Origin of the sequence: Pseudomonas sp. Sample_23 (assembly GCF_004307595.1) — a bacterium.
In the GTDB taxonomy this organism is placed as follows: Bacteria; Pseudomonadota; Gammaproteobacteria; order Pseudomonadales; family Pseudomonadaceae; genus Aquipseudomonas; species Aquipseudomonas atacamensis.
The window spans coordinates 55,103-110,601 of record NZ_RCNX01000021.1 but is presented as its reverse complement, the minus strand read 5'-3'; the positions used below and the strand labels follow the sequence as shown (position 1 = coordinate 110,601).

The window sequence follows — 55,499 nt, the reverse complement described above, 5'->3', positions numbered from 1 at the left end:
CGGCGTTTCCAGGCCAACAGCTACGCGCCACTGGCGCCGACCTGGGGTGTCGATAACCGCACGGTCAGCCTGCGCGTACCCGGCGGCCCGGCGCCGACACGACACATCGAACACCGCATCTGCGGCGCCGATGCCAACCCTTATCTGGCAGCGGCAGCGATCCTCGCCGGCATTCATCGCGGCATCCGTGAAGAGCTGGATCCGGGGGCACCGGTCGAGGGCAATGGTTATGCTCAGGCGAAAGAACTGCTGCCGACCGATTGGCTGACGTCGCTGCAGGCGCTGGAAAATTCACAGTGGGCACGGGAGGCGTTAGGGCAGGAATTCCTTGGGGTGTATCTGGCGGTGAAGCGTGCCGAGTATCGGCAGTTCATGGCTGAAGTGGGTGAGCAGGATTGGCGGTGGTACCTGACCGAGGCCTAACGATCCGACACCGAACCTGTGGGAGCGAGCCTGCTCGCGAAGGCGTCATCACATTCAACATTTTGGGTGACTGACACACCGCTTTCGCGAGCAGGCTCGCTCCCACAGGGAATGCACTTCGAACCTGAATTTTTTGTGGACCCCGACATGACCATTCGCTGCAATTCCTACTACACCGCCACCCTCAACCAGGACACCGACTACCCGACCCTGCAAGGTCGGCACAAGGTCGATGTGGTGATCATCGGCGGCGGTTTCACTGGCGTCGCCACTGCCGTCGAACTGGCGGAAAAAGGCCTGAAAGTCGCCATCGTCGAAAGCCACAAGATCGGCTGGGGCGCCACCGGGCGCAATGGCGGGCAAGTCACCGGCAGCCTTTCCGGCGACGGCGCGATGCGCAAACAGATGCGTGCAAAACTGGGCGATGACGTGGACGATTTCATCTGGCATCTGCGCTGGCGCGGGCATGAAATCATCCGCCAGCGCGTCGAGAAATATGCGATCCAGTGCGACCTCAAACACGGCCACTTGCACGCGGCGTACAAGCCGAGCCACATGGTCGATCTGCGCAAGGATTACGACGAAGCCGTGCGTCGCGGATTAGGCGATGAAGTGAGCCTGCTCGACCGCAGCCAGGTTCGCGACCTGCTGCAAAGCGAGCTCTACCACGGCGCAATCAGGAACACCCGCAACATGCACCTGCACCCGCTCAACCTGTGCATTGGCGAAGCACGCGCAGCCGAAAGCCTGGGCGCGCTGATCTTCGAAAACAGTGAAGTGCTGGAGATCATTCACGGCGACACACCTGGCGTGCGCACCGCTCACGGTCAGATCGACGCCAGTCAGGTGATGCTCGCCGGTGACGTCTATCACAAGCTCGAACCGGGTCAGCTCAAGGGCAAGATCTTCCCGGCCATGGGCGGCATCGTCACCACCGCGCCGCTGGGTGATCTGGCGCAACAGATCAACCCCGAAGACCTCGCCGTGTACGACTGCCGCTTCGTCCTCGATTACTACCGGCTCACCGCCGACGGCCGTTTGCTGTTCGGCGGCGGTGCCAACTACAGCGGCAAGGATTCGCGCGACATCGCTGCGGAACTGCGCCCGTGTATCGAACGCACGTTCCCGGCGCTAAAAGGTGTGGCGATCGATTACCAGTGGAGCTGCGCGATGGGCATCGTCATCAACCGCATCCCGCAACTGGGCAAGCTCTCGGACAACGTCTGGTATTGCCAGGGCTACTCGGGACATGGCATCGCCACCACGCACATCATGGGCGAAATCATGAGCCGGGCAATCACCGGGCAAATGGAGCAATTCGACACCTTCGCCGCGTGCCAGCACATTCGCGTGCCAATGGGCGACCTGCTGGGCAACCCGTTGCTGGCGGCGGGGATGTGGTATTACCAGATGCTTGAGCGGTTGCGCTGAATTCACTGGCCCTATCGCGAGCAGGCTCGCTCCCACATTGGATTTGTGCACGACACAACACCCTGTGGGAGCGAGCCTGCTCGCGAAGAGGCCCTCAAACCCCACACAAACTCAATCCGACAACTGCTCCACGACAATCCCCAACCGCCGATAATCCTCGACATTCCCCGACCCCGGATGCCGCTCGGTAATCAACCTATGCAGGCGCGTACACGGCGCCACCACAAACGGCTCCACCGCGCCCAGCTTGTCCGCCGTAGTCACTGCAATCACCCGCGCTGCACTGTCGAGCATCGCCTGTTTGATCGGCACTTCATCGAAATGCAGCGAGGTGATCCCGACCTCGGGATGAATCGCACACACCCCGGTAATTGCCAGATCAGCCTTGATTCCGGCCAGCAGTCGCAGCGCTTCCTGACCACTGGCCGACATCGAATGCGGATTCAATTCACCACCCGCCAGAATCACTTTCACGCCTTTATATTCGGACAAGGCAATCGCCGTCAGCGGTGAAGCGGTCACGGCGGTGATGCGGATGTCGGACGGTAATGCGCGCGCCACCTGCAACGTGGTCGAGCCGGAATCGAACAGCACAATCTGCCCGTCCTCGATGTGCTGCGCCGCCAATTGCGCCAGGCGCACCTTGACCTCGTCGGTCTCATCCAGACGGGTGAAGTAATCCTTGCCCGAATCCTTCGGTCGCGGCAACGCCCCGCCATGCACCCGCTGCACCAGCCCGGCGCTGTCCAGCTCGGCGAGGTCGCGGCGGATGGTGTCTTCGGAGACTGCGAAATGCTGGCTCAGCTCGGAGGCCATGACCTTGCCGTCACGTTCGAGAAGCAAAAGGATTTTCTGCCGGCGCAGGGACGGCAATTCGGCGATGGAGTGGTCGTGCATGGTTATGCCTGTTTGTGCTTGTAGTTGCAGGTTTTAGCGACACTAGCGAAAGTCTCAGGCAAATACAAACGCAACGGCTATCAATGCTTTCGATCATTGGAATCAACACGGCGAATTTTTTCTTTGCGCTGCGCCTGTTCACAATGGCACCACTCTCAAAAGCTCAGGATGCACAGCCCATGAATCTCAACTTCGCCTTCGCCTGCATGATCGTCGTGTCGTTCGCGATTGCCTTGGGCCACGCCTGACCTGCACCAACAACGCCGGGGCAAAATGCAGCAGCACCATCCGGCTCAGATGATGCGTCAGGATAAACACCACATTCAGCCCGCCGCCAAACGCGACAATCGCAATCGTCTCGATCGCGCCCGGCATGTACGCCAGCCACAGCGCCAGCGGATCAGTGCCCAGCCAGCGCGCAGCTACCTCGGCAAACGCCGCTGCGACGACGATCATCAAGCCGACCGAAACCAGAGCGGTGCGCCCATGCCGCGCCAGTTCTGCGATGCCGAGCCCCTGAAAACGTGAGCCGATACGCACGCCAAGAATCAGTGCGGCCAGGTTCAAACTCCACTCCGGCATGTGAAAGCTGTGCAGCCATCCCGACTTCACAAATACAGCGGTTATGAGAATTGCGGTAAGCATGAATGGCGCCGGGACGCCGATCAGCAACAGCAAGCGGCCGAGCAATACGCTCAGCGCGATGACAGAGAACGCGGTCAGCGCCATGCCTGTGGTCAACGGATCGCTGACGACTTCAGCCACCGCTGCTTGCCCGGGAATGAGCAAACTCACCAGCACGGTGATCAACAGCAGTCGCATCAGATGCACGATGATGACTTTGCTCGAAGCCTTTTCCGACTCGAGCAAATCGAACACTGCGGCCAATGCGCCGGGATAGACCGCCAGCAGTGCATCGGTACGGTTCCAACCGGCGCCGCGTGTCAGCCACCATCCGGCGAGTGCGATTTGTACGGTCAAGCAGATCAGCAACACGCCAAGGCTGGGCAACATCGTCGTCGCCGTTTCGCTGTCCCATGCTTCGAACATCAGCCCGGTGGCGATGCCCAGCGTGACCTGGATGTAGCCCAAGCCATAAGGAGTTGCCGGGGCGATGCCGGTTTTACTGGCAAACAACGCGGTAACGACAATCGAGCCCAGCAGCAAGCCGTGGGGTACGCCTTCAAACTGCAATAACGCGCCGAAACCGGCCGCAATCAACAAGCACACAATGGATTTCATAGTTCGCCTTCCTGGCTATTTATCTGACACACCACCATTCCCCTGTGGGAGCGAGCCTGCTCGCGAAAGCGTCCTGCCAGTCACAGATGAATAACTGATCTATCGCCTTCGCGAGCAGGCTCGCTCCCACAAGAATCCAATACGTCTTACATACGCAAGCGTGCAATCGCCCGCCGATATTTCTCGATCCGCTCCAGATCCTCCCAACTCGGCGAGGCGATCCGCGAGATATCGCTGTTCTCTTCCAGATCCGCCAGCTTCACCACCCGGCCAATCGGGTTTTGCGCGGCGCGGTCGACAAAATCCTCGTAGGACTCGCCCGGCACTTTGGTCACTGCCGCGATCGCCGCCAGCACCTCTTCGCTAAAGCCTTCCCCGCGCAAATCATCCAGACTCACCCCGCAATCCTCGACCACATCGTGCAGCACAGCGACGATGCGCTCCTCCAGCGTGTGCATGCGCAACATGACTTTCAGCGGATGCAGAATGTACGGCGCCCCGCCCTTGTCCACCTGCCCGGTGTGGGCCGTGGCGGCAATGGCGATAGCGCGTTCGAGGGTTTGGGCCATGGGAATCGAATCCTGCGCTGAATGTTTCTGATTGTTGCGCAGTGTACGCGAAGATCGCTCAGCGCAAACCGATTGAACCTTGCCCGCCCTCGCCGCCTCGAAACCAGACAAGCGCCAAATCACCGATCAGACGCGGCGCCATTGGAGAGGAATTGCCGATGAAAACCCGACTGCTGCTCCTGATCGCCACGTTCGCCATCATCCCCACCTGCGTCATGGCTGAAGGCTGCGACGTGCAGACCCGCTCCTCCAGCGCCTCGGTGCCAGCGGTGGAAACCCACAGCTGCTACGAATACGAAGGCATGCCGGTGGACTCCATCAACTGGTCCTGCAGCAACGAAACCAAGGACACCCTCAACGCCACCAAGAAAAAAGTCGATCGCTGCGACGACCACTACCAGGCCACCTGCACCGCCCGCCTCACCCAGGAATCCCTGGCCAACCCGCACTCGACCAGCAAAGACAAAAGCGCCAAACCGATGAACATGCCCGACAACGCCAAAGTCACCACGTATTACTACGACGGCGAGCACCTGGCGCAGGCAAAGATTGATTGTGAGAACAGCGGCGGGAACTGGAAGGCTAAGTAACCTCGGTCATCGAGGATTGCCTGATAGAGAGCCCGGCTTGATGCCGGGCTTGCTGCATCTGCAAACAGCTTCAACCCTCACCAGCACCGCTGCTGGTGCCGCTGTCGTTCGATTGCTTCGAACCACTGGGCTTGGAGCCCGCAGGGGTCGAGCCGTCGTTGTTGGTGGTGTTGCCTTGTGTACCTTTCGGCACGGTGGCACCGTTGGAATGAATGTCTTCCGGCGCACTCGGATTGGCTTGGCTGTTGCCGTCGTTAGCAGTGGGTGCCGGGGTGTCGCTGGCGGCGGTCGCGTAGAGCGAAGTGGCGGATAACAGCGTGGCCAGGGTCAGTGCTGCGAGGTTGGATTTGCGCATGTGGGCGGTTCCTTTGCGGGGGTAAGGTATGCATTGGAAGCGCGTGCGCGGGGAAAATGCGGGAGGGCTGACGAATGGCAGGAAAAACAACCCGCCACCTCGTAAAAGATGCCGGGTCAACAAAAAAATAATGCGTTATCCGATCAGAAATTCGCCGGCGTATTCGCGCTGATTATCTCTGCCTCATCCGCGCCGATATTCCGGAATTTATGCGGCAACGTCGTCGGAAAGTAATAACCATCCCCGGCACTCAGCACACTCACCTGCCCATCCACGGTCAATTCCACCGTGCCGCGCGTGACCAGCCCGCACTCTTCGCCTTCGGCATGCACGATCGGCTCTTCGCCGGAGCTGGCGCCGGGGGCGTATTGTTCGCGGAGCAGGCGCATCTGGCGGCTGGGCACGGAGGCGCCGATGAGCAGCAGGCGCAGGCCGTGGCGGCCGAGGTCGGGTTGTTCGTTGGCGCGGAACACGTATTGGTGTTCGCGCGGGGGCTGGTCGAAGGTGAAGAAGTCGGCCAGGGACATCGGTATGCCTTCGAGCAGCTTTTTCAGCGAGCTGACGGAGGGGCTGACGCGGTTCTGTTCGATCAGCGAGATGGTCGCGTTGGTCACGCCGCTACGCCGGGCGAGCTCGCGCTGGGAGAGTTTGTAGCTTTCGCGTACTAGTTTGAGTCGAGAACCCGTATCCATGACAGCCTTATGTAAGAGCGACTTAAGGGCGATGGGGGTGGGTGGCGGGTGACGCGCAGGTCGCGCGAATCACGTTGCTCCCGTGTCCCGGAACCGTGAAAGGCGGCTATTAAATCACGTTTGCCGGTGTTGCTCAGCAGGTTCGATGGATGGTGATCGAAATGAGCTGGCTGGCGATTATTGCGGACAAATAAAAAACTTGTGGGAGCTGGCTTGCCAGCGATTGGATGGCACATTCAACATCCCTTTTGCTGAAAGACCGCAATCGCTGGCAAGCCAGCTCCCACAGGTTTTGTGTGCTGTTTAGGGAAAAACCGGCGAGGTCTTTCGGACCGCCGCCGGCAAGGTCAATCAGACGCCGAAACGGTCGCGCAGGGAATAGTAAACCGCGCCCAGAGCGGTGAGCGGTGCGGAGAAGGTGCGGCCGCCGAGCATTGGCATGTGCGGCAGCGAGGCGAAGGCGTTGAAGCGTTCGGCGTCGCCGCGGATCATTTCCGAGATCAGTTTGCCGGCCAGGTGCGAGCAGGTGACGCCGTGGCCGCTGTAGCCCTGCATGTAGTAGGCGTTCTTTTCGATACGGCCGAATTGCGGCATGCGCGACATGGTCAGCAGGAAGTTGCCGGTCCAGCGGTAGTCGATCTTCACGTCTTTGAGCTGCGGAAAGGTCTTGAGGATCTTCGGCCGAATCAGCTGCTCGATATCGTCCGGCTCCCGCGCGCCGTAGACCACACCACCACCGTAAAGCAGGCGGTTGTCAGCGGTGAGGCGGTAGTAATCCAGCAGGTAGTTGCAATCTTCCACGCAATAGTTGTTGGTGATCAGACTGCGTGCCTGCTGCTCGGTCAGCGGTTCGGTGACAACGATCTGCGAGCCGCACGGCATGCTTTTCGCGGTGACGCGGTTGTCGAGACCTTGCGGCAGATAAGCGTTGCCGGCGATCAACAGGTATTTGGCGCGGACCAGGCCTTTGGCAGTGCGCACGGTGATCGGCTCGCCATAGGTAATTTCGACCGCCGCCGACTGTTCGTAGATCTTGCCGCCCAAACGCACGATGGCAGCGGCCTCTCCTAGCGCCAGATTCAACGGATGGACGTGGCCACCCTGCATGTCCAGCAAACCGCCAACGTAGGCGTCGGAACCCACTTCGCGACGAATATCCGCTGCATCGAGCATCTTCAGATTGCGGTTGCCGTAGCGTTCCCAGTTGCGCTTCTGCTCGGCCAGGCCGTTGAGCTGTTTCTTGTTCATCGCTGCGAAAATACCGCCCGGGCGGTAGTCGCACTTGATGTCGTAATCCTTGATGCGCGAACGAATGATATCGGCGCCTTCGAAGATCATGCTGCCGAGGATTTCTGCAGTCTTGTCGCCGTAGCGCTCTTCGATGACATCGACGTCGCGGCTGTAGGAGTTGACCAGTTGCCCGCCATTGCGCCCGCTGGCGCCGTAGCCGACTTTCGCCGCTTCCAGCACGGTGACTTTGTAGCCGGCTTCGCTGAGGAACAGTGCCGAGGACAGGCCTGTGTAGCCGGCGCCGATAATGCAGACGTCGCAGTCCAGCGCTTCTTCGAGAATCGGGAAGTCGATGACTTCGTTGCGGGTGGCGGCGTAGTAGCTGTTTACGTGTTGCTGTTTCATAGGTTTCTCCGAGGGCCGCCAACCAGGGGCGGCCGCCGCTGTAAAAGAGTCAGAGCTTGATCCAGGTCGCTTTCAGTTCGGTGTACTTGTCGAACGCATGCAGCGATTTGTCGCGGCCATTGCCCGATTGTTTGAAGCCACCGAATGGCGCGGTCATGTCGCCGCCGTCGTACTGGTTGACCCAGACGCTGCCGGCGCGCAGGCCGCGGGCGAAGGTGTGCGCCTTGCTCAGGTTGCTGGTCCACACCCCGGCGGCGAGGCCGAAGATGCTGTCGTTGGCGATTTGCAGGGCTTCCTCGGCAGTGTCGAAGGTGATCAGCGACAGCACCGGGCCGAAGATTTCTTCCTGAGCGATGGTCATCGCGTTGGTCACGCCGTCGAAAATCGCTGGCTGTACGTAGAGGCCGCCGGTTTCTTCGAGGGTGCGTTGGCCGCCGGCAATCAACTCGGCGCCCTGCTCGCGGCCGATGCTGATGTAGCGCAGCACGTTGTCCAGTTGACGCTGGTCGACCACGGCGCCGACGGTAGTGGCCGGATCAAGCGCATGTCCCGGTTTCCACGCTTGCAAGGCTTCCACCAGCAGCGGGATGAACTGCTCGCGAATCGAGCGCTCGACCAACAGACGCGAGCCGGCAGTGCAGACTTCGCCCTGGTTGAAGGCGATGGCACTGGCTGCTGCCTGGGCTGCCGCGCGCAGGTCCGGGGCGTCGGCGAACACCACGTTCGGGCTCTTGCCGCCGGCCTCGAGCCAGACGCGTTTCATGTTGCTCTGCCCGGCATAGATCATCAGCTGCTTGGCGATCGCCGTGGAGCCGGTGAAGGCCAGCACGTCGACGTCCATGTGCAACGCCAATGCCTTGCCGACGGTGTGGCCGTAGCCCGGCAGCACGTTGAACACGCCCTTCGGAATACCCGCCTCCAGCGCCAGTTGCGCGATGCGGATAGCGGTCAGCGGTGATTTTTCCGAAGGCTTGAGGATGAACGAGTTACCCGCCGCCAGCGCCGGGGCGAATTTCCAGCTGGCCATGATCAGCGGGAAATTCCACGGCACGATCGCCGCGACCACGCCGGATGGCTCGCGAGTCACGAGGCCGAGTTGATCGTGCGGCGTGGCGGCAACTTCGTCGTAGATCTTGTCGATGGCCTCGGCGCTCCAGCGGATCGCGTTGGCGGTCGCCGGGATGTCGATGTTCATCGAATCGCTGATCGGTTTGCCCATATCGAGGGTTTCCAGCAGCGCCAGTTCTTCCTGGTGCTGCAGGATCAGATCGGCGAAGCGGATCAGCACGCGCTTGCGCTCGGCCGGGGCTTTTTTCGCCCAGATGCCGGAGTTGAACGACTGGCGCGCGGCTTCGACGGCCAGGTTGGCGTCGGCTTCATCAGTGCTGGCGACGGCGGCAAGAAAGCGGCCATCGACCGGGCTCAGGCATTCGAAGGTGTCGCCGCTGATCGCCGGGCGATATTCACCGTCGATGAAGGCGCGGGATTCGATGGACAGGGACTGGAAGCGTTGTTCCCAGTCGTTGCGGGTTGTGGTCATTGTTTTTGAGCTCGACAAGGGGGAATTTGGGGGTTGGTCTGGTTGCTTTGCCTGGCCGGGAATCGCTGCCCTCACCCTAGCCCTCTCCCAGAGGGAGAGGGGACCGATCGGGGGATGTCTGGTAACTGCGCCGACCTGAAAAATCTTTGCCGAATCCATCATCGACTGGATCGTTCAGGTCGCCGGATATCTCCAGACGACGCGGTCAGTCCCCTCTCCCTCCGGGAGAGGGTTAGGGTGAGGGGCTTTTGATCTTCAGACCGTATGCAGATACCAGTTGTACTCAAGGTCTGAGATCGAGTTCTCGAACTCGGCCAGCTCGCTTTCCTTGCACGCGACGAATACGTCGATGTACATCGGGTCGATGTAGCGCGCCATGACTTCGCTGTCGTCGAGTTCGCGCAAGGCGTCGCGCAGGTTGTTCGGCAGGCTCTGCTCGTTCTGCTCGTAGCTGTTGCCCTCGACCGGGGCGCCCGGTTCGATCTGGTTGGTCAGGCCGTGGTGAATACCGGCCAGCACCGACGCCATCAGCAGGTACGGGTTGGCATCGGCACCGGCGACGCGGTGTTCGATGCGTACGGCATCCGCTGAACCGGTCGGCACGCGCACGGCCACGGTGCGGTTGTCGATGCCCCAGCTCGGCGAGTTCGGCACATAGAACTGTGCGCCGAAGCGGCGGTACGAATTGACGTTCGGGCAGAGGAACGCCATTTGCGCCGGCAGGGTCTCGAGCACACCGCCGATCGCGTGACGCAGTGCGGCGTTCTGCTCGGGATCCTCGCTGGCGAAGATGTTGTTGCCTTCTTTATCCAGAATCGAAATGTGCACGTGCAAACCATTGCCGGCCTGGCCCGGATAAGGCTTGGCCATGAAGGTCGTGTCCATCTCGTGGTCGTAGGCGATGTTCTTCACCAGACGCTTGAGCAGGACCGCGTAATCGCACGCCTTGATCGGGTCGGAGACGTGATGCAGGTTGACTTCGAACTGCGCCGGGGCGCTTTCCTTGACGATCGCATCAGCGGGAATGCCCTGCTCTTTCGCGCCTTCGAGGATGTCTTGCAGGCAGTCGACGTATTCGTCGAGGTCGTCGATCAGGTAAACCTGGGTCGACACCGGACGCTTGCCGGATACCGGTGAACGTGGCGATTGCGGACGGCCATTCACGTTGTCCTGGTCGATCAGGTAGAACTCGAGTTCGAACGCCGCGCAGATGGTCAGGCCGAGGTCGTCGAATTTGCGCACAACGTTGGCCAGCACTTCACGCGGGTCGGCGAAGAACGGCTGGCCTTCGATCTCGTGCATGGTCATCAGCAGTTGAGCGGTCGGGCGTTTTTGCCACGGCTCGATGCTCAGGGTGCCGGGGATCGGGTAGCAGATGCGATCAGCATCGCCAATATCCAGGCCCAGGCCGGTGCTTTCCACCGTCGAGCCGTTGATGTCCAGCGCGAACAACGACGCCGGCAGGTTGATGCCTTTTTCGTACACCTTATGAAGACTGGTGCGTTCGATGCGCTTGCCGCGCACCACACCGTTCATATCCGCAATCAGAAGGTCGACGTACAAAACCTCAGGATATTTCTTAAGGAATGCGTTGGCTTCGTTGAGTTGAACGGTACGCAGAGGGACCGACATGATGCACCTATTTAGCTGTTAATTATTATGTTCACCACCGTGTTGCGAAGCCAGTCAATCCGAAAGGCAAAGTGAAGTCAATAGCGAACACCCTACCCTGCAGCCTTTATTTTTCGCGCTTTTCTTAACACTCTCGTGCCATATCCGCCGGCAAACCCCGGTAAACCTGAGTGATTTGATGAACGGCGTTTAGAATTTTTTACATGGCAGTTGTTAATTAAAATCAACAAGGCTAAGCTCCGGAAAAGCTCGTTCAAGTGACAGACTTCGAGGTGAATAAAAATGGCATTCAAGCCATTGATCGGCGTTACTGCGTGCGTCAAACAGATTGGCCTGCACCCCTATCACATCAGCGGCGACAAGTACGTACGTGCTGTCAGCGTTGGCGCCCAAGGGTTGCCAGTGGTCATTCCTTCCCTCGGCAATCTGACTGAAATCGATGATCTGCTCGGTCAGCTCGACGGTCTGTTGCTCACCGGCTCACCCTCGAACGTGGAACCCTTCCACTATCAAGGCGCGGCCAGCGCCCCCGGCACGGATCACGATCCGGCTCGCGACGCGACCACCCTTCCTTTATTGCGTGCAGCCATCGCGGCGGGCGTTCCGGTGCTCGGCATCTGCCGTGGCTTCCAGGAAATGAACGTGGCCTTCGGCGGCAGCCTGCATCAAAAGGTGCACGAGCTGCCCGGCATGCTCGACCACCGTGAATCCGACAGCCCGGATGTGGCCGTGCAATACGCCCCGGCCCATGCGGTCAGTGTGATCGCTGGCGGTGTGTTCGAAGCGCTGGAGCTGCCCGACGAATTTCAGGTCAATTCGATTCACAGCCAAGGCATCGACCGCCTCGCTCCCGGCCTGCGTGCTGAAGCCGTGGCACCGGACGGTTTGATCGAAGCGATCTCGGTCGAGCACAGCCCGACCTTCGCCCTCGGCGTGCAATGGCACCCGGAATGGCAAGTGCTGGACAACCCGAACTACCTGAAGATTTTCCAGGCGTTCGGCGCAGCGTGCCGGCGACGGGCGGCGAAGCGCAGTCAGCGCTGACGCAATCCCAGACCAGATAACGATTTACTGCCCCCACGGCTGGCGGGTGTGCGTTTGCACATCCGCCCGTCGTGAACTGCAACACCCGTGATAACAACAAGTACGACCCAGGCAGCCAGGACGGCGGCGCCGAACAAGCCGGATCGGTACGGACAAAGGCCACTCAGGTCAACGCATATCCCCTGTGGGAGCGAGCCTGCTCGCGAAAGCGGTGTATCAGCAAACGATGATGTCGACTGACACTCCGTATTCGCGAGCAGGCTCGCTCCCACAGGTTCTGCGCCAGCTGACAGGCATTCCGGACCGTTCCGCAATCCACTTAAGCCCGGCCACATTGGCCAGGCACACGACACCTGTTGGGAGTTTCACATGGCAAACGCCTCCAGCACTTACCGCAAGGCACTCGAAGGTCATCAGCAACCGAAAAAGGTGCTGGTGAAAGTCGATCGTGTCACCAAGAAGTTCGACGAAACCGTGGCCGTGGACGATGTGTCCCTGGAGATCCATCAGGGCGAAATCTTCGCGCTGCTGGGCGGTTCCGGTTCGGGCAAATCGACTCTGCTGCGCATGCTCGCCGGTTTCGAGCGGCCGACCGAGGGGCGGATTCTGCTCGATGGCGTGGACATCACCGACATGCCGCCGTACGAGCGGCCGATCAACATGATGTTCCAGTCCTACGCGCTGTTCCCGCACATGACCGTGGCACAGAACATCGCCTTCGGCCTCAAACAGGACCGTTTGCCGGCCAGCGAAATCGATGCCCGCGTCGAAGAAATGCTGCGTCTGGTGCACATGACCCAATACGCCAAGCGCCGCCCGCACCAGTTGTCCGGCGGCCAGCGTCAGCGCGTGGCGCTCGCCCGCTCGTTGGCCAAACGGCCGAAACTGTTGCTGCTCGACGAGCCGATGGGTGCGCTGGATAAAAAGCTGCGTTCGCAGATGCAGCTTGAGCTGGTGGAAATCATCGAGCGCGTTGGCGTGACCTGCGTCATGGTCACCCACGACCAGGAAGAAGCCATGACCATGGCCCAGCGCATCGCGATCATGCACCTGGGCTGGATCGCGCAGATCGGCAGCCCGGTGGACATTTATGAAGCGCCGGTCAGCCGCATGGTCTGCGAATTCATCGGTAACGTGAACGCCTTTGACGGCACCGTGGTGGAAGACCTCGAAGGCCACGCGATCATTCACAGCCCCGACTTGCAACAGAGGATCTATGTCGGTCACGGCGTCAGCACGTCGGTGCAGGATAAGTCGATCACCTACGCCATCCGCCCGGAAAAAATGCTCGTCAGCACCACTCAACCGGAGTTCCGCTACAACTGGTCCGAAGGCAAGGTGCATGACATCGCCTACCTCGGCGGCCATTCGGTGTTCTACGTCGAGCTGCCCGGCGGCAAGATCGTCCAGTCGTTCATGGCCAACGCCGAACGCCGTGGCGCGCGGCCGACCTGGGACGACAAGGTCTACGTCTGGTGGGAAGACGACAGCGGCGTGGTGCTGCGCTCATGAGAACTTTCAATCAGCAATTCTTGCGCCTGGTGCCCAGCGGACGAAAACTGGTGATCGGCATTCCGTTCATCTGGCTGTTCCTGTTCTTCATGCTGCCGTTCTTTCTGGTGATGAAGATCAGCTTCTCGGAAGCCGCGCTGTCGATCCCGCCGTACTCGGAGATCTACACCTTCGCCGAACAGAAATTCCAGCTGCTGCTGAACATCGGCAACTACACCCTGCTCGGCGAAGACGAGCTGTACCTGTCGGCGTACCTCGGCTCGCTGAAAGTCGCGGCGCTGAGCACGCTGATGTGCCTGGTGATCGGTTTCCCGATGGCCTACGCGATCACCAAGACCGGCAAGGAAACGCAAAACGTCCTGCTGCTGTTGATCATGATGCCGACCTGGACGGCGATCCTGATCCGCGTGTATGCGTGGATGGGCATCCTCAGCAACAACGGTCTGCTCAACGGGTTCCTGATGTGGACCGGGCTCACCGATCACCCGATCGAGATCCTCAACACCAACACTGCGGTGTACATCGGCGTGGTCTATGCCTATCTGCCGTTCATGGTGCTGCCGCTCTACGCCAACCTGGTCAAGCACGACAACAGCCTGCTGGAAGCCGCGCAGGATCTGGGTTCGAGCAACTTCAACAATTTCTGGAAGATCACCGTGCCGCTGGCCAAGAACGGCATCATTGCCGGTTGCATGCTGGTGTTCATTCCGGTAGTCGGCGAGTTCGTGATCCCGGAACTGCTGGGTGGCCCGGAGACGCTGATGATCGGTCGCGTGCTGTGGCAGGAGTTCTTCAATAACCGCGATTGGCCGGTGGCTTCTGCGCTGGCGGTGGTGATGCTGTTGATCCTGATTGTGCCGATTCTGCTGTTCAACCGCAGCCAGGCCAAAGAGATGGAGGCACGGGGATGAAACGCTTCAACTTTTCCAAATTCATGCTGATCTTCGGCTTGATGTTCATTTATCTGCCGATGCTGATTCTGGTGATCTACTCGTTCAACGCCTCGAAACTGGTGACGGTGTGGGGTGGCTGGTCGATCAAATGGTATGTCGGCCTGCTCGACAACACGCAACTGATGGGCTCGGTGCTGCGCTCGCTGGAGATCGCCTGCTACACCGCGATTGCCGCTGTGGCACTGGGGACGCTGGCGGCGTTCGTACTGACGCGGGTGACGCGCTTCAAGGGTCGCACGCTGTTTGGTGGCCTGGTGACCGCGCCGTTGGTGATGCCGGAAGTGATCACCGGTCTGTCGCTGTTGCTGCTGTTCGTGGCGATGGCGCAGCTGATCGGCTGGCCGCAGGAGCGCGGCATCGTCACCATCTGGATCGCCCACACCACCTTTTGTGCAGCCTATGTCGCGGTGGTAGTCTCCGCGCGCCTGCGGGAGCTGGATCTGTCGATCGAAGAAGCGGCGATGGATCTCGGCGCCAAACCATTCAAAGTATTTTTCCTCATCACCATTCCCATGATCGCGCCGTCGCTGGCCGCCGGCGGGATGATGTCGTTCGCCTTGTCGCTGGATGATCTGGTGCTGGCGAGTTTTGTCTCCGGGCCGGGCTCGACGACGCTGCCGATGGAAGTGTTCTCGGCGGTGCGCCTGGGTGTGAAACCCGAGATCAACGCCGTGGCCAGCCTGATTCTGCTGGCAGTGTCGCTGGTGACTTTCCTTGTCTGGTACTTCGGCCGCAAGGCAGAGGCCAACCGCAAAAAAGCGATCCAGGAAGCGATGGATCAGACCGCGAATGAGTCGTGGCAACAGCCGGCAACGGCGACTGCCTGAGCAACACTGAAGAACAACTGTGGCGAGGGGATTTATCCCCGTTGGGCTGCGAAGCGGCCCCTGCAGTTCTACCTGAAGACTCCGTATTCAGGTTTTGCGACTGCTTCGCAGCCGAGCGCGGATAAATCCCCTCGCCACAAGGTTCAAGTGCACCGAGCTTTTGTTTTGTTGAATAAGAAGAAGGGAGTTGTAGCGATGAAAATGTTTGGCAGGACTCTGCTGACACTGTCCTTAATGGGCGCAATGGTCATGGGCGCCCAGGCCAACGACAAGGTGCTGCGTGTTTACAACTGGTCCGATTACATCGCGCCGGACACCGTGAAAAAGTTCGAAGACGAGACCGGCATTCGCGTGACCTACGACGTCTTCGACAGCAACGAAACCCTGGAAGCGCGCCTGCTCGCGGGCAAATCCGGCTACGACATCGTCGTGCCGTCGAACAGTTTTCTGGCCAAGCAGATCAAGGCCGGTGTTTATCAGCCGCTGGACAAATCGAAGCTGCCGAACTGGAAGAATCTCAACCCGGTGCTGCTGAAAAACGCCGCCGCCAGTGATCCGGACAACGCGCATGCGTTCCCGTACATGTGGGGCTCGATCGGCATCGGTTTCAATCCGGCGAAGGTCAAGGAAGTTCTCGGCGCCAACGCCCCGACCAACTCCTGGGACTTACTGTTCAAACCGGAGAACGCGGAAAAGCTCAAAGCCTGCGGCATCAGTTTCCTCGATTCGCCGACCGAAATGCTCCCGGCCGCCCTGCACTACCTGGGCTATCCGGTGAACGACAAGGACAAGGCGCACATCGCCGAAGCCGAAGCGCTGTTCATGAAAATCCGCCCTTACGTGGCGTACTTCCACTCCTCGAAGTACATCTCCGATCTGGCCAACGGCAACATCTGCGTGGCGGTGGGTTACTCCGGCGACGTCCTGCAGGCCAAGGCCCGCGCGGTGGAATCGGGCAACAACGTGGTGATCGACTACAGCATTCCCAAGGAAGGCGCCGGCAGTTTCTACGACATGGTCGCCATCCCCCGTGATGCGGCGAACGTCGACAATGCCTACCTGTTCATGGACTTCCTGATGCGCCCGGACATCATCGCCGAAGTCACCAACAGCATCGGCTACAGCAACGCCAACGCAGCGGCCACGCCACTGGTGGACGAAGCGATCCGCAACGAACCGGGTTCGTATCCGTCGCAAGCGGTGATGGCGACGTTGTATGCAGTGCCGGATCAGCCAATTGCCACGCAGCGGATCATGACGCGCGGCTGGACGCGGGTGAAGCTCGGTAAATAAAAACACCGATGATCAAAATGTGGGAGCGAGCCTGCTCGCGAAGGCGGTAGGACAGGCGACGAAAATATTGGGTGTGCCGACGCTTTCGCGAGCAGGCTCGCTCCCACAATGAAGCAATGCAGTGCTGAAAATTTTCCGTTCACGCAGCGCACTACCACCGCTGCACCCTGCTCTGAACGGCCTCACCCGGCTCCCTCGGCTCGGGTGATTTTGCAGGCGCCTTCGGGCGCCTTTTTTTGTCCGTTCAGATCAACGGCCAGTCCTGCACAACCCGATACCGCCCCTTGTGCGATTCGAACAGAGCGAAGCGTTCAGCACGCAGAAAGAACTCCGGCGGCGTGCGCGCTTCCGGCTCCGGCGCGCGGTATTCGCGGGCCAGCGTAAGGTGCGGGCGGAACTCGCGGGTGGCTTCTTCAAAGCCGAACGGCAGCATCGCCTGTTCCAGCGCGTAGACCAGGCGCAACAACGCTGGCGGCGCCTGTTCCGGTGCCAGCGATAGCACACCGGCGCGATGCCAGACCTGCAAGCGATCCAGCTCAATGCGCAACGTTTCGCCGGGAATCCCGCTGCTTCACAGACGCCATGAATCTGCGCCAGCGGCACCGCACCGAGGAACAGCAGAGTCAGATGAAAGTTATCCGCCGGCACCGGTTTGCCGCTGCGCAGGCCCAGTTCCGCGCGCCACTGGGCGATTGCCTTGCGCTGCGCCGGCGGGCAATCCAAAGCGAAAAACAGCCGTTTCGACGGTTCCTGCCTGCGCACTTCATCCATCATCGCCCTGCCCCCATATCGTCATGATCGCGCCGATTCTACACAGCCTGTTCTGACGACTCGCGACAGGAAGCTATAGTTCAAGGATTGCCATCAACCGGAGGCTGCCATGCGCGAGATCCTCAGCAAAGAACCCTGGTGGGCCCGGCCACCACATCCCGGACAGGACGAAAGCGAACTGGAATGGGGCTGGCTGGTGCATTACAGCGAAGGCGAACCGCGCTTCGAATTCGTTCGCGAGAGACCCAGCGACGAGCAGATCCGCAACCGCAAAAGTTGCCGGGTCACCCCCTCGGCCGAGTGAATAGACCCTGTGAGCACTAATCCTGTGGGAGCGAGCAGGCTCGCTCCCACAGGGTCATGCATTGATCAGTGGGGTTGGGTGTCGCCGGCGGCGGTGTCGATGCTGACAACCACTGACATCCCCGGCCGCAAGCGTTCTTCTTCCTGCTGATCGGGATCGATGGTGATGCGCACCGGCACGCGCTGGGCGATCTTGACGAAGTTACCGGTGGCGTTGTCGGCCTGCAGCAAGGCAAATTCCGAGCCGGTGCCCGGCGAAATATGCTGCACATGGCCGGTGAATCTGCGGTGGTTCAAGGCGTCGACGGTAAAGCGTACCGGTTGCCCGACCCGCACGTTGGCCATCTGGGTTTCCTTCATGTTGGCGATTACCCACTTCTGGTCCGGGACCAACGCCATCAACTGCGCGCCGGAGTTGACGTAGGCCCCCAAGCGCACGCCGATCTGCCCGAGCTGGCCGTCGCGCGGGGCGACAATCCGCGTGTTCGACAGATCAATCCGCGCCAGTTGCACCGCAGCTTCGGCGCTGGCCACGGCGGCCTCCAGCGAGCCGCGATTGACGATCACCGTTTGCAGATCCTGCCGGGCGATTTCCAGATTGGCCTTGGCCTGCGCCACAGAAGCCGTGCTTTGCGCGTTGGCAGCGAGGGTCACGTCAAATTCGCGCTTGGACACCGAGCCGTCGCGCACCAGTTCCTGATTACGCCGCAGATCGGCCTCGCTCTTGCGCAACTGCGCCTGGCTGTCGGCGAGCACCGCCTGACGCAATTTGATCGTCGCTTCAGCGCTGTTGCGCTGCTGCACGACGTTGGCCAATCCGGCTTTCTGCACCGCCAGTTGTGCCAGGGACTGGTCGAGGCGTTGCTGATAAATGCGGTCGTCCAGACGCACCAGCAGGTCCCCGGCCTTGACGTACTGGAAGTCCTGCACCGGCACCTCGAACACATAGCCGCTGAGCTGCGGACCGATGATCGTCACCTGCCCGCGAATCAAGGCGTTTTCGGTAGTTTCGACCGCACTGCTGAATGGCGGCAGTTGCCAGGCATACAACACGATCAGCACGCCGACGATGGCGATTGCGGCAAAGCCCAGCGAAGAGATGATCCGCACCCGCAGCGAACGCGGCGCAGTATTCGGTGACGATGGCGGCGCCTCCCCTTCAGGCGTGGCGGCGATGGCGTTGGTAGTTGTGGTGGTCGGTTCGGTCATGAAGAAGTGGCACCGCTGGGTGGTACGGAAGGTGTCGGCTCAATGGCTTTGGTGGTGCTCATCAGCCACAACGCGCGAATCGAAAGCCAGATCATGGTCAGGACGGCAATGACCGCAATCAGCATGAAGACATCGTTATAGGCCAGCACGTTCGCTTCGCGTGTCGCCGCATTGGCGAGGCTGCGCATGCCGGCCAAATTGCGCAGGCTCGGGTCGGCGAGCAAACCGCCGAACGCCGAGCCGCCGCTCTGCACTCGCGCCGCCACCAACGGATCGGACATCACCAGATGATCGACGATGTGGCTGGAGTGGTACTTCTCGCGCACGATCTGAAAAGTGCCAAGCAACGCCGCGCCGAGCAGTCCGCCGAGGTTATTGCAGATCCCGAACAGCACGGAAAAACTCACCAGGTTGCGCGGATTGGTCAGCACGTTACGCGTGCCGAAGACCATGGTCGGGCCGAGAAAAAACGTACTGCCGAATGCCAGCAGGAACTGGCTGAAATACATGTTGGCGGGACGGGTCAGGTTATTCGAGAAGCTGTCCATCACCGAACCGGTGGCCATCAGCGCCAAGGAAATGATCAACGGCATCAGCAAATGTTTGGGGTCGATGGTCAACGCGCTGGTGGCAAGCCCGGCGATGCTGCCGATCAGCATCACCACGTACAGACTGTGTAACTGCTCATAGCCCATGTTGAGGTTCTGCATGAAACCGACCGCGCCGGTGGATTGCTCCGAGGTGACCATGCGAATCAGGGTCACCGCCAGCGCCAGGCGGATCATCGTTCCGCTGCCCAGCCAGCGGGTCATCAACATCGGGTTGCTGCGGTTGTGCTCGATGGCCAGGCCCATGATGATCAGCGCGATCGAACAGGCCAGCGCCACGCCGATCCAGTCTGCCTCCAGCCACCAGTCGATCCGCCCCAGCGACAACACCGCGCACAACAACGCCACACCGGTGGCGAGGATGGCGAAGGTGAGGAAATCGAGTTTTTCAAAGGTTTTGAAGCGGTCACCGGGCGGCAATTTCAGTAGCAAGACACAGCCGAGTGACAGCAGGGCCATGCCCAATTCGAACAGGTACAAACCGCGCCATTCGGCGATCTGCAACAGGTCTTCGGAAAACAGCCGCGCCAGCGGTAACGCCAATTGCGACGTGCCGAGGCCGAGCACCAGCGCTTTGAGCCGCCACTTCGCCGGGAACGCCTGGACCATGTAATACAGACCCAGCGAGCTCAGCGCCGCACCGACCATGCCGTGGGCAGCCCGCACCGCCACTGCCGAGTTCAGATCGTTGACGAACAAATGGCCGAAGGTCACTAGGGCATACAGCACCAGAAATACTTCGGTGAACGCGCGCAAGCCGAATTGCTGGCGAAACTTCACCAGCAGCAGGTTCATCGACACGTTGGTCATCACATACGCCGCCGGCAGCCAGGCCATCTCCGCCGTGGTCGCGCCGAGCGAGCCTTGCAGGTAAGGCAGGTTGGCAACCACCAGCGAGTTGCCCAACCCACCGGTCACCGCCACCAGCACGCCAACCGCCGCGTACGCCAGGCGCTTGGGCGTGGAGTGCAGCGGTGTCGACGGAGAACCGGGCAGGCTGGGCTTTTCGTGGGGTTGCCAGTTGCGCGGGGCGTATTTATCCATGAATCGGCCTGGTGCTGGGGGTGGAGGAAGTTTGCCGCAATTTGACGGGCAATACACGACTCGACAGACACCAAGGAACCCTGTGGGAGCGAGCCTGCTCGCTAAAGCGCTGTGTCAGTCGACAACTTCATTGATTGAAAGTCCGCATTCGCGTGCAGGCTCGCTCCCACATGGGTTCGGCGTCGAATGGGAGGTCATCGTATAACTTCCAGTTGACAATCCCCGAAAATCTGGGAAATATCCGCATCGATGTTGTACGACGACGTATGACAAATAATAAAAACAACAAACGATCCAGGGAGCGTCACAGTGAGCCCACTCGCCCGCAATTCCGTCCGCCCTTCACGTTTTGCCCATTTCAAACCGCGTTCGACCCTGAGCCTGATCGGTTGCAGCAGCCTCGCTCTGGCCTTGCCGATGAGCGCCGATGCCGAGGGCTTTCTCGACGACAGCAAAGCCACGCTGAACCTGCGCAACGCCTACTTCAACCGCAACTTCGTCAACCCGGCCTATCCGCAGGGCAAGGCCGAAGAGTGGACGCAGAGCTTCATTCTCGACGCCAAATCCGGCTTCACCCAAGGCACCGTCGGCTTCGGCCTCGATGTGCTCGGGCTGTATTCGCAAAAGCTCGATGGCGGCAAAGGCACTGGCGGTACGCAGTTGTTGCCGATTCATGATGACGGTCGCCCGGCCGACAATTTCGGTCGCCTCGGCGTGGCGCTGAAAGCCAAAGTCTCGAAGACCGAATTGAAGGTCGGCGAATGGATGCCGGTATTGCCGATCCTGCGCTCCGACGACGGCCGCTCCCTGCCGCAGACCTTTCGCGGCGGGCAGATCACGTCCACTGAAATCAACGGCCTGACCGTCTACGGCGGCCAGTTCCGTGGCAATAGCCCGCGCAACGACGCGAGCATGGAAGACATGTCGATGAACGGCCGCGGTGCATTCACCTCCGATCGTTTCAACTTCGGCGGCGGCGAATACAGCTTCAACGAAAAACGCACGATGGTCGGCGTGTGGTACGCCGAGCTCACCGACATCTACCAGCAGCAGTATTTCAACCTCAGCCACAGTCAGCCGATGGGCGACTGGACGCTGGGCGCCAACCTCGGTTTCTTCACCGGCAAGGAAGACGGCAGCGCTCAGGCCGGCGACCTCGACAACAAGACCGCGTTCGCCCTGCTCTCGGCCAAGTACGGTGGCAACACCTTCTACGTCGGCCTGCAGAAACTCACCGGCGACGATGCCTGGATGCGCGTCAACGGCACCAGCGGCGGCACCTTGGCCAACGACAGTTACAACGCCAGTTATGACAACGCCAAAGAGCGCTCCTGGCAGGTGCGTCACGACTACAACTTCGTTGCGCTGGGCGTGCCTGGCCTGACCCTGATGAACCGCTACATCAGCGGCGATAACGTGCACACCGCCACCACCAATGACGGCAAGGAATGGGGCCGCGAATCAGAGCTGGCCTACACCGTGCAGAGCGGCCCGCTGAAGAACCTCAACGTGAAATGGCGCAACGCGACCATTCGCCGGGACTTCAGCACCAACGAATTTGACGAGAACCGGATTTTTATCAGCTATCCGATTTCGTTGTTGTAACGGTTGGCGGTTTGCCCTGTGGGAGCGAGCCTGCTCGCGAAAGCGCCGGACCAGTCGATTTGTTCTGACTGGCACACCGCATTCGCGAGCAGGCTCGCTCCCACAAGGGGATTGCATTGCCAGGCAGGTATCGGGTCTTGAGAAAATGAATCGCCCCTTCCGTCATCTACACCAAAAGTCGCGTTGACAAGATCCGGAAACCCTACCGATACTTCAGCGCAGTCATACGACAACCTACAACAAACCTAATAACAATGTGTTCAGGGATTGCCATGACGTCTACCTCTACCCCCCGCGCTCCTTTCAACCGCCTGCTGCTGACCGGTGCCGCCGGCGGCCTGGGCAAAGTGCTGCGCGAACGCCTGCGCCCTTACGCCAATGTGCTGCGCCTGTCCGATATCGCCGCCCTCGCCCCGGCCGTCGATGACCACGAAGAAGTCGTGCTCTGCGACCTCGCCGACAAGCAAGCCGTGCATCAACTGGTCGAAGGGGTCGATGCGATCCTGCATTTCGGCGGCGTTTCGGTCGAGCGCCCGTTCGAAGAAATCCTCGGTGCCAACATCTGCGGCGTGTTCCACATTTACGAAGCGGCGCGCAAGCACGGTGTGAAGCGGGTGATCTTCGCCAGCTCCAACCACGTCATCGGTTTCTACAAACAGGACCAACAGCTCGACGCCACTTCAGCGCGTCGTCCCGATGGTTACTACGGCTTGTCCAAGTCCTACGGCGAAGACATGGCCAGTTTCTACTTCGATCGCTACGGCATCGAAACCGTCAGCATCCGCATCGGCTCCTCGTTCCCCGAACCGCAAAACCGCCGGATGATGCACACCTGGCTGAGCTTCGACGATCTCACGCAACTGCTCGAACGCTCGCTGTACACACCGAACGTCGGCCACACCGTGGTCTACGGCATGTCCGCCAACAAAGACGTCTGGTGGGACAACCGCTACGCCAGCCACCTCGGTTTCGAAGCCAAGGACACCTCGGAAGTGTTCCGCGACAAGGTCGAAGCGCAACCGATGCCGGCCGACGATGATCCGGCGCGGATCTATCAGGGCGGCGCCTTCGTCGCAGCAGGCCCGTTCGGCGACTGACCGTTCGACTTGATCCCCTTTAATAAAAACCATGGGAATGAGTATGCAAGCCGAATTGATCGTCGACGCCCGCAACGCGGTCGGTGAAAGCCCGGTCTGGGTGCCGCAGGAAAACGCTCTGTACTGGGTCGATATTCCCAACGGCGGGCTGCAACGCTGGAGCGCTGACAGCGGGCATGTTGCCTCGTGGAAGGCCCCGGAAATGCTCGCCTGCATCACCCGCCACCGCAGTGGCGGCTGGGTCGCTGGCATGGAAAGCGGATTCTTTCGCCTGCACCCGCACAGCGACGGCAGCCTCGACAGTGAGTTGCTCGCCACCGTCGAGCACAGCCGCGCCGACATGCGCCTCAACGACGGTCGCTGTGATCGCCAAGGGCGTTTCTGGACGGGCAGCATGGTGCTGAACATGGGCCTGAACGCGCCTGAAGGCCGGCTCTATCGCTACAGCGCCGGGCAGACGGGCGTGATCGAAGCGCAGCTGGATGGCTTCATCGTGCCCAATGGCCTCGCTTTCAGCCCTGACGGCAAAACCATGTACCTGTCGGATTCGCACCCCAACGTGCAACTGATCTGGGCCTTCGATTACGACACCGAGACCGGCACGCCATCGAATCGCCGAATCTTCGTCGACATGAATCATTTCCCCGGCCGCCCCGATGGCGCTGCCGTGGATGCCGAAGGCTGCTACTGGATCTGCGCCAACGACGCCGGCCTGATCCACCGCTTTGCCCCGGATGGCCGACTGGATTTCTCGCTGGAAGTACCGGTGAAGAAACCGACCATGTGCGCCTTCGGCGGCAGCAACCTGGACACCTTGTTTGTCGCCTCGATTCGCCCCGGCGATGACCACGACCCGCAATCCCTGGCCGGCGGCGTGTTCGCCCTGAAGCCAGGCGTCAAAGGCCTCGCCGAACCGCAATTCAACGATTTGCTTTAGACCCTCTGCTGCACCGCTGCGCCTTGAACACAAAAATAACAAGACTGGAGACTCACCCCCATGAATTTCAAACGCACCTTGCTCGCCGCTGCACTCCCGCTGATGTTCACCTTTGCCGGTGCCGCTCAGGCGGAAATGAAACTCAAATTTGCCGACATTCACCCCGCCGGTTATCCAACCGTGGTGGCTGAAGAACACATGGGCAAGGCCCTGACCAAGGAAACCAACGGCGAACTGACTTTCCAGTATTTCCCGGGCGGTGTGCTGGGATCGGAAAAGGAAGTCATCGAGCAGATGCAGGTCGGCGCAGTGCAGTTGTCCCGCGTCAGCCTGGGGATCGTCGGCCCCGTGGTGCCGGATGTGAACGTGTTCAACATGCCGTTCATCTTCCGCGATCAGCAACACATGCGTAACGTCATCGACGGACCGGTGGGCGACGAGATCCTCGGCAAAATCACCAACTCTGAATTCGGCCTGGTGGCCCTGGCTTGGATGGACGGCGGCACGCGCAACATCTACACCAAGAAACCGGTGCGCAAGCTCGAAGACCTCAAGGGCATGAAGATCCGCGTACAAGGCAACCCGATGTTCATCGACATGATGAACGCCATGGGCGGTAACGGCATCGCCATGGATACCGGCGAAATCTTCAGTGCCCTGCAGACCGGCGTGATCGACGGTGCGGAGAACAACCCGCCGACCCTGCTCGAACACAACCACTTCCAGAACGCCAAGTTCTACAGCCTGACCGGTCACCTAATCCTGCCAGAGCCAATCGTGATGTCGAAAATCACCTGGGAAAAACTCACCCCGGATCAGCAGGAAATGGTCAAGAAAGCCGCCAAGGCTGCCCAGGCTGAAGAGCGCGTGCTGTGGGACAAGAAGTCCGCTGCCAGTGAAGAAAAACTCAAGGCCGCTGGCGTCGAGTTCATCGAAGTCGACAAAAAACCCTTCTACGACGCCACCGCACCGGTACGGGAAAAGTACGGCGCGAAGTACGCCGACCTGATCGAAAAGATCGAAGCCGTTCAGTAACGCCTCCCGCTCCGTACTCATGAAAAAGGCCCGGCGCGCCAGCGGTTCAGGCGCGCCCGGTTACGGTGGAACCCGATGAAGAATCTGCTGCTGCGTATCAACGACAAGATCTACATGACGTGCATCTGGGTCGCCGGCCTTTCCGTCCTGGCGATTTCCCTGATGATTCCCTGGGGCGTCTTCGCCCGCTACGTGCTCGGCACCGGTTCGAGCTGGCCGGAGCCGACGGCGATCCTGCTGATGATGGTGTTCACCTTCATCGGCGCCGCCGCCAGTTACCGCGCCGGTGCGCACATGGCCGTGGCCATGCTCACCGACCGCATGCCGGCGCAAATGAAAGCCGCAGCGGCGATTTTTTCGCAACTGCTGATGGCGGCCATCTGCATCTTCATGACCATCTGGGGCACCAAGCTGTGCATGTCCACCTGGAACCAATTCATGGCCGCCCTGCCCGATCTGCGCGTTGGTGTGACCTATCTGCCGATTCCCGTGGGCGGTTTGCTGACGCTGATTTTTGTCGTGGAAAAACTCTTGCTCGGTGACCAGAGCAAACGTCGGGTCGTGCAGTTCGACCTGGTTGAAGAAAGTGAAGGTGCCGTTTAATGGACGCTCTGATCCTGCTGGGCAGTTTTATCGTATTGATCCTGATCGGCATGCCGGTCGCTTACGCGTTGGGCGCCGCTGCGCTGATCGGCGCTTGGTGGATCGACATTCCCTTCCAGGCGGTGATGATCCAGGTCGCCTCGGGGGTGAACAAATTCTCGCTGCTGGCCATTCCGTTCTTCGTCCTCGCCGGCGCGATCATGGCCGAGGGCGGCATGTCCCGGCGGTTGGTGGCGTGTGCCGGCGTGCTGGTAGGTTTCGTCCGTGGTGGTCTGTCGCTGGTCAACATTGTTGCCTCGACTTTCTTCGGCGCGATCTCCGGTTCTTCGGTGGCCGACACTGCGTCTGTGGGTTCGGTGCTGATTCCGGAGATGGAGCGCAAGGGTTATCCACGGGACTTCTCCACCGCCGTGACCGTCAGCGGTTCAGTGCAAGCCCTGCTGACTCCGCCAAGCCACAACTCGGTGCTCTACTCGCTGGCCGCTGGCGGTACGGTGTCGATCGCTTCGCTGTTCATGGCCGGCATCGTCCCGGGCCTGCTGATGAGCGCCTGCCTGATGGTGCTGTGCCTGATCTTCGCGAAAAAGCGCAACTACCCCAAGGGCGAAGTGATTCCGATGCGCCAGGCGCTGAAGATCGTCGGCGAAGCCCTGTGGGGCATGATGGCGATGGTGATCATCCTCGGCGGCATCCTCTCGGGTATTTTCACCGCCACTGAATCGGCGGCCATCGCGGTGCTGTGGTCATTCTTCGTGACCATGTTCATTTATCGCGATTACAAATGGCGCGAGCTGCCCAAGCTGATGCACCGCACGGTGCGCACCATCTCCATCGTGATGATCCTGATCGGTTTCGCCGCCAGCTTCGGCTACATCATGACGCTGATGCAGATCCCGGCAAAAATCACCACACTGTTCCTGACCCTGTCGGACAACCGCTACGTGATCCTGATGTGCATCAACGTCATGCTGCTGTTGCTTGGCACGGTGATGGACATGGCGCCGCTGATCCTGATCCTCACGCCGATCCTGATGCCAGTGATCATGGGCATCGGTGTCGATCCGGTGCAGTTCGGCATGATCATGCTGGTCAACCTGGGGATCGGATTGATAACACCGCCCGTGGGGGCCGTGCTCTTCGTCGGCTCGGCGGTGGGCAAGGTCAGTATCGAAAGCACGGTGAAAGCGCTGCTGCCGTTCTATGGCGTGCTGTTCCTGGTGCTGCTGCTGGTGACCTACGTTCCGGCGATTTCGCTGTGGCTGCCGCACCTGGTGTTGTAACCCGCTGAGAAGATCGCAGCTTCGTGCAAGGAGGCTGCGATCTGTTGATCTTCACGCCCGCACCAGCATGTACCCCGCCACCACCAGACAGACACTGGCAAACCCCACCTGCAACGCCCGCGCCGGCACCTGCGCGCACAGCCTGCGACCGATGAGCATGCCAACGATGCTGGCGACAATGAACGCCGCACCCTGACTGTCAATGCGCACACCCGCATGAAACGCGCCGATCACCCCGATCGCGGAAATCAGACTGATCACCATCAACGACGTCGCAACGATGCCGCGCATCTGCACATCGGTCAGTTGCTTGAACGCCGGCACGATCAGAAAGCCGCCGCCGACGCCAAGTAAACCCGAAACCACGCCAGTAACCGCTCCCAGTGCAGCCAGGGTGGCGGTGCATTTGGCGGTCCAGTCGAAGCGCCCGGTCTGCTCGTTGAGCATGCAGTTTTTCTGCCCCCAACTGGCGTGGCCGTGATCGCTCGGCCCCGCTTGCTGACGGTCCTTTCTGAACATTCGCCAAGCGACCAGAACCATCAGCAGGCTGAACAGGATCATCAGAATCTTTTCCGGCAGTTGATGCGCGAAGTAGATCCCCAGCGGCGAAAACACCGCGCCCAGTGCCGCGATCAACAGCGCCGCGCGGTAACGCACCAGGCCATGGCGCAAACCATCGATCGCCCCGACCGCCGCCGCGCTGCCGACCGCAAACAAGGCCACCGGCGCCGCTTGCGTCATCGTCCAGCCGAGCCCGAGCACCAGCGCCGGCACCGCGAGAATCCCGCCGCCTGCGCCGGTCAGGCCGAGGACCAACCCCATCACCACGCCAAACAGACTTGCCAGCAACATAGGGGTTTTCTCAGTCGACCCTGGATAGACGCGTCAGCCACTCGCGGCCCTTGAGCATGCCGTGCCAGTAGAACCACGGCAGCAGCGTCGCCTTCAGCCACCACGCCGAACGGCGGGCCACGGTCGGGTCCAGCGGGAAAGTCGGCAGCAGTTTGCCGCCATAGCCGAACTCGGCGAGGATCACCTTGCCCTTCTCCACCGTCAGCGGGCACGAGCCGTAGCCGTCGTACTTGAGCGGCAGCGGCTGTTGTTTGCGCGCGGCCAGCAGGTTCTGCGCAACGACGACAACCTGCTTGCGCACCGCTGCGGCGGTTTTCGCGTTGCTGGTGCCGCAGATATCGCCCAATGCAAACACGTCTGGATAGCGCGGATGCTGCAGGCTGTGCGGATCGACCTCGCACCAACCGCCGGCATCGGCCAGCGGACTCTGTGCGATGAAATCCGGCGCGACTTGTGGCGGCACGACGTGCAGCAGATCGAAGGTTTTCGCGACCCGGCTGACATTGCCGTCGGCGTCCTTGACGTCAAACCACGCGGTTTTTGCCGGGCCGTCGACCTTGACCAGATTCGAGTTGAACGCCAGTTGCGCGTCGTACTGTTCGATGTACTTCATCAACGGCGGCACAAAGGTCGGCACGCCAAACAGCGCAGCGCCAGCGAGGTTGAATTCGACATTGATGTCTTTCAGCACGGCGGATTTGCGCCAGTAATCGCAAGACAGATACAAGGCCTTCTGCGGCGCGCCGGCACATTTGATCGGCATCGCTGGTTGGGTGAACAGCGCCCGGCCGTCGCGCAGTTTCTGCACTTGATCCCAGGTGTACTGGGCGTGCTGATAGCTGTAGTTGGAGGTGACGCCGTGCTGGCCGAGGCTTTCCTGCAAGCCTTCGATTTTCTCCCAGGCCAGGCGCAGGCCGGGGCAGACGATCAGGTTCTGATAGCTGACGGTGCGCTGGTCGTCGAGGGTGAGTTGGCGGCTTTGCGGGTCGATGGCGCTGACACTGGCCTGAATCCACGTCGCCTGCCGCGGCATGACTTTGCTCATCGGCCTGACGGTGTCTTTCACATCGAACGCACCACCGCCGACCAGCGTCCACGCCGGTTGATAGTAGTGCTGTGAACTCGGTTCGATCACGGTGACTTGAAGGTGCGGGTCACGCTTGAGCAGGCTGGCGACAAAACCGATGCCGGCCGTGCCGCCGCCGATGACCACGATGTCCGCACTGATGGATGGGCCCCAGTGTTGATCGTTCATTGCTTGTTCCTTTTGCTGCACGCAAGGATTTGTTCGGGTCAAACCAAAGAACCTGTGGGAGCTGGCTTGCCAGCGATAGCGGTGTGTCAGTCACATAAATGTTGGCTGATAAGTCCTCATTGCTGGCAAGCCAGCTCCCACAGGGTAAGTAAGTGTTAGGGCTGGCATTTATGGCTGTTCCCAGCTCTTGAGTACCGCTCCGCAATAGAGCCCCGAGAGGGTTTTCATCACCTGGATCACTTCGTGACTGGCCAGGCCGTAGAAAATATATTTGCCTTCACGGCGAGTCGCGACCAGCCCTTCATCGCGCAAGATGCCCAGTTGCTGGGACAGCGTCGGCTGGCGTACGCCGGTCATTTTTTCCAGCTCGCCGACGTTGCGTTCGCCCTGGGTCAGTTGACAGAGGATCAACAGACGGTCCTCATTGGCCAGGGCTTTGAGCAAGGCGCAGGCTTTGGACGCCGAGGCGCGCAGTTGGGCGACTTCACATTCGGTCAGACTGGATTGCATTTGCACGAGGCCTTGAAGGTCACTTAAGCTGCGAACATTATGTTTTTACATAAACTGTTGCAACTCGAAATTCCTCAGCACAGGTTTCTGCCATGTCCGCCCAGATTGAAGCGTTCCTCGACCCCGCCTCCTCGACCTACAGCTACGTGGTCTATGAAGCCGACGGCGGCCAGTGCGCGATCGTCGACCCGGTGCTTGACTACGATGGCGCCGCCGGGCGCACCGGCACGGCGCAGGCGGACAAGATCATCGCTTTCGTGCGTGCGCACCGGCTGCAAGTGCAATGGCTGCTGGAAACCCACGCCCACGCCGATCACCTCTCCGCCGCGCCGTACCTGCGTCGGGAACTGGGCGGTAAGATCGCCATCGGTGAATCGATCAGCAAAGTGCAGAATGTGTTCAAGGCGCTGTTCAATCTGGAGCCGGAATTTTGCGTCGATGGCTCGCAGTTCGATCATCTGTTCGCGCCGAACGAGTCGTTCATGATCGGCAACCTCAAGGCTACCGCGCTGCACGTCCCCGGCCATACGCCAGCGGACATGGCGTACCTGATCGACGGCGAGCAGATCCTGGTGGGTGACACGCTGTTCATGCCCGATGTCGGCACCGCGCGCTGTGATTTCCCTGGCGGCAATGCGCAGCAATTGTTCAAGTCGATCCAGAAGCTGCTGGCGTTTCCAGCCAGCGTGAAGCTTTACGTCTGCCACGATTACCCGCCCGAAGGCCGCGCCCCACAGTGTCAGACCACTGTCGGCGAACAGCGCAAAAGCAATATTCATGTGCATGACGGGATCGATGAAGCGGCGTTCGTCGAGATGCGCACGACACGTGACGCTGGGTTAGGCATGCCGACGTTGCTGCTGCCGGCGATTCAGGTGAACGTGCGGGCGGGGAATCTGCCGGCACCTGAGGACAATGGCGTGGTTTACCTGAAGATCCCGCTCAACAAACTCTGACGGTTCGGCAACGCGGCCTCCAGCAGCGCCAACTGATCGTTCCCACGCTCCGCGTGGGAACGATCGGCGTCTGCAGGTCAGTCGTATCAATTGCCCAACGTCAACCCATTGGCCGGCAACGGCAACGCGGTCTTATAACGCACCTGCTTCAGCGCAAAGCTCGAACGAATATTCGCCACCCCCGGCACCTTGGTCAGAAAATCCATCATGAAGCGTTCCAGCGACTGAATGCTCGGCACCAGCACGCGAATCAGATAATCCGGATCACCCGCCATCAGATAGCACTCCATCACCTCAGGCCGATCAGAAATCGCTTCCTCGAAATGCTGCAACGCCTCCTCTACCTGTTTTTCCAGGCTGACGTGAATGAACACGTTCACGTGCAGCCCCAGCAGATCGGCATCCAGCAGCGTGACCTGCTCGCGAATCAAGCCCAATTCTTCCATGGCCTTGACCCGGTTGAAGCACGGCGTCGGCGACAGGTTCACCGAGCGAGCGAGGTCGGCGTTGGTGATGCGCGCGTTCTCCTGAAGGCTGTTGAGAATGCCGATGTCGGTACGGTCCAGTTTGCGCATGAGACAAAACCACCTGTTTTTTATGTTTATGCAGAATTTCTATCTGCAAATGGTCACCAGCGCAACGAAACACAGAGAAATATTCTTCTTGGCCACGCCTATGATTGTTGTAGGACAAGATTTCCTCATCCCGGAATGACTGCCAGCTCACTACAAGAAATTCACAAGATCGAGCGTAGAAGCCATGACCCAAGCGTATGAACCGCTGCGCCTGCACGTCCCTGAACCCTCGGGCCGTCCCGGCTGCAAAACCGATTTTTCCTACCTGCATCTGACCGATGCCGGTACGGTGCGCAAACCTCCCATCGATGTAGAACCTGCCGACACCGCCGACCTCGCCCGTGGCCTTATTCGCGTGCTCGACGATCAGGGCAACGCCCTCGGCCCGTGGGCCGAAAACGTGCCGGTCGAAATCCTGCGCAAAGGCATGCGCGCGATGCTCAAGACGCGCATCTACGACAACCGCATGGTCGTCGCCCAGCGGCAGAAAAAGATGTCGTTCTACATGCAGAGCCTCGGCGAAGAAGCCATCGGCAGCGCCCAGGCGTTGGCGCTGAACATCGACGACATGTGCTTCCCGACCTACCGCCAGCAAAGCATCCTGATGGCCCGCGATGTGCCGCTGGTCGACCTGATCTGCCAACTGCTGTCCAACGAGCGCGATCCGCTCAAGGGCCGCCAGTTGCCGATCATGTACTCGGTCAAGGACGCCGGTTTCTTCACCATATCCGGCAACCTCGCCACCCAATTCATTCAGGGCGTCGGCTGGGGCATGGCCTCGGCGATCAAGGGCGATACGAAAATCGCCTCGGCGTGGATCGGTGACGGCGCTACCGCCGAATCGGACTTCCACACCGCCCTCACCTTCGCCCACGTTTATCGCGCGCCGGTGATCCTCAACGTGGTCAACAACCAGTGGGCGATTTCCACGTTCCAGGCCATCGCCGGCGGTGAAGCCACGACTTTCGCCGGACGCGGCGTCGGTTGCGGCATCGCCTCGCTGCGTGTCGATGGCAACGACTTCTACGCGGTCTACGCCGCTTCCGCTTGGGCTGCCGAACGCGCCCGGCGCAACCTCGGCCCGACCATGATCGAATGGGTCACCTACCGCGCCGGCCCGCACTCGACCTCCGACGACCCATCAAAATACCGCCCTGCCGATGACTGGAGCCACTTCCCGCTCGGCGATCCGATCGCGCGTCTGAAACAGCATCTGATCAAGGTCGGCCACTGGTCGGAGGAAGAGCACAGCGCCGTCAGCGCTGAACTTGAAGCCGAAGTGATTGCCGCGCAGAAACAGGCCGAACAGTACGGCACCCTCGCCGGTGGCCAGATTCCAAGCGCCGCGACCATGTTCGAAGACGTCTACAAAGAGATGCCGGAGCACTTGAAGCGCCAGCGTCAGCAGTTGGGGATCTGACATGAACGATCACAACAACAATATTCAGTTGGAAACCGCCATGACCACGACCACCATGACCATGATCCAGGCCCTGCGCTCGGCCATGGATGTGATGCTTGAGCGTGATGACAACGTCGTCGTGTTCGGTCAGGACGTCGGCTACTTCGGCGGCGTGTTCCGCTGCACCGAAGGCCTGCAGACCAAGTACGGCACCTCGCGGGTGTTCGACGCGCCGATCTCGGAAAGCGGCATCGTCGGCGTGGCCGTGGGCATGGGCGCTTACGGACTGCGGCCGGTCGCCGAAATCCAGTTCGCCGACTACGTCTACCCCGCCTCCGACCAGATCATCTCCGAAGCGGCGCGCCTGCGTTATCGCTCGGCTGGCGAATTCACCGCACCGATGACCCTGCGCATGCCTTGCGGCGGCGGCATCTACGGCGGCCAGACCCACAGCCAGAGCATCGAGGCGATGTTCACTCAGGTCTGCGGTCTGCGCACGGTGATGCCGTCCAACCCGTACGACGCCAAAGGCCTGCTGATCGCCTCCATCGAAAACGATGACCCGGTGATCTTCCTTGAGCCGAAACGCCTGTACAACGGCCCGTTCGATGGCCATCACGACCGCCCGGTGACGCCGTGGTCGAAACACCCGCAAGCCCAGGTGCCGGACGGTTACTACACCGTGCCGCTGGACGTCGCTGCGATCACTCGCCCGGGCAAGGACGTGACCGTGCTGACCTACGGCACCACCGTATACGTCTCGCAAGTCGCTGCCGAAGAATCCGGCGTCGATGCCGAAGTCATCGACCTGCGCAGCCTGTGGCCCCTGGACCTGGAAACCATCGTCAAGTCGGTGAAGAAAACCGGCCGCTGCGTGGTGGTTCACGAAGCCACCCGCACCTGCGGTTTCGGCGCCGAGCTGGTATCGCTGGTGCAGGAGCATTGCTTCCATCACCTGGAAGCGCCGATCGAGCGCGTCACCGGTTGGGACACTCCCTACCCGCACGCGCAGGAGTGGGCGTATTTCCCAGGGCCGTCCCGCGTGGGCGCGGCGTTGAAACGGGTCATGGAGGTCTGAATGGGCACGCACGTTATCAAGATGCCGGACATCGGCGAAGGCATCGCAGAAGTAGAACTGTCGCAGTGGCACGTCAAGGTTGGCGATCTGGTGGTTGAAGATCAGGTGCTGGCGGATGTAATGACCGACAAGGCAATGGTCGATATTCCATCGCCGGTGCACGGGAAAGTGATTGCCCTCGGTGGTCAGCCGGGTGAAGTGATGGCGGTTGGCAGTGTGCTGATCAGCATCGAAGTCGAAGGGGCTGGCAACCTTAAAGAGTCGGCCGCACCCGCGCCCGTCAAAGAAGCACCGGTTGCGCCGAAAGTTGAAGCCGCTGTCGAGAGCAAATCCGCCGCAGCCGCCGCACCACGTCCGGCTGCCGTTTGCCAAGGCCCGATGGTTGCTCGCGAAGCGGATGAACGCCCGCTCGCATCGCCGGCCGTGCGCAAACATGCGCTGGACCTGGGTATTCAATTGCGTCTGGTGCGCGGCAGCGGCCCGGCCGGTCGCGTGTTGCATGAGGATCTTGAGGCCTATCTGGCGCAAGGTCGGTCGAACGCTTCGGCGCCGGCCGCTGCCGCTTATGCCCAGCGCCACGACGAAGAACAGATTCAAGTGATCGGCATGCGCCGCAAGATCGCCCAGCGCATGCAGGACGCCACGCAGCGCGCAGCGCATTTCAGCTATGTCGAAGAAATCGACGTCACCGCGATCGAAGAACTGCGCGCGCACCTGAATGAAAAGCACGGCGCCAGCCGAGGCAAGTTGACCTTGTTGCCGTTCCTCGTTCGCGCGCTGGTGGTGGCCCTGCGCGACTTCCCGCAGATGAACGCCCGTTACGACGACGAAGCGCAAGTCATCACCCGCCTCGGCGCGGTGCATGTCGGCGTCGCCACGCAAAGCGATGTCGGCCTGATGGTGCCCGTCGTGCGTCACGCCGAAGCGCGCAGCCTGTGGGACAGCGCCGCGGAAATTTCGCGTTTGGCCAACGCCGCGCGCAATGGCAAGGCCAGCCGCGATGAGCTGTCCGGTTCGACCATTACGCTCACCAGCCTCGGTGCGCTGGGCGGCATTGTCAGCACGCCGGTGCTGAACCTGCCGGAAGTGGCCATTATCGGCGTGAACAAAATCGTCGAACGGCCAATGGTGGTCAAAGGCCAAGTGGTGATCCGCAAGATGATGAACCTCTCCAGCTCCTTCGATCATCGCGTGGTCGACGGCATGGACGCGGCGCTCTTCATTCAGGCCATTCGTGGCTTGCTCGAACAACCCGCCACCTTGTTTGTGGAGTAAGCCCGAATGCAATCTCTGAACACTACGCTGCTGATCATCGGCGGCGGCCCCGGCGGTTACGTTACCGCGATCCGCGCCGGGCAACTGGGCATCCCGACCATCCTGGTCGAAGGCCAATCGTTGGGCGGCACCTGCCTTAATATCGGCTGCATTCCGTCGAAAGCGCTGATTCATGTGGCTGAGCAGTTTCATCAGACGCAGCATCACAGCCAGCATTCGGCGCTCGGCATCAGCGTTGCCGCGCCGACCCTGGATATCAGCAAAAGTGTGGAGTGGAAGGACGGCATCGTTGATCGCCTGACCACTGGCGTCGCCGCGCTGCTGAAGAAAAACAAGGTTCAGGTCATCAACGGCTGGGCGAAAATCATCGACGGCAAAACCGTGGAAGTCGGCGATACGCGCATCCAGTGCGAACATCTGGTGCTGGCCACCGGCTCGACCAGCGTCAACCTGCCGATCCTGCCGATTGGCGGGCCAATCATCTCCTCCACCGAAGCGCTGGCGCCGACGTCTGTGCCGAAACGCCTGGTCGTGGTCGGCGGTGGTTACATCGGCCTGGAGCTGGGCATCGCCTATCGCAAGCTCGGCGCCGAAGTCAGCGTGGTCGAGGCGCAGGATCGAATTCTTCCGGCTTACGACGCGGAGCTGACACAACCGGTACATGAAGCGCTGAAGCAGCTGGGCGTGAAACTGTACCTCAAGCACAGCGTGCTGGGTTTCGACGGCACGTTGCAGGTGCGCGATCCCGAAGGCGAAACCCTCAATCTGGAAACCGATCAGGTACTGGTCGCGGTCGGACGCAAACCCAATACGCAGGGCTTCAATCTCGAAGCGTTGAATCTGGACATGAACGGTTCGGCTATCAGGATCGACAGCGGTTGCCAGACCAGCATGCGCAACGTCTACGCCATTGGCGACGTGAGCGGCGAACCGATGCTGGCCCACCGCGCCATGGCTCAGGGCGAAATGGTTGCCGAGCTGATCAGTGGCAAGCGCCGCGAATTCAACCCGACCGCCATCGCCGCCGTGTGCTTTACCGACCCGGAACTGGTGGTGGTCGGCAAAACTCCGGACGAGGCCAAGGCTGCGGGGCTGGACTGCATCGTTGCAAGCTTCCCGTTCGCCGCCAACGGCCGCGCAATGACCCTGGAATCGAAAAGCGGCTTCGTCCGCGTGGTCGCACGTCGCGACAATCATTTGATTATCGGCTGGCAAGCGGTGGGAGTCGGTGTTTCCGAATTGTCGACGGCATTCGCGCAGAGCCTGGAAATGGGCGCGCGCCTGGAAGACATCGGCGGCACCATCCATGCGCACCCAACCTTGGGCGAAGCGGTGCAGGAAGCGGCGTTGCGGGCGCTGGGGCATGCGCTGCATCTGTAAATCCGTCAAATTGATCGTTCCCACGCTCCGCGTGGGAATGCAGCCCGGGACGCTCTGCGTCCCAACAGCCGAACGCGGAGCGTCCGATGAGGCATTCCCACGCAGAGCGTGGGAACGATCAGTCGAGGGAAGGATCAGCGGAGCGAATTCCGGCTGCGAAACCGCTCAAGAATGAAGTATTGTTGTGCCCATCCAAAAAAACGTCAGAAGCCTTGAACCGTTTCGGCGGTTGTTCAGTGATAGAGGGTGTCATGGGTAACGAAAGCATCAATTGGGACAAGCTGGGTTTTGACTACATCAAGACCGACAAGCGCTATCTGTCGTACTTTCGCGATGGCGAGTGGGACAAAGGCACCCTGACCGAAGATAACGTCCTGCACATCAGCGAAGGCTCCACTGCCCTTCACTACGGTCAGCAGTGCTTCGAAGGCATGAAGGCCTATCGCTGCAAGGACGGCTCGATCAACCTGTTCCGCCCGGACCAGAACGCCCTGCGCATGCAGCGCAGCTGCGCGCGTCTGCTGATGCCGACGGTCGACACCGAGCAGTTCATCGAAGCCTGCAAAGCCGTGGTTCGCGCCAACGAGCGTTTCATCCCGCCGTACGGCACCGGCGGCGCGCTGTACCTGCGCCCGTTCGTGATCGGCGTCGGTGACAACATCGGCGTGCGCACCGCGCCCGAGTTCATCTTTTCGATCTTCTGCATCCCGGTCGGCGCCTACTTCAAGGGCGGCCTGACCCCGCACAACTTCCAGATCTCCAGCTACGACCGCGCGGCCCCGCAAGGCACCGGTGCGGCCAAGGTCGGTGGCAACTACGCCGCCAGCCTGATGCCGGGCTCGAAAGCCAAGAAAGCCAACTTCGCCGACGCGATCTACCTCGATCCGATGACCCACACCAAGATCGAGGAAGTCGGTTCGGCCAACTTCTTCGGGATCACCCACGACAACAAGTTCGTCACCCCGAACTCGCCATCGGTCCTGCCAGGCATCACCCGCCTGTCGCTGATCGAACTGGCGAAATCGCGTCTGGGCCTGGACGTGGTTGAAGGCGACGTGCTGATCGACAAGCTGTCGGACTTCAAGGAAGCCGGTGCCTGCGGTACCGCTGCGGTGATCACGCCGATTGGTGGCATCAGCTACAACGATCACCTGCATGTGTTCCACAGCGAAACCGAGGTAGGCCCGGTAACCCAGCAGCTCTACAAAGAGCTGACTGGCGTGCAGACCGGCGACATCGAAGCGCCAGCGGGCTGGATCGTCAAGGTTTGATCTGACGACTGCTGATGCTCAAAAGCCCTCCACCGAGTGATTGGTGGGGGGCTTTTTTGTAGGGCTGGGCTCTGGTGTCGTATTGAAGAACGTCACCCCCTCACCCCAGCCCTCCCGAAACGTCGGACCGCCCCCAAGGGGGCGAGGGGGAAAGGGAGCCGACTTGTGCGCTTTTCAAAAATCGCGTTCGCCTCGGCCATTCAGGTCGATGGAGTTCGCAAGAACACCTCGGTCGGCTCCCTCTCCCTCCGGGAGAGGGCTGGGGTGAGGGTAGGCTTTTCGCTCTTCAAGGCAATCCGTTTACCAAGTCGATCAGCAATCCCACTCGCCTGCCCATTCTGCTGCTTGCCCATCCGCGCCTGGGTGATCAATCCCGGTATCAACTCGCCCTCCGGCAGATTCTTCCAGAACCGCACCGGCAGATGCCCTTGCATGACCTTCGGGTTCAACCGTGCCGGGTTGAAGATGTGGCTGTAGTAGGTCAACCACAAATCGCCGTGGGGGTCATCGACGTTCTGTGCCAGTTGCTGCCATTCAATCGGGCATTGCCGCTCGTGAATCAACTGCTCACCGTCGTAGTACACACCATCGCGCGGTGTGGCGATCAACCAGCGATGCTGGCCCATGCGACCGATAAAGTGCTCGCTGGCGCTGTGCAGGATGTCATGCGCCGGTTCGTGCCACGCCACGTATTGTGGACCAGGCAGATCCTTGGGCCGCTCGATGAAACGCACAAACGCATGCAGATGATGGGCCTCGCGGCTGACCTGCTTGATACGGCGCTGCAATTCGCTGCCGAGCTTGTCGCCGGCCATCATCGCCGTGCGGTCGCCGTGACTGACGCGCCAGAGCACTTCATACAACAGGCTCCAGCGCTGTTCGCCGCGATAGCGCGCCGCTTGTTCGAGGGTGGCGAGCAGCGCACGGGGAATACGCGCCTGAAACGGCCCCTGCCCTTCGGGCATGTGATCATCGCTGGCAAACAGATCGCCAACGCCTTCCGCCGCCCAGCTCACCAGACTCGGATCGATCTCATGGCTGAGCAACCAGCGCGCCTGCTGGCGCCAGGTGTCGAACAGATCGTCACAATCGAGACTGATCATCCCCACAACCCCATCTGCTGCGGCATCGGCCGGTCGCGCAATTGCTGGTAGAGCATGTGGCTGGTGACTTCCGCCTGTTGCGGGTGGTAATCGCTGGTGATGATGAACGGCTTGGCCTTGGCCAGCACACAGCGCATCCGTGCCACGTCTTCGTAACGGATGCGGCGCTGACGGCGCAACTCGACCAGGCGCTCGGTGGTGCGCAAGCCGATGCCCGGGATGCGTGCGATCAACGTTGCGTCGGCACGGTTGAGGTCGAGCGGGAACACTTCGCGATTTTCCAGCGCCCAGGCTAGCTTCGGGTCGATATCGAGCGCCAGATTGCCCGGGCCTTTGAGCAATTCGTCAGCGCTGTAGCCGTAGCTGCGCAGGAGGAAATCAGCCTGATACAAACGGTGCTCGCGCATCAGCGGTGGCGCGGCGAGCGGTACGCTTTTCGGGCTGTCGGGGATCGGGCTGAATGCCGAGTAATAGACCCGGCGCAAACGGAAGTTGCCATACAGGGATTGAGCGCTGTGGAGGATGGTGCTGTCGTCGGTGTCATCGGCACCGACGATCAGTTGCGTGCTCTGCCCGGCCGGGGCGAATTTTGCCGAGCGCGGCTCGTTCAACACTGTTTGCACGCCGGTGTAGATGGTGTTCATCGCTTGCTTGATCGAGGTGATGTCCTTCTCCGGCGCCAGTGTCTGCAGGCTGGCGTCGGTGGGCAGTTCGATGTTGACGCTGAGGCGGTCGGCGTAACGCCCTGCCTCCTCGATCAAGGCCGGATCGGCTTCCGGAATGGTCTTCAAATGGATGTAGCCGCGAAATTCGTGCTCTTCACGGAGCAACTTCGCCACGCGCACCAGTTGCTCCATGGTGTAGTCCGCCGAGCGAATGATCCCGGAGCTGAGAAACAGCCCGCTGACACAGTTGCGGCGGTAGAAATCCATGGTCAGCGTCACGACTTCTTCCGGGGTGAAGCGCGCACGCGGCACATCACTGGAACGGCGGTTGACGCAGTACTGGCAATCGTAAAGACAGAAGTTGGTCAGCAGGATTTTCAGCAACGACACACAGCGCCCGTCCGGCGTGTAGCTGTGGCAAATGCCCATGCCGTCCGTCGAACCGAGCCCGCTCTTGCCCTCGGAGCTGCGCTTGGGCGCACCGCTGCTGGCGCAGGAGGCGTCGTACTTGGCGGCGTCGGCGAGGATGCTCAGCTTGTCGATGATTTGCATGGCGCGGGCTCTTTACTGTGTGCATATACAGTATAGGCTCGCCCGCCGCGAAACAAGTTGATGGATGACCCCTCGTCGGCTGGCCATCTGAATTGCGGCCAACCGCGCAACCAGTGGGAGCGAGCCTGCTCGCGAATAGGCCCTGCCAGTCACCGCAACACAGTGATCAAACAGCCCACTGCAATATCAACCAACTGTTCGCCCCGCTGATCAACACAAACAGCCCCCAGGCCAGCACCCGCGTGGGCCAGCGATTGACGAACGGCCCCATCAATTGCCGATCGTTGGTCATGCGGATCAGCGGGTACAAGGCGAACGGCAGTTGCAGGCTGAGCACCACCTGGCTCAACACCAGCAGCTTGCCGATTGCGCCGTCACCGAGCAGCCATACGCCGATGAACGCCGGAATCAGCGCCAGCCCGCGGGTGATCAAACGCCGCTGCCAGCACGGGATGCGCAGGTTCAGATAGCCTTCCATGATGACCTGCCCGGCGATGGTCCCGGTGAAGGTCGAACTTTGCCCCGACGCGAGCAGTGCCACGCCGAACAGCACACTGGCCAGCGCACCGCCCACCAGTGGGTCGAGCAGGTGATAGGCGTCCTGAATGTCGACCACATCGGTGTGCCCGGACTGGTGAAACGCCGCCGCTGCGAGAATCAGGATCGCCGCGTTGACCAGCAGCGCCAGGGCCAGGGAACCGATGGTGTCGATGCGCGCCAGTTTCACCGCGTCCCGCTTGCTCGCCAGGTCCTTGCCGATCATCCGCGTTTGCACGATCGAGGTGTGCAGATACAGGTTATGCGGCATCACTGTGGCGCCGAGGATGCCGATGGCCAGATACAGCGGCGCCGCATCGCCGATGGCCGCCAGCGAAGGTTTGAAGCCCAGTGCGACGTCTGGCCAGTACGGTTTGATCAACAACAATTCGACGAAGAAACACACACCGATGGTCGCGACCAGCACCAGCATGATCGCTTCGAGACGGCGGAAGCCCCGGTTCTGCAGGGCCAGCACCAGCAGCGTGTCGAACGCCGTCAGAGCGATACCGAAGGTCAGCGAGCAACCGAGCAGCAAGTGAAACGCGAGAGCGCAGCCAAGCACTTCGGCGAGGTCGGTGGCGATGATCGAGATTTCCGCCAGCAGCCATTGCAGGCGCGCGGTCCGCGTGCTGTAGCGCTCGCGGGACAACTGCGCCAGATCGCGCCCGGTGGCGATGCCCAGCCGCGAGCACAGGCACTGCACCACCATGCCGGCCAGGCTCGCCAGCAGCACCACGAACAACAGGCTGTAGCCAAAACGCGAACCGGCCTCGATCGCGGTCGCCCAGTTGCCCGGATCCATGTAGCCGATCGACACCAGCAAACCGGGGCCGGCGAAGCGCAGCACACGTTTGAAGAACGTGGCAGTCGGATCGACCGCAACACTGCCGGCCACTTCCGGCGGGCAAAACGGCGCGGTGGCGATTTTGGGCAAACTGAATTTCACGCACACATCCAGAAACAAAAACGGGAGCCCGGCAGCTTAGACGTTTCGCCTGAAGCCTTGAAGCGCAAAGATCGCTGATCCTATGGGTTCCCCCCCAGCAACTGCTCGCGCAACTCGGGACTGCGTGTTCGCGGATCCAGCCAGATATCGAAGAACGCCTTGGCAAACTGCGGATCCTCGATCTCATGCTGGAGCTTCTGCCCGACAAAAAACCGCGCGCCCTGCCCCGGCAGATACACGCCTGTTATGCGCGTGCCGGCCTGGACGTCGACAAAGGATTGCTGCATCTGCGCCTGCCAGCCGGCCAATTGCGCCGAAGTGACCCGAGGACCGGCAAGGCGTTTGATCTCATCGACGCTGGTGCTGACCAGATCGTCGCGCGAGATGTTGCGCCGGTAGATCAGCTCCAGTGCAAACGGCTGGCCGTCCGCCAGAGGCCGCGCGGCACTCCACAACCGCGCGCTGTAAACATCGAAGCCGAACACGCTGAAATCGCCGCTGCCGATGATTTGCGCCCCTGGCACAGCGTCCTGCCAATTGGCCCATGTCGGCGTCAGCAACAGCGCCCATAAACCGATGCCACAACAGCCACGTACGAGCTTGGGTGTTCTGTTCATCGCCGTATCGTCTCCGCTGCATTCTGATGATCAAAGCATAGCTGGATTCGCGCCTGATTTTTTGTATACAAAAATTGCGAACATAGGCAGCAATCTTTAATCGGCAGTGCTAACGTGGCTCATCCTGACCCGATGGAGACACCCGCGTGCTGATCCTCAAACTGCTGCTGATTCCCGGTTTTCTCCTGCTGATTTCCTTGGCGGGCAAACGTTGGGGGCCGAGCGTGGCCGGGTGGCTGTCAGGATTGCCGGTGGTGGTCGGGCCGATTCTGTTCTTTCTGGCGATTGAACAAGGGCCGCAGTTTGCCGCGCAATCGGCGGTGGCGGCGCTGTCGGCAATGTTCGCGATGATCGCTTTCTGCATCACTTATGCGCAGGTGGCGCAGCGGGCGAACTGGCCGTGGGCGTTGACCATTTCACTGGCGGTGTGGGCCGCGCTGGCGACGGTGTTGTCGGTGATCCCGGCGTCCTTGCCGTTCTCGGTGATTGCGGCAGCGGTGGCACTGCTCGCTTCGCCTTATCTGTTCCCCGAAGTGCAGCCGGTGTTGAACGGGCCAGCACCGAAGTCGGACAAACTGATCTGGCGGATGATCGCCGGTGCGGCGCTGACGCTGGTGGTGACGATGCTGGCAAGCACCGTCGGCGAACGCTGGAGCGGCCTGCTCGCGGTGTTCCCGGTGCTCGGCAGCGTCATGGCAGTGTTCTCGCAACAAACTCGCGGCCCGGCGTTTACCGCTGCGTTATTGCGCGCAACGGCGACCGGCATGTATTCGTTTTCGGCGTTCTGCCTGGTGTCGGCCTTGACGCTGCCGACCATGGGCCTCAGCGGTTTTGTCGTAGGCGTGGCAGTGTCGGTGGCCATGCTCGGGGTGACCCGGCGTCTGCTGGCGCGGCCAGTGGCCAAGGCGCAAGCGCAATAACCGCCCGGACGAATCGCGCTGGAACGCCCGGCACGCTCCGTGGGATGATCGCCCGCCTCGCGCGACCATTCACCGGAGATTCACATGTCATTGTTGAGCAAAAAAACCCTCGTCCTGATGCTGGCGGCCGTCGCCGGTTTCGCCGCGATCAACGCGCACGCCGCCAAGGAAAAGGTCAAAACCGAGAAGGTTACGCTGCTCGACGGCAAATTCGCCTTCGTCCTGCCCAAAGGCTTTGTCGCTGACCCGCTGCCCACCAGCCCGAGCGGGGCCAAGGGCACGATGTACACTAACCAGACCACCAAGACCGTGGTCATCGCCGCCGAAAACCAGATCCCCGCAGGCCAGAACGTCAAGGACAACGACGGTGAGTTTCTTGACGGCAGCGTGTCGAGTTTCATCGACGATCAGCGCAAGGCCCTGCCGGACTTCAATAAACTCAGCGAGAAAAGCCTGACCCAGAAAGGTACCGGCCTGGGTCTGCGTCAGGTTGACAGCACCGCCACCCAGGGCGGTGGCCAGACGCTGAACACCACATTGCTGGCCGGCTCGGGGACGAAGATGGCGCTGGTGCAGGTGATTTCCCGCGCCAGTGACAAGAAGGGTCACGATGCCTTGGTCAAAGCCATCGTCAAGGATTGAGCCGCTGCAACCAGCCGTTCAAATCGCGCAATTCGGCCGCACTGATGCTGTGGCCGACGCCCGGATACGCGTGAAATTCGGGCTGGTAATCGAGCTTGTGCAATAGCGCGTTGGCCTCGGTGCCGTGACGGTAAGGCACCGGATCATCAGCGGTGCCGTGGCCGATGAAAATGCTCAGCGGCAGTGACGCTTGACCGGGCTTGAGTTCGGCTTTGAGCACCGGCAACAAGCGCCCGCTCAACGCGGCAAACCCGCCCACGACCGCTGGCGCGCGCAGGCCCACTTCGTAACTCATCATCGCGCCCTGGCTGAAGCCGATCAGGTACACCTTGTCCGGCGCGGCGTGATATTTCTTCGCCGCCTGGGCGATAAAGTCGCGCAGCTTCTGGCCGCTGACCTTCAGATCATCGGTCTCGCCGTTGTAGGCGCCTTCACCCTTCTTGCGAAACCACTGGAAACGTCCTTCACCCAACGTCATCGGTGCGCGCACCGACAGGTAGTTGTACTGCGCCGGCAGCTGAAATTTCATGCCGATCAGATCGGCCTCGTTACTGCCGTAACCGTGCAGGAAGATCACCAGCGGACGTGGTTCAGCGTCGGCGTGGACCTGTTCGAGGTATTTGAGCGGCAGGTCGGATTGCAGGGTGGTTTGCGCGTGGACGGCGGTGGATGCGAGCAGGGTCAGCAGGGCGAACAATTTGAGCATTGCAGCGTTCCTTCACAGAGTGTCGGGTTCGCGGGGAGCCTAACATTCTCGGCTGAGGATCCAAATTTTGTGGAGTGGCTGATGGCCCTTTCGCGAGCAGGCTCGCTCCCACCGTTAAAATGCGTTCCCCCTGTGGGAGCGAGCCTGCTCGCGAAGAGGCCCGCACCTTCACCGCAACCTGTCAGTCGTTCGTCAGCTTGCCGGTACGAAACGGCACCCGCCCCGCCACTTTCGCCTGCCAGATCCCCGGCTCGGTATAGCGCCCGCGATCAATCGCGAACAGCACCCCGCTGGTGCCGGCGCGCACGGTGGTCACGCGATCCTGCAACGGGTCAACGACCTCGAACAGCGCATCGCCCTGCTCTACCCACTCGCCGGCATTGCGCAAGAAACTGACCACGCCGTGGTGCGGGGCGAACAGGTATTCGGTGCCTTCGAACGGCAGACCTTCACAACATTCGCTCGGCGCCGCCGGCCATTCGCCGCTGATGAAACCCTGCTCGGCGAGAAAACCGAGGATCGCTTCGCAATTGGCCTGAGCCTGATCGACGCGGGTGTCGCCCATACTGCCCAGCTCCAGCGTCGTCGCCAGATTCGCCGCCGGAATCGCCGCGTTCGGGAACGCTTTGGCCAGACGCAGCCACGGCGTCGAGCACGACTCATCGAACGAGCTGCCGCCGGAGTCCTCGCAGAGCAATGCCACACCCGCCTTCAGCCGCGCCGCCAGCGATTGCCATTGCGGCCAGTGTTGCGGCAGCGCGTAGAGGTGAATCGCAGCGTCGAAGTCGCAATGCAGATCGAGGGTGATGTCGGCGTCGCAGGCGTGGCGCAGCAACAAGCGGTGCAAGGCTTCCAGTTGCGAGGCCGGCGCCGGCAATTCTTCGAAGACCTGAGCCATGGCCTGGCGGATCAGGGCGACGTTGGCCTCGGCATCCGCGCCCAGACGCTCGCCCACCAGCGCTGCGACCGGGGCGCTGAGTTCGACGAATGCGCGGTTGAAATTCTTGCCGCTGCCCAACTCGAAGCGGCCCATGTGATTGCCTTGCAAATGCTGATCCAGGCCGATCGGATTGGCCACCGGCACCAGTTCGATAACGCCCTGCAAACGGCCCTGCCGTTCCAGTTCGTTCAAGCGCAGCTTGAGTTCCCACGCGGTGCGCATGCCCGGCAGTTCATCGGCGTGCAGGCTGGCCTGGATATACACCTTGCGGCTGCCGGCGCCGTAGCGAAAAACGCTGAGGGAGCGCTCGCTGCCCAAGTGGCTCCAGGGCAGAACGTGGTCGATGCGTTGCATGGAAAACTCCTTAATAGCTGGGTTATGCAAATCCCTGTGGGAGCGAGCCTGCTCGCGAATGCGTCAGGTCAGACGATGACGATGTCGAATGTCAGACCGCTTTCGCGAGCAGGCTCGCTCCCACAGAGAATTTCCATCAATAAAAGAACATAAAAAAAGTGGCCACCGCGCAAACGGGGCCACTTTTTTTTCACGGCGTATTAATGGCCGTATACGTCAAAGTCGAAGTACTTGTCCTGGACTTTCTTGTACTCGCCATTGGCGCGGATTTCGGTGATGGCTTTGTTGAATTGCTCAGCCAGTGCGGTATCGCCCTTGCGCACGGCAATGCCAGCGCCGCCGCCGAAGTACTTGGCGTCTTCGTAGGTCGGACCGACGAATTCGAAGCCTTTGCCGGCGTCGGTTTTCAGGAAACCGTCGCTGAGGTTGACCGAGTCGGCCAGCATCGCGTCGATACGCCCGGACACCATGTCGAGGTTGGCTTCCTGCTGCGAGCCGTAGCGCACCAGTTCGATCCCGGCCGGAACCAGCACTTCGGTCGCGTAACGGTCGTGAGTACTGGCGCGCAGCACGCCGACTTTCTTGCCTTTGAGTTCGGTCAGCGGGTCTTTCACGCCCGAGCCTTCCTTCATCACGAAACGTGCCGGGGTGTGGTAGTACTTGATGGTGAAATCGACGTTTTTCTTGCGATCGTCAGTGATGGTCATCGACGACAGGATCGCGTCGATCTTCTTCACTTTCAGCGCCGGGATCAGGCCATCGAACTCTTGCTCGACCCACGTGCATTTAACCTTCATCTGCGCGCACAGTGCGTCACCGATGTCCACGTCAAAACCAGTGAGTTTGCCGTCAGGGGTTTTCATCGAGAATGGCGGGTACCCGGCTTCGATACCGATGCGGATCGGCTTGGCGTCTTCGGCCACGGCGGTCAGGGACAACATCGACAGTGCCAGGGCACCGAACATCACTAGCTTTTTCATTTATTACTCCCGTGCGGAGGCTTTTATTGGCAGCTTTCGAGTCAGCGTTCGGTCATGGCGTTCTAACGGCAAAAACCGACGTGGCCGGCAGTCTATGGCGGCGCGCACGGAGGCAATTGTTTTTAAGCGACAATTACTTACAGAACATCGGCGCACGCATTGACGAGGGTCAACGCGTGCGCCGTGGTGGTGCGAAGGCTGTAGGACACTGCCCTTTTCAGGTCAGAAATATGCGTTTTTTTGTTTGGGACTCTCTATGTCCCGACACGAGATGCGGAGGGCCCATGGCGGCGAGATCGAAGCGTCAGCAGGCGCAGCTGATCGCGGTGTTGGCTGCTGAAACCGCGTTCAATTCGAAACCCTCATCGAGCCATCCGGTGACACCGCCGATCATCTCCTTGACCGGATAGCCCAATGCCGCCAGCTTCACCGCCGCCTTGTTCGCGCCGTTGCAATGCGGCCCGGCGCAATAGACCACGAACAAAGTGTGTTTCGGGTAATCGGCCAAGCGCTCCGCCGTGAGCAAGCGGGTCGGGATATTGATCGCGCCGGGCACATGGCCGCGCTCGAACGCCAATGGGCCGCGCACATCCACCAGAACAAAATCGACCTCCCCGGCCTCTTGGCTACTGAACACGTCGGAACAATCGGTTTCGAAGGTCAGACGATTGCTGAAATGCATCAGGGCAATCGCCGAAGGGGCGGCGGGAATTTCGCGAACCAGGCTGGTCATGCTGTGTTGCTCCTTTGTCTGTGGGGGATGAACAGACTTTATCGAGACGGCGCTTGCCGCTACAGTGGCGCGCAAGACACCGACCGGGAGATTTCCGCCAAATGCCCACTCACCCCAATCTGGTTGCCATTCTGGCCTACGACGGCCTCTGCACATTCGAGTTCGGCATTGCCGTCGAGATCTTCGGCCTGGCCCGGCCAGAGTTCGATTTCCCTTGGTACGAACACGCGATAGCGGCAGTCGATCAAGGCCCGATGCGCGCCATGGGCGGGATTCAGGTGCTGGCCGATGGTGGCCTGGAACTGCTCGCCGCAGCGCGCACCATCGTCATTCCGGGCTGGCGCGACCGCAACGCCCCGGTACCGCCTGCGCTGATCGACGCGTTGCGTCAGGCCCATGACCGAGGCGCGCGGTTGGTGTCGATCTGCTCGGGCGTGTTCGTGCTCGCCGCCAGCGGCCTGCTCGACGGCCACCGCGCCACCACGCACTGGCGCTACACAGGTGAACTGGCGCAACGCTTCCCGGCGATCGAGGTCGATCCGGACGTGCTCTACGTCGACGCCGGTCAACTGATCACCTCCGCCGGCAGCGCCGCCGGCATCGACGCCTGCCTGCACCTGGTAACCCGCGACTTCGGCACGCAGGTCGCCAACGCCGTCGCGCGGCGATTGGTCATGTCGCCACAACGCACCGGCGGCCAGGCCCAATTCATCCCCACCCCGGTCAGCCCGACACCCCGCAGCGACCTGTCGCGCATCATGCAATGGGCCCGCGAACGCCTGCACGAACCACTGGAAGTCCGCGATCTGGCCAGTGAAGCGGCGATGAGCGAGCGCACCTTTCTACGGCGTTTCACCGAAGCCAGCGGGCAAACGCCCAAGGCCTGGCTGCAACATGAACGCCTGGCGCGAGCGCGGGAGCTGCTCGAGAGCACCCATCAACACACCGAGCAGATCGCCCAGCGCTGCGGCTATCGCTCGGTGGAGAGCTTTCGTGTGGCGTTCCGCAGCGTGGTGGGCGTACCGCCGTCGGTTTATCGGGAGCGGTTTGGGCGGTCGGGTAAGGCGATTTGTTGACCTGTCTGGTCATGGATTTGATCTTTTTGCAGTTGTAACAACTGCAACACTTTCAGACGCGTCCTACATCCATCACTCCTTCGTTGCTTTAGCGTCCACTTCGTTTTTAACAGCGGACAAGGACGCTCATGGCTCGCAAGAAAGACATCCCCCGGGTCCAGAACCCGCCAGAGGGAGACGGACACCACATCACCAGCGCTACATGACTGCCAGCGAACTTGCTGCGCGCGAGGCCGCACAAGGCGCTTATGAAGACATTCTGGCTCGGCAGCAGGCCCACGAAGATCGACTTGGCCACCAGGTCATACATGAAGAGCAAAATATAAGCGGCTGTGTTTTCGTGAAAAGTTGCAAGCTGCCGAACGGCGTCATCAATGATGCCAATCCATCTGGATTTATACCGGTTGGGAAAATTTCGGATTATGGAACGCTGTCCTTGCTAGCGGGGCATGAACGCGACTCGGCCGGGAATATCGCACTCAAGACAATTGGCGCGACCAGTTTGCAAGCGTCGATCGGAGCTTTTGCTCTCGGCAGCTCTGGCAGTCTGAGCACCAGCACTGCCGCCGCAAGTACCACAAGCCTGGCCACCGGCGGTGTCGTCGCAGGCGGGTTGCTTGGGTTGGTTGCGCTGCTGTGGCCATCGAGTCTCGCCGATAGTGCTCTCTACACAGAAGAGCAACTACAGTCGCTCGAGACAGCTCGGACTCGGGTTCGATTGCATGTGGAACAGCAGCCCGATGGGACGTTGAAAGGATACGGATACAACACTCAAACGCGCAGCGACTGGGAAATGATTCCAGTCGTGCAGTTCGTCAAGCAAGGCGCCTCGCACGTCGCAGATTTTGGTAATGGGTCAACCCTACTCTGGACTCCCTCTGTAGACTCATCACGCGGATCGGCAATTCCGCCGTTGGAGGGTGCGCCGCAGGTTCCACACATCTGGATATACCCGCCGACCGAGCAGGCGGACAAAATCATCGTCAATCCGGTTTACCCGCCTGAATACCAGGACTTTATTCTGGTCTTTCCGGCGGACTCTGGAGTACAGCCTCTATACGTTGTGCTTTCAAGACCTACTCTTGGCGGTGACATCAAATATCACCGGCCTCCCGTAACTCTCCCAGCATTCCCGGATACCTATCCCGTCAAATCCAAAAGCAGTGTTCAAGGTGGTGGCGGCAAGCGCAGCAGATGGAAAGACAAGAAAGGTCGAATCTATGAATGGGATAGCAAAACAGGGGCTATAGAACTCTATAACAAGCAAGGCAAACATCTAGGTGAGTTTAATCACGAAACGGGCGAGCAAATCGATCCTGCCGATCCCGAGCGATGGACTCCAAAGTGAAGAGGAATAAAAATATGTATTTATGGATTAGTGGTTTTTTACCAGACGAAAGCGAGGACGATACGCTGAAATTCGAGCTGACGGTCCACTCGAAATCTGAGCGTCGGATATTGGCCGTAATGGGCTGGCCAGAACTCAGTCTAAGTCCCGACGGAGAATGGCTGCTGACTGCGGACCAAACTCAACGAATCAGCGAAATACTTGGAGAGCAATTGCCGAAGGAGCTGGACTTATTCATCGGCGTCAGGGGCTAGCGTCGACGATGAGCCTCATCTATCAAGATTCATCTATTTCCCGCGACGTGGCGATGAGACTTATTGCAAGTGGTGTCGCCGAAAATATGGCAGCAGGATTAGTATCCATCGGTATGAGCGAGGAAGACCCAATGTGGGCCCAGTCTTTCTGCCTCCAATATCTCTCCAGCGAAACCGAAGCGATCGCTGCCTCTGCCACCACCGCCCTGAGCCATATCGCTCGTCGACATGGAAGACTGAATACCGAAACCGTTTTGCCGGCGCTCGAAAACGTAAGGCGTCGGATGCCCTCGTTGCAGGGCGTCATTGAGGACACGATTGACGATATAGAGATGTTCACCTGAGCATCCGAAGTTGCAAGCGTCTGGATGAGGGTTGCTTCATCCAGACGCACGTCAGACCTCAATCCTCCCGCGTCAAAACCTCCAGCAACTCAATCTCAAACACCAGATTCGAATTCGGCGGGATCTTGCCCATGGTCCGCTCGCCGTATCCCAGATGCGCCGGTACCAGCAATTTGCGTTTGCCGCCGACCTGCATGCCCATCAGGCCCTGATCCCAGCCTTTGATCACGCGCCCAGTGCCGATTACGCACTGAAACGGTTTGCCCCGGCTCCAGGACGAATCGAATTCAGTGCCGTCTTCCAGCCAGCCGGTGTATTGGGTGGTGATCAGCGCGCCTTTCACCGCGGCTTTGCCGTTGCCCGCTTGCAGGTCGATGATTTGCAGTTCGTCTGTCATGTCGTTGGCTCTTGAGGTGTTCGCAGGCGGCGTTTTTCGCAGAATCCGGCGTCGATGGCAATCCATGGAACCGAAAACACGCCTTGCCGCTCACATGTGTATCGACATCGTATGACGACAAGGATGCTTAGATGACCGACTCTCGATTGCTGCGCAGTTTCATCCCGCCCTACATTCTCAACCGCATCATTGCCCACGGTTCCGAGCCGCAGCGCAACGCCGCGATGCAGACGCTCAATCATGTGCGCAGCCTGCTGCCCAACCCCGGCCGTCCTTCGCAGCCGCCAGCGCGGGCGATTCTGCCGGAGGCGAGCAAGCCTGGCCTGGCGCGGCGCAGCGTGCATGATGCGCAGAACAAAATGCTCTTGCCGGGCATGCCGGTGCGTCTCGAGGGCCAGCCGGCATCGGGGGATCCGGCAGTCGACGAGGCTTACGATGCGCTGGGCGCCAGCTATGATTTCTTCTGGAAGGTGCTCGGTCGCGACTCGATCGATAATCAGGGATTCGCGCTGATCGGCAGCGTGCATTACGGGCAAGCCTACGAAAACGCATTCTGGAATGGCGCGCAGATGGTCTTCGGTGACGGCGATGGCGAGATCTTCCAGCGCTTCACCCGTTCGCTCGACGTCATCGGCCATGAACTGGCCCATGGCGTCACCGAAAGCGAAGCCGGGCTGATTTATGCCAACCAGTCCGGCGCGCTGAACGAATCGCTCTCGGACGTATTCGGCGTGTTGACCAAGCAGTACACCCTCGGCGAGACCGCCGAACAGGCAGACTGGTTGATCGGCGCCGACCTGCTGATGCCACAGATTCAAGGCAAGGGCCTGCGCTCGATGTCGCACCCCGGCACGGCATACGACGACCCGATGCTGGGCAAGGATCCGCAACCGGATCACATGCGCAAGTTCGTCATCACCAGCGAAGACAATGGCGGCGTACACATCAACTCCGGCATTCCCAACCGCGCGTTTTACCTGGCAGCCCGAGCGTTTGGCGGCTTCGCCTGGGAAAAAGCCGGACGCATCTGGTACGACACACTGTGTGATGATCGTTTGAAACAGGACGCAACGTTCGACGCGTTCGCAAAACTGACGATCAACCACGCCGGCGAGCGCTTCGGCGCCGAAGCAGCCGACGCAGTGCAGCAAGCCTGGGCACAGGTCGGTATCGAATAATCCGAGGAGACCGTATGAAAACGCTACCCGAGCTGGATAAAGATTCCGTTTTGCGCGTATCTCGCCAGGGTGGCGTTGCAGCGATTCACAGCCTGAGCCGCCCACGGGAAATCGAATTTGCCCAGTGCGATATCAGTCAGCGTTCAAGGATCTGCTCGGTGCTTGAGGGTTGCCTGCCACTCGATAGCACCGAATCGGGCCGTGGGGATCAGCGCTTCTACCAGATTGAAGTGCGCTATCAGTCCGGGGAAATGGTGTTGAAGGTGCCGGAGGATCGGGCGCCTGGGGAATTAGTGAGTCTGTGGGACAAGGGAGAGCTTGTGTAAACGCTCTCCCCCGCGATCAAGCTATTTCTCGACCGGCTGCATCTCGACAATCGTGCCGTTGGTGATCATCACCATCACGTACTTGTCATTGATCTGTACCCACTGCGCCTGGTCGATCGGCGCTTTCAGACCTTTGGCTTTCCAGTTCTTCAAAGCCTTGTCGTCGCGCTGGTACATTTCTGGCGCGCGGTCGTTGACCTTCAGCTGGCGGTCGCTGGTCGGCGATTGCACGGCGGGTTCGCTGGAGGTTTGCGCCGCTTGAACAATGGGCGTGATCCCGGCAATGCCCGCAACAAGGGCCAGGCTGGCGATTAGGGTTTTGCTGTTCATCGGTGAACCTCTTTCAGATGAGTAGTACCTGAACTCCGACTGCGTGGCGCGGGAAACATTCCTTGTTTTTTGCCGGAGGTGGCCGTAAGAGGCCTTGTCCATCAGACCGCCATCGCTGGCAACTCGAATCGTCGCACCGCAGCTCCCACAGGGTTGGTGTTACACCACAGTTTTTGACCTGAGCTCCATTCCCACAAGTTTTGGCGGACGCTGATTCTCTGATCACCACCGATCCCCTGTGGGAGCGAGCCTGCTCGCGAATACGCCGGCACATCCGCCATCGTTGCCAACTGACGGAAAGCCTTCGCGAGCAGGCTCGCTCGCACAAATGGACCAAGCACCGGAAGCATTGATCCGCCCCACGCATCAATCCATGCCAACAATGCAATTAACAGATTGTTACATCTGCGCCACCATCCACCTCAATAAAAACCGTGCGCCGCTTCTCCGTAGCGCACGTCATAAAAGCGGTGGAGTACTTTTCAATGACAGCCTCAATTCCTACCAACAGCTCGCGGGCCGGTGCCATCTTCCGGGTGACCTCGGGCAACTTCCTCGAACAGTTCGACTTCTTTCTGTTCGGCTTCTACGCCACGCAGATCGCGGCGGTGTTCTTCCCGGCGAGCAGCGAGTTCGCCTCCCTGATGATGACTTTCGCAGTATTCGGCGCAGGCTTCCTGATGCGTCCGCTCGGCGCCATCGTGCTCGGCGCCTACATCGATGACGTCGGCCGTCGCAAAGGTCTGATCGTCACCCTGTCGATCATGGCCAGCGGCACGATATTGATTGTGCTGGTGCCCGGATACGAAACCATAGGCCTGTTCGCCCCGGCGCTGGTACTGATCGGGCGATTGCTGCAAGGCTTCTCGGCCGGCGCGGAACTCGGTGGTGTCTCGGTGTATCTGTCCGAAATCGCTACGCCGGGCCGCAAAGGGTTTTTCACCGCTTGGCAGTCGGCCAGCCAGCAAGTGGCGATCATCGTTGCTGCCGCGCTGGGCTACGGTCTGAACCAGTGGATGGAACCGCAAGCCGTAGCCGCCTGGGGCTGGCGCATTCCGTTTTTCGTCGGCTGCATGATCGTCCCGTTCATCTTCTTCCTGCGTCGTAATCTGGCGGAAACCGAAGAGTTCGCCGCGCGTAAACATCGCCCGAGCATGCGCGAAGTATTCCGCACCCTCGGCCAGAACTGGGGCGTAGTGCTCGGCGGAATGCTGATGGTCGCGCTGACCACCACCGCGTTCTACCTGATCACCGTGTACGCGCCGACCTTCGGTAAAACCGTGCTGCACCTGAGCACTTCCGACGCGCTGCTGGTGACGCTGCTGGTGGGTGTGTCGAACTTCTTCTGGCTGCCGATTGGCGGCGCGTTGTCCGACCGTATCGGTCGTCGCCCAGTGCTGATAGGCATGGCCCTGCTGGCGCTGGCCACGACTTATCCAGCGCTGTCGTTCCTGGTGCAGGCGCCGAGCTTCACCAACATGCTGCTGTCGCTGCTGTGGTTGTCCTTCATTTACGGCTTGTACAACGGCGCGATGATTCCGGCGCTGACCGAAATCATGCCGGTGGAAGTGCGCGTCGCCGGTTTCTCCCTGGCCTACAGCCTGGCCACGGCGATCTTCGGCGGTTTCACCCCGGCGATGTCGACCTTCCTGATCCAGTACACCGGCGACAAAGCCGCGCCAGGTTACTGGATGAGCATCGGTGCCCTGTGCGCGCTGTGCGCCACGCTTTATCTGTACCGCCGTGCCGGTGGTCGTCTGCAACCTGTCGCGGCCTGAGGAAAACTCGCCATGAAAAAACTTTTTACTGTCACCGCCCTGCTCGCCGGTCTCGCCTTCAACGTCGCGGCCCAGGCCGAAGAACTCAGCGTGATGACCTCCGGTGGTTTCACTGCCGCCTACAAGATCCTCGGGCCGAAATTCGCCGCCGCCACCGGTAACACCCTGACCACCAGCCTCGGCCCGTCGATGGGCAAGGCGCCGGAAGCGATTCCCAATCGTCTGGCACGCGGTGAGCACGCCGACGTGGTGATCATGGTCGGTTACGCTCTCGATGAGCTGATCAAACAAGGCAAGGTCGACCCGGCCTCCCGCGTTGAACTGGCGGATTCGCGTATCGGCATGGTGGTGCGTGAAGGCGCGGCGAAACCGGACATCAGCAGCGTCGATGGCCTGAAGAAAACCCTGCTTGATGCGCAGTCGGTGGCCTACTCCGACAGCGCCAGCGGCGTGTACATCGAGCAGCAGCTGTTCAAGAAACTCGGCATCGAAGATCAGTTGAAACCGAAAGCCAAGATGATCGCCAGGATCCCGGTCGGCTCGGTGGTTGCCACTGGCGACTATCAGCTGGGCTTCCAGCAGGTCAGCGAGTTGCTGCCGGTGCCGGGCGTGAGCTTCGTCGCGAAGATTCCGGAATCGGTACAGTCGGTGACGCGTTTTGCCGCTGGCATTCCGGTCAAGGCCGAGCATCCGCAAGAAGCCAAGGCCCTGCTCGCCTACCTCGCTGCACCGGCCGCTCAGGCTGACGTGCAGGCCACCGGGCTGGATTCGGTCAAGCGTTGATCGTTGGCGGCTGGACGCGCATTTCCACGACCAGCCGCTCCAGTTCCAAAGCCGCCGGGGTCAACGTGCGATCCCGGCGTTTGATGATGCCGACACTGCGCATCACCTGCGGCTCAATCAGCGGCACCCGCGTCAGGATCGGATGATCCGGCCCGGGCATCGCCATCAACGGCACCGCCGCCACGCCCAGCCCCGCCTCCACCAAGCCGATCATCGTCGTCACATGCCGCGTCTCGCAGATGCTCTGACGCTGCGGCACCACCCCGCCCAAGGCCTGATCGAGCAGAAAGCGATTGCCCGAAGTCT

General features: G+C 60.6%; 54 protein-coding genes and 3 pseudogenes (2 of these 57 running past the window's edge). 31 read left to right on the top strand and 26 right to left on the bottom strand.

Annotated features, from left to right (window positions below; genetic code table 11):
• Together D8U82_RS04955 and D8U82_RS04950 are read left to right on the top strand one after the other, a co-directional pair.
• On the top strand, window positions 1-423 hold the end of the coding sequence (locus D8U82_RS04955) for a glutamine synthetase family protein (protein ID WP_130901763.1). Its footprint begins 942 nt before the window's first position; 423 of the gene's 1,365 nt are visible here — the last part of the coding sequence; the start codon falls outside the window, past its left edge; its stop codon occupies window positions 421-423.
• A gap of 147 nt (window positions 424-570) precedes the next feature.
• Window positions 571-1,854: an FAD-binding oxidoreductase gene (locus D8U82_RS04950; RefSeq protein ID WP_130901762.1), complete on the top strand. Its 1,284-nt coding sequence runs from the start codon at window positions 571-573 to the stop codon at window positions 1,852-1,854.
• Window positions 1,855-1,965: 111 nt separating this feature from the next.
• Here D8U82_RS04950 and D8U82_RS04945 read toward each other — a convergent pair whose 3' ends face one another.
• The 3 genes from D8U82_RS04945 to D8U82_RS04935 all read right to left on the bottom strand — a co-directional run bounded on the left by D8U82_RS04945 (window position 1,966) and on the right by D8U82_RS04935 (window position 4,562).
• Window positions 1,966-2,751, bottom strand: a complete 786-nt coding sequence (locus tag D8U82_RS04945) for a DeoR/GlpR family DNA-binding transcription regulator (RefSeq protein ID WP_130901761.1) — start codon at window positions 2,749-2,751, stop codon at window positions 1,966-1,968.
• Window positions 2,752-2,937: 186 nt separating this feature from the next.
• Window positions 2,938-3,993: an AbrB family transcriptional regulator gene (locus D8U82_RS04940; protein ID WP_130901760.1), complete on the bottom strand. Its 1,056-nt coding sequence runs from the start codon at window positions 3,991-3,993 to the stop codon at window positions 2,938-2,940.
• 146 nt (window positions 3,994-4,139) lie between these two features.
• Complete coding sequence (locus D8U82_RS04935; protein WP_095181993.1) at window positions 4,140-4,562, bottom strand: HD domain-containing protein; 423 nt, start codon at window positions 4,560-4,562, stop codon at window positions 4,140-4,142.
• Between the two features lie 158 nt (window positions 4,563-4,720).
• Between D8U82_RS04935 and D8U82_RS04930 the strand changes: the two genes are divergently transcribed.
• Window positions 4,721-5,152, top strand: a complete 432-nt coding sequence (locus tag D8U82_RS04930) for a hypothetical protein (RefSeq protein ID WP_130901759.1) — start codon at window positions 4,721-4,723, stop codon at window positions 5,150-5,152.
• Window positions 5,153-5,222: 70 nt separating this feature from the next.
• Here D8U82_RS04930 and D8U82_RS04925 read toward each other — a convergent pair whose 3' ends face one another.
• From D8U82_RS04925 to D8U82_RS04905, 5 genes are all read right to left on the bottom strand, one after another.
• Entirely contained in the window at window positions 5,223-5,507 is a 285-nt protein-coding gene (locus D8U82_RS04925; RefSeq protein ID WP_125918741.1) for a hypothetical protein, read from the bottom strand.
• Between the two features lie 143 nt (window positions 5,508-5,650).
• Window positions 5,651-6,199 carry a cupin domain-containing protein gene (locus D8U82_RS04920; RefSeq protein ID WP_011333561.1) on the bottom strand — a complete coding sequence of 183 codons (549 nt, stop codon included), beginning with the start codon at window positions 6,197-6,199 and terminating at the stop codon, window positions 5,651-5,653.
• A 351-nt stretch (window positions 6,200-6,550) separates the two neighbouring features.
• The gene (locus tag D8U82_RS04915; protein WP_024013330.1) at window positions 6,551-7,834 is read right to left on the bottom strand and encodes an FAD-binding oxidoreductase; all 1,284 of its coding nucleotides are present in this window, start codon (window positions 7,832-7,834) and stop codon (window positions 6,551-6,553) included.
• A gap of 49 nt (window positions 7,835-7,883) precedes the next feature.
• Window positions 7,884-9,374: an aldehyde dehydrogenase gene (locus D8U82_RS04910; protein WP_110600952.1), complete on the bottom strand. Its 1,491-nt coding sequence runs from the start codon at window positions 9,372-9,374 to the stop codon at window positions 7,884-7,886.
• Window positions 9,375-9,629: 255 nt separating this feature from the next.
• Window positions 9,630-11,006, bottom strand: coding sequence for a glutamine synthetase family protein (locus D8U82_RS04905; RefSeq protein WP_007918694.1), 1,377 nt, complete (start codon window positions 11,004-11,006; stop codon window positions 9,630-9,632).
• 282 nt (window positions 11,007-11,288) lie between these two features.
• Between D8U82_RS04905 and D8U82_RS04900 the strand changes: the two genes are divergently transcribed.
• The 5 genes from D8U82_RS04900 to D8U82_RS04880 all read left to right on the top strand — a co-directional run bounded on the left by D8U82_RS04900 (window position 11,289) and on the right by D8U82_RS04880 (window position 16,635).
• Window positions 11,289-12,050 carry a gamma-glutamyl-gamma-aminobutyrate hydrolase family protein gene (locus D8U82_RS04900; protein ID WP_130901758.1) on the top strand — a complete coding sequence of 254 codons (762 nt, stop codon included), beginning with the start codon at window positions 11,289-11,291 and terminating at the stop codon, window positions 12,048-12,050.
• Window positions 12,051-12,419: 369 nt separating this feature from the next.
• Window positions 12,420-13,562, top strand: a complete 1,143-nt coding sequence (gene potA / locus D8U82_RS04895; protein ID WP_130901757.1) for a polyamine ABC transporter ATP-binding protein — start codon at window positions 12,420-12,422, stop codon at window positions 13,560-13,562.
• Entirely contained in the window at window positions 13,559-14,473 is a 915-nt protein-coding gene (locus D8U82_RS04890; protein WP_024013334.1) for an ABC transporter permease subunit, read from the top strand. Before potA ends, D8U82_RS04890 begins: the two co-directional genes overlap by 4 nt.
• Window positions 14,470-15,342 carry an ABC transporter permease subunit gene (locus D8U82_RS04885; RefSeq protein WP_130901756.1) on the top strand — a complete coding sequence of 291 codons (873 nt, stop codon included), beginning with the start codon at window positions 14,470-14,472 and terminating at the stop codon, window positions 15,340-15,342. The genes D8U82_RS04890 and D8U82_RS04885 overlap by 4 nt, the downstream gene beginning before the upstream one ends.
• A gap of 195 nt (window positions 15,343-15,537) precedes the next feature.
• Entirely contained in the window at window positions 15,538-16,635 is a 1,098-nt protein-coding gene (locus D8U82_RS04880; RefSeq protein ID WP_095182000.1) for a polyamine ABC transporter substrate-binding protein, read from the top strand.
• 244 nt (window positions 16,636-16,879) lie between these two features.
• Here the strand turns inward: D8U82_RS04880 and thpR are convergent.
• A pseudogene (thpR, locus tag D8U82_RS04875) lies at window positions 16,880-17,409 on the bottom strand (RNA 2',3'-cyclic phosphodiesterase).
• A gap of 106 nt (window positions 17,410-17,515) precedes the next feature.
• On the opposite strand from thpR, the gene D8U82_RS04870 reads away from it, so the two are divergent.
• Window positions 17,516-17,710 (top strand): hypothetical protein, encoded by a 195-nt coding sequence (locus D8U82_RS04870; RefSeq protein WP_110600946.1) that lies wholly within the window; start codon window positions 17,516-17,518, stop codon window positions 17,708-17,710.
• 65 nt (window positions 17,711-17,775) lie between these two features.
• Here the strand turns inward: D8U82_RS04870 and D8U82_RS04865 are convergent, their stop codons facing one another.
• Both D8U82_RS04865 and D8U82_RS04860 read right to left on the bottom strand, forming a co-directional pair.
• Window positions 17,776-18,918: an HlyD family secretion protein gene (locus D8U82_RS04865; RefSeq protein ID WP_110600944.1), complete on the bottom strand. Its 1,143-nt coding sequence runs from the start codon at window positions 18,916-18,918 to the stop codon at window positions 17,776-17,778.
• Window positions 18,915-20,570 carry an MFS transporter gene (locus D8U82_RS04860; protein ID WP_016775184.1) on the bottom strand — a complete coding sequence of 552 codons (1,656 nt, stop codon included), beginning with the start codon at window positions 20,568-20,570 and terminating at the stop codon, window positions 18,915-18,917. The genes D8U82_RS04865 and D8U82_RS04860 overlap by 4 nt, the downstream gene beginning before the upstream one ends.
• Before the next feature lie 309 nt (window positions 20,571-20,879).
• On the opposite strand from D8U82_RS04860, the gene D8U82_RS04855 reads away from it, so the two are divergent.
• The 6 genes from D8U82_RS04855 (at window position 20,880) to D8U82_RS04830 (ending at window position 27,127) form a co-directional block, all read left to right on the top strand.
• Window positions 20,880-22,175, top strand: a complete 1,296-nt coding sequence (locus tag D8U82_RS04855) for an OprD family porin (protein ID WP_016775185.1) — start codon at window positions 20,880-20,882, stop codon at window positions 22,173-22,175.
• A 272-nt stretch (window positions 22,176-22,447) separates the two neighbouring features.
• Complete coding sequence (locus tag D8U82_RS04850; protein ID WP_016775186.1) at window positions 22,448-23,272, top strand: NAD(P)-dependent oxidoreductase; 825 nt, start codon at window positions 22,448-22,450, stop codon at window positions 23,270-23,272.
• A 43-nt stretch (window positions 23,273-23,315) separates the two neighbouring features.
• Complete coding sequence (locus D8U82_RS04845; RefSeq protein ID WP_130901755.1) at window positions 23,316-24,209, top strand: SMP-30/gluconolactonase/LRE family protein; 894 nt, start codon at window positions 23,316-23,318, stop codon at window positions 24,207-24,209.
• Between the two features lie 60 nt (window positions 24,210-24,269).
• Window positions 24,270-25,244, top strand: a complete 975-nt coding sequence (locus D8U82_RS04840) for a TRAP transporter substrate-binding protein (RefSeq protein ID WP_130901754.1) — start codon at window positions 24,270-24,272, stop codon at window positions 25,242-25,244.
• Window positions 25,245-25,319: 75 nt separating this feature from the next.
• The gene (locus tag D8U82_RS04835) at window positions 25,320-25,847 is read left to right on the top strand and encodes a TRAP transporter small permease (RefSeq protein WP_122700614.1); all 528 of its coding nucleotides are present in this window, start codon (window positions 25,320-25,322) and stop codon (window positions 25,845-25,847) included.
• The gene (locus D8U82_RS04830) at window positions 25,847-27,127 is read left to right on the top strand and encodes a TRAP transporter large permease (protein WP_130888722.1); all 1,281 of its coding nucleotides are present in this window, start codon (window positions 25,847-25,849) and stop codon (window positions 27,125-27,127) included. Before D8U82_RS04835 ends, D8U82_RS04830 begins: the two co-directional genes overlap by 1 nt.
• 51 nt (window positions 27,128-27,178) lie before the next feature.
• Here D8U82_RS04830 and D8U82_RS04825 read toward each other — a convergent pair whose 3' ends face one another.
• The 3 genes from D8U82_RS04825 to D8U82_RS04815 all read right to left on the bottom strand — a co-directional run bounded on the left by D8U82_RS04825 (window position 27,179) and on the right by D8U82_RS04815 (window position 29,744).
• The gene (locus tag D8U82_RS04825) at window positions 27,179-27,979 is read right to left on the bottom strand and encodes a sulfite exporter TauE/SafE family protein (protein WP_041476983.1); all 801 of its coding nucleotides are present in this window, start codon (window positions 27,977-27,979) and stop codon (window positions 27,179-27,181) included.
• 10 nt (window positions 27,980-27,989) lie between these two features.
• Window positions 27,990-29,234, bottom strand: coding sequence for an FAD/NAD(P)-binding oxidoreductase (locus tag D8U82_RS04820; protein WP_130901753.1), 1,245 nt, complete (start codon window positions 29,232-29,234; stop codon window positions 27,990-27,992).
• A 168-nt stretch (window positions 29,235-29,402) separates the two neighbouring features.
• Window positions 29,403-29,744, bottom strand: a complete 342-nt coding sequence (locus D8U82_RS04815) for a metalloregulator ArsR/SmtB family transcription factor (protein WP_016775194.1) — start codon at window positions 29,742-29,744, stop codon at window positions 29,403-29,405.
• Window positions 29,745-29,836: 92 nt separating this feature from the next.
• Here D8U82_RS04815 and D8U82_RS04810 point away from each other — a divergent pair, with 92 nt between their 5' ends.
• Entirely contained in the window at window positions 29,837-30,700 is an 864-nt protein-coding gene (locus D8U82_RS04810; protein ID WP_130901752.1) for an MBL fold metallo-hydrolase, read from the top strand.
• Between the two features lie 86 nt (window positions 30,701-30,786).
• Here D8U82_RS04810 and bkdR read toward each other — a convergent pair whose 3' ends face one another.
• Entirely contained in the window at window positions 30,787-31,275 is a 489-nt protein-coding gene (bkdR, locus tag D8U82_RS04805; RefSeq protein WP_016775196.1) for a Bkd operon transcriptional regulator BkdR, read from the bottom strand.
• Window positions 31,276-31,459: 184 nt separating this feature from the next.
• On the opposite strand from bkdR, the gene D8U82_RS04800 reads away from it, so the two are divergent.
• From D8U82_RS04800 to D8U82_RS04780, 5 genes are all read left to right on the top strand, one after another.
• The gene (locus tag D8U82_RS04800; protein ID WP_130888718.1) at window positions 31,460-32,695 is read left to right on the top strand and encodes a 3-methyl-2-oxobutanoate dehydrogenase (2-methylpropanoyl-transferring) subunit alpha; all 1,236 of its coding nucleotides are present in this window, start codon (window positions 31,460-31,462) and stop codon (window positions 32,693-32,695) included.
• Window position 32,696: 1 nt separating this feature from the next.
• Entirely contained in the window at window positions 32,697-33,755 is a 1,059-nt protein-coding gene (locus D8U82_RS04795) for an alpha-ketoacid dehydrogenase subunit beta (RefSeq protein ID WP_003224000.1), read from the top strand.
• Entirely contained in the window at window positions 33,756-35,030 is a 1,275-nt protein-coding gene (locus tag D8U82_RS04790; protein WP_130888717.1) for a dihydrolipoamide acetyltransferase family protein, read from the top strand.
• A gap of 6 nt (window positions 35,031-35,036) precedes the next feature.
• Window positions 35,037-36,410, top strand: coding sequence for a dihydrolipoyl dehydrogenase (gene lpdA, locus D8U82_RS04785; RefSeq protein ID WP_130888716.1), 1,374 nt, complete (start codon window positions 35,037-35,039; stop codon window positions 36,408-36,410).
• A gap of 251 nt (window positions 36,411-36,661) precedes the next feature.
• Window positions 36,662-37,681, top strand: a complete 1,020-nt coding sequence (locus tag D8U82_RS04780) for a branched-chain amino acid aminotransferase (RefSeq protein ID WP_125927687.1) — start codon at window positions 36,662-36,664, stop codon at window positions 37,679-37,681.
• Between the two features lie 284 nt (window positions 37,682-37,965).
• Here the strand turns inward: D8U82_RS04780 and D8U82_RS04775 are convergent.
• The 4 genes and pseudogenes from D8U82_RS04775 to D8U82_RS04760 form a co-directional block, all read right to left on the bottom strand.
• Window positions 37,966-38,784: pseudogene (locus D8U82_RS04775) on the bottom strand (TIGR03915 family putative DNA repair protein); the annotation flags it as partial.
• Window positions 38,781-40,001: a putative DNA modification/repair radical SAM protein gene (locus tag D8U82_RS04770; protein WP_024013352.1), complete on the bottom strand. Its 1,221-nt coding sequence runs from the start codon at window positions 39,999-40,001 to the stop codon at window positions 38,781-38,783. The gene D8U82_RS04770 and the pseudogene D8U82_RS04775, both read right to left, overlap by 4 nt.
• 166 nt (window positions 40,002-40,167) lie before the next feature.
• Window positions 40,168-41,487 (bottom strand): Nramp family divalent metal transporter, encoded by a 1,320-nt coding sequence (locus D8U82_RS04765; RefSeq protein ID WP_130901751.1) that lies wholly within the window; start codon window positions 41,485-41,487, stop codon window positions 40,168-40,170.
• An 80-nt stretch (window positions 41,488-41,567) separates the two neighbouring features.
• Window positions 41,568-42,104 (bottom strand): chalcone isomerase family protein, encoded by a 537-nt coding sequence (locus D8U82_RS04760; protein WP_130901750.1) that lies wholly within the window; start codon window positions 42,102-42,104, stop codon window positions 41,568-41,570.
• A 146-nt stretch (window positions 42,105-42,250) separates the two neighbouring features.
• Here D8U82_RS04760 and D8U82_RS04755 point away from each other — a divergent pair, with 146 nt between their 5' ends.
• Together D8U82_RS04755 and D8U82_RS04750 are read left to right on the top strand one after the other, a co-directional pair.
• Entirely contained in the window at window positions 42,251-43,024 is a 774-nt protein-coding gene (locus tag D8U82_RS04755; RefSeq protein ID WP_016775206.1) for a hypothetical protein, read from the top strand.
• Window positions 43,025-43,108: 84 nt separating this feature from the next.
• Window positions 43,109-43,666 (top strand): hypothetical protein, encoded by a 558-nt coding sequence (locus tag D8U82_RS04750; RefSeq protein ID WP_130901749.1) that lies wholly within the window; start codon window positions 43,109-43,111, stop codon window positions 43,664-43,666.
• Here the strand turns inward: D8U82_RS04750 and D8U82_RS04745 are convergent.
• The 4 genes from D8U82_RS04745 to D8U82_RS04725 form a co-directional block, all read right to left on the bottom strand.
• Window positions 43,656-44,372, bottom strand: a complete 717-nt coding sequence (locus tag D8U82_RS04745) for a dienelactone hydrolase family protein (protein WP_130888713.1) — start codon at window positions 44,370-44,372, stop codon at window positions 43,656-43,658. The genes D8U82_RS04750 and D8U82_RS04745 overlap by 11 nt on opposite strands.
• 181 nt (window positions 44,373-44,553) lie before the next feature.
• Window positions 44,554-45,666: a succinylglutamate desuccinylase/aspartoacylase family protein gene (locus D8U82_RS04735; RefSeq protein ID WP_073471250.1), complete on the bottom strand. Its 1,113-nt coding sequence runs from the start codon at window positions 45,664-45,666 to the stop codon at window positions 44,554-44,556.
• 200 nt (window positions 45,667-45,866) lie between these two features.
• On the bottom strand, window positions 45,867-46,646 hold the full coding sequence (locus D8U82_RS04730; protein ID WP_024013359.1) for an ABC transporter substrate-binding protein: 780 nt from the start codon (window positions 46,644-46,646) through the stop codon (window positions 45,867-45,869).
• Between the two features lie 304 nt (window positions 46,647-46,950).
• Complete coding sequence (locus D8U82_RS04725; protein WP_130888711.1) at window positions 46,951-47,379, bottom strand: rhodanese-like domain-containing protein; 429 nt, start codon at window positions 47,377-47,379, stop codon at window positions 46,951-46,953.
• Window positions 47,380-47,480: 101 nt separating this feature from the next.
• Here D8U82_RS04725 and ftrA point away from each other — a divergent pair, with 101 nt between their 5' ends.
• From ftrA to D8U82_RS04705, 4 genes and pseudogenes are all read left to right on the top strand, one after another.
• Window positions 47,481-48,455 carry a transcriptional regulator FtrA gene (ftrA, locus tag D8U82_RS04720; RefSeq protein ID WP_130901748.1) on the top strand — a complete coding sequence of 325 codons (975 nt, stop codon included), beginning with the start codon at window positions 47,481-47,483 and terminating at the stop codon, window positions 48,453-48,455.
• A 128-nt stretch (window positions 48,456-48,583) separates the two neighbouring features.
• A pseudogene (locus tag D8U82_RS04715) lies at window positions 48,584-49,803 on the top strand (colicin E3/pyocin S6 family cytotoxin).
• A 14-nt stretch (window positions 49,804-49,817) separates the two neighbouring features.
• Entirely contained in the window at window positions 49,818-50,057 is a 240-nt protein-coding gene (locus D8U82_RS04710) for a pyocin S6 family toxin immunity protein (protein ID WP_130901747.1), read from the top strand.
• A gap of 8 nt (window positions 50,058-50,065) precedes the next feature.
• Window positions 50,066-50,401 carry a hypothetical protein gene (locus D8U82_RS04705; RefSeq protein WP_130901746.1) on the top strand — a complete coding sequence of 112 codons (336 nt, stop codon included), beginning with the start codon at window positions 50,066-50,068 and terminating at the stop codon, window positions 50,399-50,401.
• Window positions 50,402-50,459: 58 nt separating this feature from the next.
• Here D8U82_RS04705 and D8U82_RS04700 read toward each other — a convergent pair whose 3' ends face one another.
• Window positions 50,460-50,798: an FKBP-type peptidyl-prolyl cis-trans isomerase gene (locus tag D8U82_RS04700; RefSeq protein ID WP_024013363.1), complete on the bottom strand. Its 339-nt coding sequence runs from the start codon at window positions 50,796-50,798 to the stop codon at window positions 50,460-50,462.
• 131 nt (window positions 50,799-50,929) lie between these two features.
• Here D8U82_RS04700 and D8U82_RS04695 point away from each other — a divergent pair, with 131 nt between their 5' ends.
• Both D8U82_RS04695 and D8U82_RS04690 read left to right on the top strand, forming a co-directional pair.
• Window positions 50,930-51,976, top strand: coding sequence for a M4 family metallopeptidase (locus D8U82_RS04695; protein ID WP_016775215.1), 1,047 nt, complete (start codon window positions 50,930-50,932; stop codon window positions 51,974-51,976).
• Between the two features lie 14 nt (window positions 51,977-51,990).
• Window positions 51,991-52,302, top strand: coding sequence for a protealysin inhibitor emfourin (locus tag D8U82_RS04690; RefSeq protein WP_016775216.1), 312 nt, complete (start codon window positions 51,991-51,993; stop codon window positions 52,300-52,302).
• Window positions 52,303-52,323: 21 nt separating this feature from the next.
• Here D8U82_RS04690 and D8U82_RS04685 read toward each other — a convergent pair whose 3' ends face one another.
• Complete coding sequence (locus D8U82_RS04685) at window positions 52,324-52,632, bottom strand: RcnB family protein (RefSeq protein ID WP_130901745.1); 309 nt, start codon at window positions 52,630-52,632, stop codon at window positions 52,324-52,326.
• Window positions 52,633-53,117: 485 nt separating this feature from the next.
• Here D8U82_RS04685 and D8U82_RS04680 point away from each other — a divergent pair, with 485 nt between their 5' ends.
• Both D8U82_RS04680 and D8U82_RS04675 read left to right on the top strand, forming a co-directional pair.
• A complete protein-coding gene (locus tag D8U82_RS04680) occupies window positions 53,118-54,410 on the top strand; it encodes an MFS transporter (RefSeq protein ID WP_130899247.1) in 1,293 nt (430 codons plus the stop codon).
• A gap of 12 nt (window positions 54,411-54,422) precedes the next feature.
• The gene (locus tag D8U82_RS04675; protein WP_024013368.1) at window positions 54,423-55,193 is read left to right on the top strand and encodes a substrate-binding domain-containing protein; all 771 of its coding nucleotides are present in this window, start codon (window positions 54,423-54,425) and stop codon (window positions 55,191-55,193) included.
• On the opposite strand, the gene D8U82_RS04670 is transcribed toward D8U82_RS04675, so the two are convergent.
• Window positions 55,183-55,499, bottom strand: partial view of a LysR family transcriptional regulator gene (locus tag D8U82_RS04670; RefSeq protein ID WP_130901744.1) — the 3' portion only. It continues 598 nt past the right edge of the window; 317 of the gene's 915 nt are visible here — the last part of the coding sequence; the start codon falls outside the window, past its right edge — the gene reads right to left on this strand; it ends in the stop codon at window positions 55,183-55,185. The two genes, D8U82_RS04675 and D8U82_RS04670, sit on opposite strands and share 11 nt — an antisense overlap.

What these genes read in the sequence shown, in the direction of transcription:
- D8U82_RS04950 (WP_130901762.1), top strand. Translation starts at nt 571, where the DNA reads ATGACCATTCGCTGCAATTCCTACTACACCGCCACCCTCAACCAGGAC.
- D8U82_RS04945 (WP_130901761.1), bottom strand. Translation starts at nt 2,751, where the DNA reads ATGCACGACCACTCCATCGCCGAATTGCCGTCCCTGCGCCGGCAGAAA.
- D8U82_RS04940 (WP_130901760.1), bottom strand. Translation starts at nt 3,993, where the DNA reads ATGAAATCCATTGTGTGCTTGTTGATTGCGGCCGGTTTCGGCGCGTTA.
- D8U82_RS04935 (WP_095181993.1), bottom strand. Translation starts at nt 4,562, where the DNA reads ATGGCCCAAACCCTCGAACGCGCTATCGCCATTGCCGCCACGGCCCAC.
- D8U82_RS04930 (WP_130901759.1), top strand. Translation starts at nt 4,721, where the DNA reads ATGAAAACCCGACTGCTGCTCCTGATCGCCACGTTCGCCATCATCCCC.
- D8U82_RS04925 (WP_125918741.1), bottom strand. Translation starts at nt 5,507, where the DNA reads ATGCGCAAATCCAACCTCGCAGCACTGACCCTGGCCACGCTGTTATCC.
- D8U82_RS04920 (WP_011333561.1), bottom strand. Translation starts at nt 6,199, where the DNA reads ATGGATACGGGTTCTCGACTCAAACTAGTACGCGAAAGCTACAAACTC.
- D8U82_RS04915 (WP_024013330.1), bottom strand. Translation starts at nt 7,834, where the DNA reads ATGAAACAGCAACACGTAAACAGCTACTACGCCGCCACCCGCAACGAA.
- D8U82_RS04910 (WP_110600952.1), bottom strand. Translation starts at nt 9,374, where the DNA reads ATGACCACAACCCGCAACGACTGGGAACAACGCTTCCAGTCCCTGTCC.
- D8U82_RS04905 (WP_007918694.1), bottom strand. Translation starts at nt 11,006, where the DNA reads ATGTCGGTCCCTCTGCGTACCGTTCAACTCAACGAAGCCAACGCATTC.
- D8U82_RS04900 (WP_130901758.1), top strand. Translation starts at nt 11,289, where the DNA reads ATGGCATTCAAGCCATTGATCGGCGTTACTGCGTGCGTCAAACAGATT.
- potA (WP_130901757.1), top strand. Translation starts at nt 12,420, where the DNA reads ATGGCAAACGCCTCCAGCACTTACCGCAAGGCACTCGAAGGTCATCAG.
- D8U82_RS04890 (WP_024013334.1), top strand. Translation starts at nt 13,559, where the DNA reads ATGAGAACTTTCAATCAGCAATTCTTGCGCCTGGTGCCCAGCGGACGA.
- D8U82_RS04885 (WP_130901756.1), top strand. Translation starts at nt 14,470, where the DNA reads ATGAAACGCTTCAACTTTTCCAAATTCATGCTGATCTTCGGCTTGATG.
- D8U82_RS04880 (WP_095182000.1), top strand. Translation starts at nt 15,538, where the DNA reads ATGAAAATGTTTGGCAGGACTCTGCTGACACTGTCCTTAATGGGCGCA.
- D8U82_RS04870 (WP_110600946.1), top strand. Translation starts at nt 17,516, where the DNA reads ATGCGCGAGATCCTCAGCAAAGAACCCTGGTGGGCCCGGCCACCACAT.
- D8U82_RS04865 (WP_110600944.1), bottom strand. Translation starts at nt 18,918, where the DNA reads ATGACCGAACCGACCACCACAACTACCAACGCCATCGCCGCCACGCCT.
- D8U82_RS04860 (WP_016775184.1), bottom strand. Translation starts at nt 20,570, where the DNA reads ATGGATAAATACGCCCCGCGCAACTGGCAACCCCACGAAAAGCCCAGC.
- D8U82_RS04850 (WP_016775186.1), top strand. Translation starts at nt 22,448, where the DNA reads ATGACGTCTACCTCTACCCCCCGCGCTCCTTTCAACCGCCTGCTGCTG.
- D8U82_RS04845 (WP_130901755.1), top strand. Translation starts at nt 23,316, where the DNA reads ATGCAAGCCGAATTGATCGTCGACGCCCGCAACGCGGTCGGTGAAAGC.
- D8U82_RS04840 (WP_130901754.1), top strand. Translation starts at nt 24,270, where the DNA reads ATGAATTTCAAACGCACCTTGCTCGCCGCTGCACTCCCGCTGATGTTC.
- D8U82_RS04835 (WP_122700614.1), top strand. Translation starts at nt 25,320, where the DNA reads ATGAAGAATCTGCTGCTGCGTATCAACGACAAGATCTACATGACGTGC.
- D8U82_RS04830 (WP_130888722.1), top strand. Translation starts at nt 25,847, where the DNA reads ATGGACGCTCTGATCCTGCTGGGCAGTTTTATCGTATTGATCCTGATC.
- D8U82_RS04825 (WP_041476983.1), bottom strand. Translation starts at nt 27,979, where the DNA reads ATGTTGCTGGCAAGTCTGTTTGGCGTGGTGATGGGGTTGGTCCTCGGC.
- D8U82_RS04820 (WP_130901753.1), bottom strand. Translation starts at nt 29,234, where the DNA reads ATGAACGATCAACACTGGGGCCCATCCATCAGTGCGGACATCGTGGTC.
- D8U82_RS04815 (WP_016775194.1), bottom strand. Translation starts at nt 29,744, where the DNA reads ATGCAATCCAGTCTGACCGAATGTGAAGTCGCCCAACTGCGCGCCTCG.
- D8U82_RS04810 (WP_130901752.1), top strand. Translation starts at nt 29,837, where the DNA reads ATGTCCGCCCAGATTGAAGCGTTCCTCGACCCCGCCTCCTCGACCTAC.
- bkdR (WP_016775196.1), bottom strand. Translation starts at nt 31,275, where the DNA reads ATGCGCAAACTGGACCGTACCGACATCGGCATTCTCAACAGCCTTCAG.
- D8U82_RS04800 (WP_130888718.1), top strand. Translation starts at nt 31,460, where the DNA reads ATGACCCAAGCGTATGAACCGCTGCGCCTGCACGTCCCTGAACCCTCG.
- D8U82_RS04795 (WP_003224000.1), top strand. Translation starts at nt 32,697, where the DNA reads ATGAACGATCACAACAACAATATTCAGTTGGAAACCGCCATGACCACG.
- D8U82_RS04790 (WP_130888717.1), top strand. Translation starts at nt 33,756, where the DNA reads ATGGGCACGCACGTTATCAAGATGCCGGACATCGGCGAAGGCATCGCA.
- lpdA (WP_130888716.1), top strand. Translation starts at nt 35,037, where the DNA reads ATGCAATCTCTGAACACTACGCTGCTGATCATCGGCGGCGGCCCCGGC.
- D8U82_RS04780 (WP_125927687.1), top strand. Translation starts at nt 36,662, where the DNA reads ATGGGTAACGAAAGCATCAATTGGGACAAGCTGGGTTTTGACTACATC.
- D8U82_RS04770 (WP_024013352.1), bottom strand. Translation starts at nt 40,001, where the DNA reads ATGCAAATCATCGACAAGCTGAGCATCCTCGCCGACGCCGCCAAGTAC.
- D8U82_RS04760 (WP_130901750.1), bottom strand. Translation starts at nt 42,104, where the DNA reads ATGAACAGAACACCCAAGCTCGTACGTGGCTGTTGTGGCATCGGTTTA.
- D8U82_RS04750 (WP_130901749.1), top strand. Translation starts at nt 43,109, where the DNA reads ATGTCATTGTTGAGCAAAAAAACCCTCGTCCTGATGCTGGCGGCCGTC.
- D8U82_RS04745 (WP_130888713.1), bottom strand. Translation starts at nt 44,372, where the DNA reads ATGCTCAAATTGTTCGCCCTGCTGACCCTGCTCGCATCCACCGCCGTC.
- D8U82_RS04735 (WP_073471250.1), bottom strand. Translation starts at nt 45,666, where the DNA reads ATGCAACGCATCGACCACGTTCTGCCCTGGAGCCACTTGGGCAGCGAG.
- D8U82_RS04730 (WP_024013359.1), bottom strand. Translation starts at nt 46,646, where the DNA reads ATGAAAAAGCTAGTGATGTTCGGTGCCCTGGCACTGTCGATGTTGTCC.
- D8U82_RS04725 (WP_130888711.1), bottom strand. Translation starts at nt 47,379, where the DNA reads ATGACCAGCCTGGTTCGCGAAATTCCCGCCGCCCCTTCGGCGATTGCC.
- ftrA (WP_130901748.1), top strand. Translation starts at nt 47,481, where the DNA reads ATGCCCACTCACCCCAATCTGGTTGCCATTCTGGCCTACGACGGCCTC.
- D8U82_RS04710 (WP_130901747.1), top strand. Translation starts at nt 49,818, where the DNA reads ATGTATTTATGGATTAGTGGTTTTTTACCAGACGAAAGCGAGGACGAT.
- D8U82_RS04705 (WP_130901746.1), top strand. Translation starts at nt 50,066, where the DNA reads ATGAGCCTCATCTATCAAGATTCATCTATTTCCCGCGACGTGGCGATG.
- D8U82_RS04700 (WP_024013363.1), bottom strand. Translation starts at nt 50,798, where the DNA reads ATGACAGACGAACTGCAAATCATCGACCTGCAAGCGGGCAACGGCAAA.
- D8U82_RS04695 (WP_016775215.1), top strand. Translation starts at nt 50,930, where the DNA reads ATGACCGACTCTCGATTGCTGCGCAGTTTCATCCCGCCCTACATTCTC.
- D8U82_RS04690 (WP_016775216.1), top strand. Translation starts at nt 51,991, where the DNA reads ATGAAAACGCTACCCGAGCTGGATAAAGATTCCGTTTTGCGCGTATCT.
- D8U82_RS04685 (WP_130901745.1), bottom strand. Translation starts at nt 52,632, where the DNA reads ATGAACAGCAAAACCCTAATCGCCAGCCTGGCCCTTGTTGCGGGCATT.
- D8U82_RS04680 (WP_130899247.1), top strand. Translation starts at nt 53,118, where the DNA reads ATGACAGCCTCAATTCCTACCAACAGCTCGCGGGCCGGTGCCATCTTC.
- D8U82_RS04675 (WP_024013368.1), top strand. Translation starts at nt 54,423, where the DNA reads ATGAAAAAACTTTTTACTGTCACCGCCCTGCTCGCCGGTCTCGCCTTC.